Raw genomic sequence first — 42,405 nt, 5'->3', positions numbered from 1 at the left:
CGTCGCCGCCCTCGCCGCAGCCGCGGCCCTCATCGCCCTCGCCTCCGGCTGCGGCACCTCGGAGGCCGACTCGGGGAGCACGGGCGGCGAGCAGATCACCGTCCGCATCCCCGACCCCGGAAACTCCGGCGCCCTCGCCGTCGGCAAGAAGGACGGCAGCCTCGACAAGGCCCTCGCCAAGGTGCACGCGAAGGTCGCGTGGACCGGCAGCGCGGGCCCGTTCGCGCCCGCCGCGCAGGCCATGAACGCGAACCAGCTGGACATCGCCACCGGCTCCATCACCTCCGGCATCACGTCCCTGACGCAGACGCCCGGCTTCACGTTCTTCACCGCCACCGCACCCGACGGCGCCGGTGAGGGCATCCTCGCCAGGAAGGGCTCCGGCATCGACTCCGTCGAGGACCTCGTCGGCAGGAGGGTCGCCGTCAACCAGGGCGGCACCGGCGAGTACCTGCTCCTCAAGGCCCTCGCCGAGCACGACATCCCGGCCTCGAAGGTCGAGCGGGTCTATCTGCGTCCCGACCAGACCGCCGCCGTGTTCAACAGCGGCAAGGTCGACGCGTGGGCCGTCTGGGCGACGTACTCGGTCGCCGAACTCGGCACGGGCAAGGCGAAGTTCGTCACCACCGGCAAGGACATCGGCTCCGACAACTACAGCCTCACCGCCGTCCGCACCGCGTTCGCCGACCGGCACCCCGAGGTCGTCCGCGCCCTCTACGACTACCTGCACACCGCCAGCGCCGAGGAGAAGCAGGACCCTGCCGCGTATCTGAACGTGAACACCGACGCGGGCCCGCAGGCGCTCAGCGGCGCCGCCGAGCGGCGGCAGATCGAGATCACCCGGCAGGGCGGCACCGTCGACCCGATCACCCCGGCCGACACGAAGCGGTTCGAGGCGGTCGCCCGGTTCTACGCCGAGCAGCAGGTCACCCCGACGAAGGTCACCGTCGCGGACCACGTCCTGGACGTGGAGAAGCTGTCATGACGGCCCCCACGGTCCCCGCAGCCCCCACGGTCCCTGCGGCTTCTGAGGCATCCACGGCCCCGACGGCTCTGGTGCGGCCGCGTCCGCCGCGCGTCCGGCCCCGCCGCCCCGGGCACACCGCGGCCCTGCGCGCCCTCGGACCGCTCGTCCTGCTCGCCGCGTGGTGGGTGGCGTCGGCGACCGGCGTGCTCACCGCGGACGTCCTCGCGTCGCCCGCCCAAGTCATCGACGCCGTAGGGGAATTGTGGGGCAACGGTCAGCTGCCCGACGCGCTCGCCACCTCCCTCACCCGCTCAGGCGTCGGCCTGGTCATCGGGCTCACCACCGGGCTCGTCCTCGGCGTGGTCACCGGGTTCACCCGCCTCGGCGACGAACTCCTCGACTCCTCCGTCCAGACCCTGCGCACCATTCCCTTCCTCTCCCTCGTCCCGCTGTTCATGGTCTGGTTCGGCATCAACGAGACGGCGAAGATCCTGCTCATCGCGGTCGCCACCACCTTCCCCATGTACGTGTCCACGTACGGCGGCGTCCGCGGCGCCGACCGCAAGCTCGTCGAGGCCATGCGCAGCTTCGGCATGGGCCGCCTCGCGATCGTCCGCGAGGTCGTGCTGCCCGGCGCCCTGCCCTCGCTCCTCGCCGGTCTCCGCCTGTCGATGACGCTGAGCGTGATCGCCCTGATCGCCGCCGAGGAGATCAACGCCACGGCAGGCATCGGCTACTTGATGGCGCAGGCCCAGAGCTACGCCCGCACCGACGTCCTCGCGGTCTGCATCCTCGTCTACGGCCTCCTCGGGCTCACCGCGGACGCCCTCGTACGCCTCCTGGAGCGCGCCCTGATGCCGTGGCGCACCGCGGGGCAGGGCGGAGCGCCGCGATGACCACCACCAGCACCAGCAGTATCGGCGGCGCCGACGCGGAGACCGCCGTCCGCATCGCGGGACTGCGCCGCACCTTCGGCGACCGGAACGTCCTCGACGGGCTCGAACTCACCATCCGGGGTGGCGAGTTCGTCGCCCTGCTCGGCGCGAGCGGCAGCGGCAAGACGACACTGCTGCGGATCCTCGGGGCCCTCGACGGCGCGGACGAGGGCGAGGTTCTCGTGCCGCCGGCCCGCACCATCGTCTTCCAGGAACCGCGCCTCGTCCCCTCCAAGAAGGTCCTCGCGAACGTCACCGTCGCCCTGCCGCGCGGCGCCGCCACCCGCGAGCGGGCCCGTACCGCGCTCGCCGAGGTCGGCCTGGAGCGGCACGCCGACGCCTGGCCCGGCACGCTCTCCGGCGGCGAGGCCCAGCGGGTCGCGCTCGCCCGCGCTCTCGTGCGCGAGCCCGAACTCCTGCTCCTGGACGAGCCGTTCGCCGCGCTCGACGCCCTGACCCGGCTCCGCATGCAGGACCTCGTCGCCGAGCTGTGCCGCGCGCACCGCCCGGCCGTCCTCCTCGTCACGCACGACGTCGACGAGGCCGTCCGGCTCGCCGACCGGGTCTGCGTGCTGCGCGACGGCCGGCTGATCACCGACGAACCCGTCACCGTCGACCGCCCCCGCGACCCCGGCGACCCGGCCTTCGCCGAGCTGCGCCACCGCCTCCTCGCCGACCTCGGCGTGCACGCCGCCACCCGTACCCCCCTTCCTTCCGGAGTGAACTGAATGACCGTCACCATCGGTGTCCACAACAGCAATCCGACCCTCTACTACCTCTCGCGGCTCGACTTCGCGCAGCAGGAGCTGGCGGCGCTCGGCGAGACCGCGGCCTTCCACCCGTACACGAACGGTGTGCGCACCGGTGAACTCCTCACCGACGGCGTCATCGACTTCGGCGGCACCGGCTCGACCCCGCCCGTCACCGCACAGGCCGCAGGACACGACGTCGTGTACGTCGCCGTCTCCGCGCCCCGCCCCGACCACGGCGCGCTCCTGGTCGCCGAGGACAGTCACGTCCGGACCGTCGCCGACCTCAAGGGCGCCACCGTGCACCTCGCGATCGGCTCCTGGCAGACGCACCTCGTCGCCAAGTCCCTCGACGAGCAGGGGCTTTCGTACGCCACGGACATCACCGCCGTGCGCTCCGGCGAGGACAGCGAACGCCTGCTGCGCTCCCGGGACATCGGCGCGTGGGTCGCCCAGGGGCCGCAGCTCGTCGCGGCCCTGCGCACCGGCGGCGTCCGCGTCCTGGTCCGCACCGGGGACGTCATCACCGACCGGTCCGTGTTCTTCACCCGCCGCGACCTCGCCGAACAGCGCCCCGAGGTCGTCGCCGCCCTCGTCCGGGCCCTTCAGCGGGCCGACGACTGGGCGCGGGCCCATCCGCGCGAGGCCGCCGAGATCGCCGCCGGGCACCAGGGCGGCACCGCCGACGACTGGGAGACCGCGCTGCGCGCCCTGCCGTGGCGGATCGAGGACGTCACGGACGCCTTCCTCGCGGAGCAGCAGGAGGCCGCCGACGTCTTCGCGCGGGTCGGTTTCGTGGAGCGGCCGGTGCGGGTCGCCGACGCGGTGGCACGCACCGGACAGGACGCGGCATGACAACGGACACGACAGCCCCGCCCGAGGTCCTCTGGTACATCATCCCGCGCGAGGGCGCCTACCCCTGGGAACCGGAGGGCCGCCGCCAGGTCGACCTCGGCTACCTCACCCACCTCGCCGCGACGGTCGAACGCCTCGGCTACAGCGGCGCGTTGCTCGCCACGGACCTCTACGACGTGTGGCCGCTCGGCAGCGCGCTCGCGGCGTCGACGAGCCCCGCCTTCCAGCCCCTCCTCGCCGTTCACCCCGGCCTGATCTCCCCGACGCTCCTCGCGAAGACGGCGCTCAGCTTCGACCACCTCTTCGGCGGCCGGCTCCGTTTCAACGTCGTCAACGGCTCCACCAAGTCCCTTCAGGAGTACGGGCTGCACGTGGAGCACGACGAACGCTACGAGCTCAGCGCCGAGTACTGGTCGATCGTCAAGCGCCTCACCGCAGGCGAGGTCTTCGACCACAAGGGCCGCTTCTACGACCTGCGGAACGCGGGCGCCTCCTTCCGCGACCTGAAGCCCGTCCAGACGCCGCACGTCCCGCTCTGGTTCGGCGGCTCCTCGGCGCCGGGCATCGAGATGGCCGCGGAACACGTCGACGTCTACCTCACCTGGGGCGAGCCCCCGCACCTCCTCAAGGAGAAGCTCGACCACGTCCGGGCGCGCGCCGCCGCCCACGGCCGCACGCTCCGCATCGGCCTGCGCCTGCACCTCATCGTCCGCGACACGGAGGACGAGGCGTGGGCCGCCGCGGACCGGCTCCTCGACGTCACCAGCGAAGCGACGTACGCCCGTCAGCTCGGCGACCGTGCGGGCGAGGACGGCGTCGGCTGGCAGCGCCAGTTCCGCCAGCACGGCGGCCGCGTCCCCGCCCGCGCCCGCGAACTGGAGACCCACCCCAACCTCTGGCCCGGCATGAGCCTGTTCCGCCCGGGCCCCGGCACGGCGATCGTCGGCTCCACCGCCCAAGTCGTCGACCGCCTCCAGGAGTTCAGATCCCTGGGCGTCGACACCTTCATCCTCTCCGGCAACCCCCTCCTGGAGGAGGCGTACCGGGTGGCGGAGACGGTGCTGCCCGCGCTGGGGGTGGTCAGACCTCGCTGAGATCGAACACGGACCACTCCGTGAAGGGTCGCGTCCGGACGTGGATGAGGTGGCCCCGGCTGACGACCCGCCGCGAACCGATCGGCCCGCCGTCGGCGCACGTCAGAGTGCCGGTGCTCACCGGCCGTCCCTCGTCCCAGGTGAGCGTGCCGACGACGAGGCGGTCCCCGCCTGAGCCCGCACCGAGCCCAAAGCCGTCTCGTACGAGCCCCCGCCCGCCTCCACCGTGACGACCAGAGCGTCGTACGGCCCGTCCCGTATCCGGTCCCTGAGCAGCCAGTGGGCGCGCCCGAACGCGTCCACGGTCGAGGACACCACGCGGCGACCGCGATGGTGGTGAGGCACCTGCGCGTAGGGACGCAGGGCGAAGTCCGTCACGGGAAGGTCCATGCCGAGATCCTCTGGGCACCCCCGGGCCCCGCACAACCGCATATGTACGCCCACCCCCGCCCGGGTGTAGACCATCGGTAACACCTGTTCGAGCCAACCAGTCAACGAGCTGTCCAGGGAGCCGAGTTGAGCAAGGACCGTACGTACGACTACGTCATCGTGGGGGCCGGGTCCGCCGGATGTGTGCTGGCCGGGCGGCTGTCCGAGGATCCGGCCGTGCGGGTCGCCCTGGTGGAGTCGGGGCCGCGCGACCGCAAGACCGAGATCCGGATACCCGCCGCGTTCCCGAAACTGTTCAAGACGCCGTACGACTGGGACTACGCCACGGCCAAGCAGACCGGGCTCGACGACCGGGAGCTGTACTGGCCGCGCGGCCACACGCTCGGCGGATCCTCGTCCATCAACGGCATGATGTGGGTGCGCGGGCACCGCGACGACTACGACGCGTGGGGCGAGGCCGCGGGCGAGGAGTGGGCGTACGAGCAGTTCGTGCGGTACTTCCAGCGCGCCGAGCGGTGGCACGGCGAGCGCACCGAGAAGTCCGTGTACGGCACGCTCGGCCCGCTGCACATCTCCCCGCCCCGCCATCCGAACCCGACCACGTCCTCGTTCCTCGACGCGTGCCGCGCGCAGAACCTGCGCGAACTGGGCGAGTTGAACCAGCCCGACCACTCCGGCTTCGGCGTCACCCCGCTCAACCAGTACCGGGGCCGCCGCTGGAGCGCCGCCGACGGCTATCTGAAGCACGCCGCGCGCCGCCCCAACCTCGACGTCTACACCGACGCCCGCGTCACCCGCCTCGACTTCGACGGCACCCGCGCCGCGGGCGTCGTCGCCGACGGCATCGCCGCGGGCACCCTGCGCGCCACCCGCGAGGTGATCCTCGCCGCGGGCACCATCGGCTCCCCGCAACTGCTCCAGCAGGCGGGCATCGGCGACCCGGACGTCCTCGAAGCGGCCGGCATCGACACGCTCGTCGCCTCGCCCGACGTGGGCCGCCGGCTCCAGGACCACCTCGCCTACGCGGTGACCGTGCGCTGCCCGCGCCCCGTCTCGCTGGTCGGCGCGGACTCGCCCGCGAACATCGCCCGGTTCCTGCTCGGCGGCCGCGGCCCGCTCACCTCGAACGTCGGCGAGGCCATCGCCTTCGTCAAGACGCGCCCCGAACTCGCCGCCCCCGACATCGAGTTGCTCTACGCACCCGTGCCCTTCGTGAACCACGGACTGACCCCGCCGACCGAGCACGGCCTCACCATCGGCGTCATCCTGCTGCAGCCGCGCAGCGAGGGCCGCATCACCCCGACGGGTCCGGGCTCCCGCCCGCGCATCGACCCCGGCTACCTCACCGACGAGGAGGACCTGCGCACCCTCGTCGCCGGAGTCCGCCGGGCCGAGGAACTCCTCGCCGACGGGGCACTGAGTCCGCTGCACTCGGCACCGATGGGCGCCTACCCGGGCGTCGTCGACGACGACGCGCTCGCCCGGTCGGTCCGGGCCGGGGCCGAGACCCTCTACCACCCGGTCGGCACCTGCCGGATGGGCACCGACGAGGGCTCCGTGACCGACCCGCGGCTGCGCGTGCGCGGCACCGAGTCACTCCGGGTCGTCGACGCCTCCGTCATGCCGCGCATCACCCGGGGTCACACCCACGCGCCGACGGTCGCCCTCGCGGAGAAGGCGGTGGAACTCATCCGCGAGGACGCTGCCAAGTAGAGGCGGAGGGAGGCGGGTTACGAACCCACGCTCACCGTGAACCGCCGCGGGTTCCCGTCGTGCGCCGCGCCCGACACGTCCGGCTGGCCGTCGGGACGGACGTCGTCGTACGGGAAGGCGTACCCGATGGGCGAGTTGGCGTGCACGACGCGCGACCAGTGGTTCGTCGTGGCGTCCTGGTAGTAGTCGCCGGACGTCGTGCCGTTCGGCTGCTCGGGGTGCGTGAGCATGATGCTCCGGTTGAATCCGGCGGCGAGCCGGGCCAGCAGGCCCTTCTTGTCGTCGGAGTCGGCCGGGTTGTTGGTGAACGGGCCGTGGTTGCAGGTGAAGATGTCCTTCGACGTCGGCTTGGTGAAGGTGTGGCCGCCGTTGAAGGTGAGCGTGTCGCCGCTGACCCGGCCGGTGAACACGCCGCGCCCGCCCTGGAGGTCGATCTTCAGGTCGGTGCCGGCGTACTTGCTCCAGACCTGGTCGATGTACCCGTTCCAGACGTCGCGGAACGGCATCTCGTCCGGCCGGTCGAAGTACGGCGCCATCAGGTTCTGCGGCGAGATCACCCGCAGCACCTTCCCGTCGTCGCCCTTGATGACGAGCTCGTCCCAGGGCTGTCCGTCCTTGGCGGCCTGCGCCGCGAGGTCCGCCGCGATCCGGTCGACCGCGCCGTCCGGCAGCGGTGCGACCGTGTGCGTCGCGTCGCCTTCCAGGGTGAGCCCGATGGGGAGGGCCGTGACCAGGTCGACGTAGCTGATGTTGGCGTACAACTGGTCGGAGTTGAAGGTGAATTCGCAGAAGGACCAGGTCCTGCCGTAGTTCGGGTCGGCCTTCGTGGCGAAGGCGGGCTCGACCAGGGACGGGCCCGGGTTGAGGTAGAAGTCCAGGGTGTCGTCCCGGACGAAGTAGACGCGGGCGCCGTACATCTGAGGCAGCGTCACCACCTTCGGTGCCGAGCCGGCCGCGCCCAGCGGGATGGCGCAGTCGACGGGCAGCGGGGTCTGCGGGGCGCTGGGCGACTCGGGCCGGTAGACGCTGCCGTCGGACTTGAGCAGCACCCAGTTCCCGGTCGACTGCTCGTGCCCGGTGACGTACGCGCGCACGGTCCCGGTCAACGACTTGTTCTCCAGCGCCAGTTCGCACGTGGCGGGAGCGGCGCCCGCGGTCCACGACGGAACGGTCAGGGAGGCGGCGGCGGTTGCGGCGGTCGCCGAGGCGCCGGCGAGGAACATCCTGCGCGATATCACGATCGCACTCCTGAAGTGTGGGGGGTGAGTGGGGGAGCCCCACTGTGGCGAGAGTGACGAAGAGCGTCAAGACTTATGACCGGGAGCGCTCCCACGAATTGATTCCGTTCAGAAGTTGAAGGCTGCGCCTATGTGTCCGCTTGGTCTGTACCTTCCCTGGTCAGCGCGGTGCGACGGCGATTGTCAGTGGGCGGTGGAAGACTCGGCAGTCCGGGAGAAGAAACCCACGACGGACCCTCGACGAGGAGGGCAGGACCATGATCACGACGGATTTCGTGAACGGCTCGCCGAACTGGATGGACCTCGGCACCCCCGATCTGGACGGAGCGATCTCGTTCTACGGCGGACTCTTCGGCTGGCGCTTCCAGTCGGCAGGACCCGAGGCCGGCGGCTACGGGATGTTCCAGCTCGACGGGAAGACGGTCGCGGGCGCCATGACCGTCACCGCCGACCAGGGCGGGCCCGCCTGGAGCGTGTACTTCCAGAGCGGTGACGCGGACGCCACGGCGAAGGCCGTCGAGCAGGGCGGCGGCGTGGTCCTGATGCAGCCCATGGACGTCTTCGACCAGGGCCGCATGGCCATCCTGGCCGACCCGGCGGGCGCGTCCTTCGGCATCTGGCAGCCAGGGCGGAACAAGGGCCTGGAGTACGTCACGCAGGACGGCGGCCTGAACTGGGCGGAGCTGTACGTGCCCGACGTCGCCGCCGCGAAGGCGTTCTACAGCGGAGTCTTCGGCTGGGGTGCCTTCGACGTGGAGTTCCCCGGCGGTTCGTACACGACGGTCAACCCGGCGGACACGGACGAGAACGGCATGTTCGGCGGGATCGTGCCGCTCGCGATGGACCCCGCGGAGGAGCGGGAGGGCGCGCACTGGACGCCGTACATCCACGTCCCGGACGTGGACGCGACGGCCGACCGCACCCAGGAGCTGGGCGGTACGGTGCGATCGGCTCCGGTGAGCATCGCCGGGGTGGGCCGGATCGCGAAGCTGGCCGATCCGTCCGGGGCGGGCTTCGCCGTGATCAAGGGGGACCCGAACCAGACGTGACGCGCGGGTGCGTGTCGACACGCAGGGTGACGCGGAACGGTGTCGTTGATCCGACGTTGATCAAACGTTTTGCGCCACCCCGCATGCTCACCCCATGCACGCCAACACGACCTTCACACCTGCCGGCCCCACCTGGCAGGAACAGGCCCTGTGCGCCCAGACCGGCGGAGACTTCTTCTTCCCCGAGCCGGGCAGCTCGGTGCGCGAGGCCAAGATGATCTGCCGCATGTGCGAGATCCGGCCCGCCTGCCTCGACTACGCCCTCAGCCACGACGAGCGGTTCGGCGTCTGGGGCGGCCTCTCCGAGAAGGAGCGGCACCACCTCAGGCGTACCTGACCCGGAACTCGGCCGTCCCGGCGGGCACGTGGACGTCGTCGCCGAACCGCGACACGTCCAGCTCCCGCCCGTCCGCGACGGCCGACAGCACCGTCCCGAACCGGCACGGATACACGAACCGCACCCCCGTGGGCGCGGACCCGATCGACACCGTCACGGTCCGCGCGCCCGCGTCGTGCCGCAGCCCGTATCCGAAGGGCTCCCCGAACAGGGTCGGCGCGTCGGCCACGCCCACGCGCTCCCCGTCCGGCACCCAGTGCGGGCGGACCCCCGGCGCGATGTACAGATGCGGATCCCGGTCCTCGTCGGCCTCGAAGAAGAGGATGTCGCGCAGCAGCAGCAGATACTCCGCCGCCGCCCAGCCGTGCGGGATGTCGCCCATGTACCAGTGCCGGTCGGGGACCTCGTGGAAGTCCGAGGCGATCGGGAAGGCGTGCTGCTCGTTCCACGCGCCGAGCGCCGCCGCCCGGTCCTGCGTGCGCGGGAACGCGGCGCCGACCACCCAGCCGAGCAGCTCGTCCGTCCGCCGCGGATCACCCGCCAGCAGGTAGGCGTGGGCCAGCTGCATGGTCAGATAGGGCCCGTAGGCGTTCCAGGCCGCCTCGTGCCGGAACCCGCCCGTCACGAAGTGCGCGTACATCGTGTCGAGGGTGAAGCGCGCGGCCCGGTCGACGTCGTCGCCGAGCTTGCTGCCCATGTGCAGGCGCAGCGGATGGAAGTACGCGGCCGCCCCGATCATCGTCGAGTCGAGCCGCCCCACGTCCCCGGGCCCCGTCGGGATGTACGTCTCCCAGGCCCCGCGCCGCCGCTGCTCGTCGAGCACCCAGCGCACGGACGCCGCCGTCGCCGCCTTCAGATCGTCGAAGGCGCCCCAGAGTTCGGCCACCTCGGGGGTGCCGAGCCGCTCCGCGAGCCGCGCCGCCTCGTAGAGCCCCGCGAGCCCCCACAGGTCGTCCCAGTAGTGCGGCTTGTCCCGGTCGCCCAGGTGCTCGGCGCTCCACCCGCTGTGCAGCAGCCCGTACCCGTCGCGGTTGTCCCGCAGCCAGCGCGCCCCGTCCACGACGTACGGCTGGTACAGCTTCGCGCCGAACGCGGCGGCCCGGCCGCGCGTGCGGTCGAACCGGCCGATCGCCCACAGCGCCTGCCCGTTGCTGTCCCACTCCCGGTCGTCCTTCTCGTGCGGCCCGCCGTAGAACCCGTACTCCGCACACGGCCCGATCCGCCCGCCGCCCCGGTTGAACCTCAGCGGGTAGTGCGTCCCCAACTGGTGCTCCGCCAGGGCGGTGTCGCCCACCAGCGAGCACGCGGTCGCCTCCACCGACGAGTCCCTGATCCAGAACGAGTCGTACACCGTCGGCCCGGGATGGATCTCCCCGAGGTCGGACAGGATCAGCAGCTGCGAGCGGGCCTGCCGGAACAGATCCGTCAAGTGCGCCACCGGGCGCGGCAGTTGTGGCTGCATCCCGAACTGGAGCAGCTTCACCGTCCAGAAGTCCTGGTTCATCACCTCCAGCTCGACGGCGGACGTGCCCCGCAGCTCGGCCAGGTCGTCGGCGCCGCTGTACAGATCGACGGGCAGCCGCACGTCGATCTGCGCCGTCTCGTCCTCGACGACCCGGTACGGCCAGCCGAACACCGCGCTGCACAGCCCCGCCACCTGGTCCTGCGCCTCGTCCGCCGCGTTGAGCTTGCCGCCCATCACCAGGTCGTGGAACGGACTGTGCCGCAGGTACGTCTCCGGATCCTGCTCGAAGTCCGGGTTGCCGTACACCCCGAACTGCTCGGGCGCCGTGTCGAACACCGGGCCCCAGCCGCTGTTGGTCTCCACCCGCCGCTCGTCCCGCAGGTACCGCAGATAGGTCAGCCGCCGGTCGGTGATCTCCCGTCCGTTGCGGTCGTGCCGCTGGAAACCGCTCGGCCCGGCCGGCAGCACGGCGGCACACAGCAGACCCTCGCGCGCCTGCCCCGTCGGCGACCCCACGGTCACCCGGGTGATCACCGCGTCCCGCTGCCGCGCACCCACCGGCGCGGCGAACGTGCGCTGCACGAACTCGACGCCGTCCGCCGTGCGGAACGTGGTCAGCACTACCGGCAGGTGCGGTGCCTCCATCCGCTGCTCCACCGCGCCGCCCTCCGGCAGTTGCGGCAGGTGCAGCGCGCCCGTCGCCGGGTCGAACAGGAAGAACGTCAGGCAGTACTTGTCGTAGACCGGCTCGATCTCCCCGGCCTGCCCGATCAGGGACTCCTGCCGGTGGTCCTTGACCCCGACCATGCCCCAGTACCGGTACAGCGCGTTCGACGCGAACGCCGCCTCCTTCGAGTCGTACGTGCCCGCGTCGAAGTCGTCGTTCCACCGCCGGAACGCCTGCTGCGCCCACCACGGCACCGGGTAGGGAACCCGGGCCCGCGCGGCCCAGCTGCGCCACATGACCTCGTAGAACATCCACTCGTGCGTCTGCGCCATGGAGTTCACCCCCTGAGCGCACCGTTGCACCGCACGGACGGTGCGGCCAGTCCGCCGGGAGGGCGATATTCGCTCGGCCTCCCGACGACGGCCGGGCACACTCTCCCCATGTCCGTCCCGCACTCCAGCCCGGCCTCCCGGCTCCTCGCCGACCTCGAACCGCTGCCGTACCCCCGGCGCACCCGCGAGATCGCCCACCGCGCCCGCACGCTCGCCGCCACCGGCGAACTCCCCGCGGCCGTCGCCGAACTCGACCGCGGCGGCGCGTACGAGCGGAGCGTCGGCGCGCTCCTCGCCTGCGCCGGACGCGACACCGCGTGGGCGGCCGGCCACCTCGCCGACCCCGACCCGTTCGTCCGCGGCCACGCGCGGCGCGCGGCGCAGGGCCTCGGCGTCCCGGACGCCGCCTTCGAGGAAGCGCTGCGCGACGCGCCGGAGGCGGTCCGCGGCGAACTGCTGCGCGCGATCGTCGCCGAGCGGCGCACCGCCCTCGCCGACCGGCTCGTCGACGGCCTGCGCGCCGACTGGGGCGACGCCGCGGCCGGGCGGCTGCTCGCCGGCTGCTCGCCCGAGGCCGTCGCCCGCGTCCTGCCGGACGTCTTCCACGCCGTACGGGGCTGGACCGGACTCGTCCGACGCCATCCCGGCACGGTGCTCGACGTGACGGAGCGGGAACTCGCCGCGCTGCCCGAAGCCTCCCTCGACAGCTGGTGGCTCCGGTACGGGCCCGTCCTCGCGGCCCTCGCCAAGGCCGCGCCGCTGCGCGTCCTCGACCTCCTCGACACCCGGCCCCCACAGCACTTCCCGCACTCGATGGGCCACTGCCTCGGCCTGCTCGCGGCCGCCGCCCCCGGACGCGTGCTGCGGATGGCCACCGGGCCCTGGCGGCAGCGGATCGCCGCGCGTCTCACCCCGTCGGCACTGCGCACCCTGGCCCGCTCCGGCGCACCCGAACTCGCCGGGTACGCCGGCGCCGCCGCCGAGCGGCCCCAGGAACTCGCCGCGCTGCTGCGCGCCCAGGCACCCGCCGACCGCCCCGCCACCTACGAGGCCGCCGTCGCCGGGCGGGGCACCGCGCACCGGGGCGTGGACAGCGTGCTCCTCGACGCCCTGCCCCGACGGCACGCGGCCGACGTGGCGCGCGCCGAGGCGCGCGCGGCCCGGGAGCGCGGCGACACCTGGCTCACCGTGCTGCTCGCCGAGTCCTACCTGCCGCCCGCCGAGGCCCGTGAAGCCCTGGCGGCCGCGACCCGCAGGCCCGTCGCGGAACAGCGCGCCGCCGCCTGGCCGCTGTACGTCCGCAACGCGGCCCGCACCGGCGACCCCGACCGGGTCACCGAAGCCGCCGAGGAACTGGCTCGGCGGCTGCGCAACGAACAGGACCCGGTGCGCGGCGCCGCCCTGGGCGCGCTCGCCGACGACGTCCGGCCCGACCTGTGGCCCGCCGCCGCACTGCCGCACCTCGGCCGGCTCGCCGAGGACGCCCTGCAGGCCCGCGACTGCTCGTACCCGACCCGCGGCGCCCTCACCCGGCTCGCCGTCGGCGTGCTCCGGGCCCGCGCCGCCGACCCGGCGCGGGACCACACCGACTGGGCCCTCGACACCCTCGTCGCCCTCCACGGCCAGGTCGGCTCGATCCACCTCGGCCGCCTCGACCGGACGCTGCGCCGCGGCCAGGAACACCAGGTGTACGCCGCGCTGCGGCCCCGCATCGACATCGAGTGCGGCGTCAACGACCACCACTTCCTGCTCGCCCTGGCCCGCGCCGTGGGCCGGCGCGCCGCCGGCATGCCCGAGCTCCAGGACCAGCTCCGGCGCGCCGTCGAGCGCGGCGACGACTCCACCGCGTGGAGCGCGATCGAGCTCTGGCTGGAGCCGCGCGCGACCCGCGACGAGCGGGCCGCCGAGGTTCTCGCCCTGGAGCCGTCCGCCGTCGAACTCCCCTGTGTGGCCGAGGTGGTGGCGCGTCGCAGGACCGATCTGCTCGACCACTTCCTCACCGGTGACGCGCCGCGCGGGCGGTTCCTGACGGACCGCAGGGCGTGGGCGTTCCCGGCGGGCGGACGCGTGCCGAGCCGCTGGCTGCCCCGCCAACAGCGCGCGCTTCTGGAGCAGTTGAGAGGGTGCGCGGACGACACCCGGCACGATCTGTGGCGCCGCGCCGACGCGGTCCGGCGCGGCGCGCACGTGCCGGACGGCGGCCGGTCGTTCGCGCGCGGCTGGGCCGATGCGCCGGACGTCCCCCTCGCCGAGGCCGCGCTCGGCGCGCTCGGCGCCACCGGGCACGACCTGCCGCTGCTGCTGTCCCACGCGGGCGACGACCGGGCCCGGGTCGCCGTGTACGCGGCCACCCGGGCGACCCGCCACGTGCCGCCGTCCGAACTCGCCCCGCTGCTCGACGAGTTGCTCACCGGCCCCGGCAAGAAGGTCACCAGCCGCAAGGAAGCCGCACGGCTCGCCGCGACCCGGCTCCCCGCCCCGGTCGCCGCACCCCTCCTGGCCCGTGCCTTCACCGCCCCGGACGCCCACCGCGACGTACGGGCCGCGGCCGTCGCCTTCGCCGCGTACGGGCTGCTCGGCCAGGACGCGGCCTGGCGGATCCTCGCCGCGGCGGCCCACGACGGCGACGCCGTGCTGCGCCTCGCGGCCCTGCGCCTCGGCGTGTTCGACGTGGCGCCCGACCGGCGCGAGCGCTACGCGGACCTGGTCGCCACGGTCGCCGACACCGACGACGACGAACTCGCCGAGGCCGCCCTGACCGCACTGGCCTCCTGGGTGCCGTGGTCGCCGCAGGCGCCCGCCCTGCTCGCCCGGACCCTGGCCGACGTCGCCCGGCCCACGCCCTCGGTGTGGACCGCGGCGGGCCGCGCGCTGCTCACGGCGGCCGCGCAGTCCACGGCCGGCGCCGACGCGCTGACCGCCGCGATCGGCGCCCTCATGGCGCACGGGGCCGCGCCCGACGCGGGGGAGGAGCGGGACCGTCCCGCGCACCGGCGCGTCGAGCACGTCGCGGATCAGCTGGCCGACCGATTGCCGCGCACACCGGCGCTACGGCCGGTGGCCCGCACCCTGGCGGAGGCCCTCGCCGGGCGGGACCCGTTCGTGGCGACGGCCGTCCGGGTGCGGCTCGGCGCGGTGGACCTCGCCGATCCCGGGCCGGGGCTGCGGGAGTTGGCCGGGCTGCACGACGGCCGCCCGGTGCTCGCGGCGGACACGGCGGGACGTCTGCGCGACCGGCTCCGTCGGGAGTCCGTGGACGGGGCCGGGCTGCACCGGGTCGCGGCGGAGCTGGCTGCCGGCGGCACGCTCGCGGAGGGGTTGTTCGCGTGGGCCGTCACGCTGGACCGAGGCGAACGGGAGTCCTGGCCGGACCGTTGGCGCACACAGCTGCTGGCCCTGCGGTCCCACCCCGCCCCGGACGTCCGCGACGCAGCGGCGCGGGTGAGAACGGCGCCCTGAAGGGGCGCGGGGAACTGCGCGAGCAACCCACGAAAAGCCGCGGACGCGTCTGCTCATGTACCGAGCAGACGCGTCCGCGGCTTTCGTCGTGGCTGAGCGCGCAGTTCCCCGCGCCCCTGACGGGGCACGGTCACCACGTACCGGTCAGACGCCGGAGGCCCTCGCTGCCATGCGCGCCTTGCGGGCCGCCAGCTTCTCGTCGAACTTGGCGGCCTCCGAGTCGAGGCCGTTCATGAACAGGCCCAGCTCCTCCTGCGCCTTGATGCCCTCGGGGCCCAGGCCCGTGATCTCCAGGACCTTCAGGTGGCGCAGCACCGGCTGGAGCACGTCGTCGTGGTGGATGCGCATGTTGTAGACCTCGCCGATCGCCATCTGCGCGGCGGCCCGCTCGAAGCCGGGGATGCCGTGACCGGGCATCCGGAAGTTCACGACGACGTCGCGCACGGCCTGCATCGTCAGGTCGGGCGCGAGCTCGAACGCGGCCTTGAGCAGGTTGCGGTAGAAGACCATGTGCAGGTTCTCGTCCGTGGCGATGCGCGCCAGCATCCGGTCGCACACCGGGTCGCCGGACTGGTGTCCGGTGTTGCGGTGCGAGATGCGGGTCGCCAGCTCCTGGAACGCGACGTACGCGACGGAGTGCAGCATCGAGTGCCGGTTGTCCGACTCGAAGCCCTCGCTCATGTGCGACATCCGGAACGCCTCGAGCTTGTCCGGGTCCACGGCGCGCGACGCGAGGAGGTAGTCGCGCATCACGATGCCGTGCCGGCCCTCCTCCGCCGTCCAGCGGTGCACCCAGGTGCCCCACGCGCCGTCGCGGCCGAAGAGCGAGGCGATCTCGTGGTGGTAGCTGGGCAGGTTGTCCTCGGTCAGCAGGTTGACGACGAGGGCGGTCCGGCCGATCTCGGTGACCTGCGACTGCTCCTTGTCCCAGGCCTCGCCGTCCTCGAAGAAGCCGGGGAAGTTGCGGCCGGCGGACCAGGGCACGTACTCGTGCGGCATCCAGTCCTTGGCCACCTTGAGGTGCCGGTTGAGCTCCTTCTCGACCACTTCCTCCAGCGCGTAAAGGAGCCGGGCGTCGGTCCAGGTGGTCGACGAGCCGAGGCGGGGGGAGATGACGGTCACGGGGGCTCCTGGGGGACGGAGGTACAGCGAGCGGTACGAGCGGTTCTACCTACGGTGTCGTAGGTTACGTTGCCGTAGGTTAAGCGTTCCATAAAGAGTCGTGGTTACGCGTGCAGCCCCCGCAGCCGGACTGAGAGGCACGTCACACACCCTTCGAGCTTCTCGAACTCCGAGATGTCCACCAGGACGGGGTCGTAGCCGAGGCCCGCCAGCAGCTCCGCCGACTTGGGCGCGCTGGCCGCCATGAGCAGACGGTCACCGCCCAGCAGCACCACGTGTGCGCCCGACTCCTCCGGCACGGGCAGGAAGCGCGGGAAGAGCGAGACGTGGTCGACCAGGGGCTCGTGGCCGATGACCGTGCCGTCGGGCAGCGCCGTGACCGCCGACTTCAGATGCAGCACCTTGCTGACCGGAACCGCCACCACGCGCGCGCCCAGCGGTTCGAAGGCGGCCCGCAGCTGGGCCACGCCGGCGGCGTTCGTCCGGCCGCCGCGGCCCACGTAGACGGTGTCGCCCACTTTCAGTACGTCGCCCCCGTCGAGCGTGCCGGGTTCCCAGACCCAGTTGACGGAGCAGCCGAGCCGCGCCACCGCCTCCTCGACCCCGGCGGTCTCCCCGCGCCGCGACTCGGCGCCCGGCCGGGCGATCAGCGCCACGTTCCGGAAGGCGACCACCGCGTCCTCCACGAACACCGCGTCCGGGCAGTCGTCCGCCGGCTCCACCAGGAACGTCTCCCAGCCGTGCCCCTCCAGGGCGGCGACGTACTCCTGCCACTGGGCCAGCGCCCGCCCGGCGTCGACGGGCGTGCGCTCGACGTGCGTGACGAGTCCGTCCGCGATGCGCGGTCCGGGGCGGCGGATGAGGGCCTTCTTGCTGGGCACGGGGTACTCCAGGGCTGCTGCGGTGGGGTGCGACGGCGCACATCATGCACAGCCCGGCGGGCGCGGCGGAATCCCCCGTCACGCGGCTGTCACGGCCCCCTCACCGGGCCCGCCCGCGCCCTCGACGGCCCGCCGCAGGTGCTCCGCGGTGAACGAGCCGTCCGCGTCGAGGAGTTGGGCCGGAGTGCCCTCGAACAGCACCCGTCCGCCGTGCCGGCCGCCCTCCGGGCCCAGGTCGATGACCCAGTCCGCGCGCCGGATCACATCGAGGTGGTGCTCGACGACGACCACGCTGTTGCCCGCGTCGACCAGCCGGTCGAGCAGCGTCACGAGCCCGTCGACGTCCGCCAGGTGCAGCCCGGTGGTCGGCTCGTCGAGGAGGTACGTGGCCGCGGTGCGGTGCAGCTGCGTGGCCAGCTTGATCCGCTGGCGCTCGCCGCCGGACAGGGTGCTCAGCGGCCGGCCCAGCGCGAGGTAGGTGAGGCCGACGTCCCGCAGGGCGCGCAGCCGGCGGCGCACCGGCTCCTCGTCGGGGGCGGTGAAGTGGTCGAGGGCCTGCCCCGCCGTCATGTCCAGCACGTCGGCGACGCTGCGCCCGCGCACGGTCAGCGCCAGCACCTCGTCCTTGAACCGCCGCCCGTCGCACACCGGGCAGACCGTGGTCACGGGGTCCATGAACGCGAGATCGCTGAAGATCACCCCGCGTCCCTGACAGCTCCCGCAGGCCCCCGACGAGTTGAAGCTGAACAGGCCCGCGTCGGCGCCCGTCCCGCGGGCGAAGATCTTCCGTACGGTGTCCATGATCCCGAGGTACGTCGCCGGGGTGGACCGCCCCGAGATACCGATGGACGACTGGTCGACGACCACGGCGTCCGGCCGCGCCGCGCGCAGCGCGCCCGACACGAGACTGCTCTTGCCGGAGCCCGCGACGCCGGTGACCGCGGTGAGCACGCCCGTCGGCACGTCCACCGTCAGGTCCTTGAGGTTGTGCAGCGAGGCGCTCTCGATGCGCACGGCGCCGGTCGCCGTACGCGGGTTCTCCTTCACCCCGCCGGTGCGGCGCAGACAGCGGCCGGTGAGCGTGTCCGCGTGCGCCAGGCCCTGCGGCGTCCCCTCGTACACGACGTGCCCGCCGCCCGTGCCGCCCGCCGGGCCCATGTCGACGACGTGGTCGGCGACGGCGATCACGTCCGGGTCGTGCTCGACGACGAGGACCGTGTTGCCCTTGTCGCGCAGCCGCAGCAGCAGATCGTTCAGCCGTCCCACGTCGCGCGGGTGCAGGCCGACGCTGGGCTCGTCGAAGATGTACGTCATCCCGGTCAGGCTCGATCCGAGGTGCCGTACGGTCTTCAGCCGCTGGCCCTCGCCGCCGGAGAGCGTCGACGTCTGCCGGTCCAGGCTGAGGTAGCCGAGCCCGATCGCCGCCACGCGCTCCAGGGCCGTGACGGCGGCCGCCGCGATCGGCTCGCCCACCGGGCCCTCGATCCGCCGCAGGAACGGGATCAGCTCGCCGACCTCCATCGCCGCGCACTCGGCGATGTTCCGGCCGTCGATCCGGGTGGCGAGCGCGGCGGCGGCGAGCCGGGCGCCGTGGCAGTCCGGGCAGACGTCCTCGACCAGGTACTGCCGCACGGTCTCCTGGGTGCGCCGGCTGAGCGCCGACAGGTCCCGGTTCAGATAGAGGCGCTCGAACCGGTCGGCGAGGCCCTCGAAGTCGATGGCGCGGCTGCCGCCCGTGTTGTCCACGGTCACCTTGGCGTCCCGGCCGCGCAGCAGGAACTCCCTTTCGGCGTCGGTGAACGCGCCGACCGGCTTGGTCGTGTCGAGGTCGGTGGTGTGCGTGTACGTCTGGCCCTGCCAGGTGCCGGCCGCGAACGGCGGGAAGAGCACCGCCCCGTCCGCGAGGGACTTCGTGGGGTCGAGGATGCGGTCGTAGTCGGGCCGCACGGTCCGCCCGAGCCCGTCGCACGCGGGGCACATGCCGGCCGGGTCGTTGAACGAGTAGGCGTTCGCCCCGCCCGCGCTCGGCGTGCCGTGCCGCGAGAACAGCACGCGCAGCACCGCGTAGATGTCCGTCATCGTGCCGACCGTGGACCGCGAGTGCCCGCCGATCGGCCGCTGGTCGACGACGATCGCGGGGGAGAGGTCGGTGAGGGCGTCCGCGTGCGGCCGCTCGTACTTCGGCAGCCGGTTGCGGACGTACCAGGTGAACGTCTCGCCCAGCTGGCGCTGCGACTCCACCGCGATCGTGTCGAAGACGACGGACGACTTGCCGGACCCGCTCACCCCCGTGAAGACGGTGAGCCGGTCCTTCGGGATGCGGAGCGTGACGTCCTGGAGGTTGTTCTCCCGGGCGCCGACGATGTGCAGATACTTCATGCCGACGACGCTAGGACGGATACCCGACACCGAGTGTCGGGTATGTCCGCCCCCTGCTCGTCGCTTCCCGCGCCCCTACGCGGCGCCCTCCTTCAGCTCGCCGTTCAGGTGCAGCCACCGGGTGACGCCGATCGACTCCAGGAACGGCAGGTCGTGGCTGGCCACGATCAGCGCGCCCTCGTACGCCTCCAGGGCCGACGTCAGCTGGTCCACGCTCGCCATGTCCAGGTTGTTCGTCGGTTCGTCCAGCATCAGCAGCTGCGGCGCGGGCTCCGCGAGCATCAGTGCGGCCAGCGTCGCCCGGAACCGCTCGCCGCCCGACAGCGTCCCGGCCGGCTGGTCGGCCCGCGCCCCCTTGAACAGGAAGCGGGCCAGCCGCGCACGCACCCGGTTGTTCGTGGCCTGCGGCGCGAACCGGGCCACGTTCTCCGCGACGCTCAGCCGGTCGTCCAGCACGTCGAGGCGCTGCGGCAGGAAGCGCAGCGGCACGTGCGTCTCCAGCTCGCCCCCGGCCGGTGCCAGTTCGCCGGCGATGGTGCGCAGGAGCGTCGTCTTGCCCGAGCCGTTGCGGCCGAGCAGCGCGATCCGCTCGGGGCCGCGCAGCTCGAACTCGCCCGCCACCCGCGCCCCGTAGGCCGTCGTGACGTTGTGCAGCGACAGGACGGACCGGCCCGGCGGCACCGCCGTGCACGGCAGGTCGACGCGGATCTCGTCGTCGTCGCGCACCGCCTCCACGGCGACGTCCAGCCGCTCCTTCGCCTCGGCCAGCTTCTCCTCGTGCAGGATGCGGTGCTTGCCCGCGGAGACCTGCGCCGCCCGCTTGCGCGCCCCCATCACGATCTTCGGCTCGCGCTTGCTGTCCCACATCTTCTGCCCGTAGCGCCTGCGCCGCGCCAACGTGACCTGGGCCTCGGTCAGTTCGCGCTTCTGCTTCTTCACGTCGGACTCGGCGACGCGCACCATCCGCTCGGCGGCCTCCTGTTCGGCGGCGAGCGCCTTCTCGTACGCCGAGTAGGTCCCGCCGTACCAGGTGACCTCGCCGCCCCGCAGATCGGCGATCTGGTCGACGCGTTCGAGGAGTTCACGGTCGTGGCTGACCACCACCATCACGCCCGACCAGCTCTCGACGGCGGCGTACAGCCGTTGTCGCGCGTGCAGGTCGAGGTTGTTGGTGGGCTCGTCGAGCAGCAGGACGTCCGGGCGGCGCAGGAGCAGCGCCGCCAGCCGCAGCAGCACCGACTCGCCGCCCGACACCTCGCCGATCGTGCGGTCCAGGTCGACGTGGCCCAGGCCGAGTTCGCCGAGCGTGGCGATCGCGCGTTCCTCGACGTCCCAGTCGTCGCCGACCGCGGCGAAGTTCTCCTCGCCGACGTCACCCGCCTCGATGGCGTGCAGCGCGGTCCGGGTCGCGGCGATGCCGAGGACCTCGTCGACGCGCAGCGCGGTGTCGAGCGTGACGTTCTGCGGGAGGCAGCCGATCTCGCCGGACACCCGTACGGTGCCGTCGGCCGGCTTGAGTTCTCCGGCGATCAGCTTCAACAGGGTGGACTTTCCGGACCCGTTGAGCCCGATCAGGCCGGTGCGTCCGGGGCCGAAGGCGACCTGGAGTCCTTCGAAGACGGCGGTGCCGTCCGGCCAGGTGAAGTCGAGGGCGGTGACGGCGATCGAGGTCGCGGGGGAGCGGGGGAAACTCGGGGATCGTGACATGAGGGCCTCGCGGTTGCTCGGTGGATGCGGTGGGATGCAACGCGTTCGAGACACCGCGGGCCACAGGCAACGAAAAAAGGCCTGCTCCGGCGGAGAGGACGGCTCAGGAGGCCGAGGTCTCACACGGCGACATGCACGGGGCGGCGAACAGCACGGCCTGGACAGAACACAGGCGTGCGCCGCATGACATGCGCGGTGTCTCGCGACCTCAGACCTTCAACGTCCTTCTCCGTTCGACGGCAACAGAACCTTCTACACCGTAAGGCCCTGTGTCGGACGCCGTCAACGAATTATCGTGCGGTACGTGCCCCATGGCTCCCTCACCGTGCCCGCCCGCCTCCTCCTCCTGGCCTACGACACCGGCAAGGACCGGGTCGCGGGCGCCACCGACCTGCACCTCGCGGTCCGCGCGGCCGTCCTCGCGGAACTCGCCGAGCGCGAACTGGTCCACGAGGTCGACGGCATCGTGACCCCCGTGCTCGGCGCCCGCACCGGCGTCCCCGCCGCCGACGAACTGATGGAGCTCATCGAGGAGTCCAGACCCCGGAAGTGGCGCGGCTGGATCACCCACCGGGCCCGCTCCACCCACGACACGGTGCGCCGCGGACTCGCCGACGACGGGTACCTGCGGGCCGAGCGCCGCCGGGTCCTCGGCGTCTTCCCCGGCACCCGCTACACGCTGCTGCGGGCCGGATACGTGGAGGTGCTGCGCGCCGAGGCCCTCGGCGCGCTCACCGGTACGGCGCCGCCGGACGCGGTGCCGCGTGACGACGCCACCCTGGTGGTGCTGGCCGCCGCGGGCCATCTGCGCGGCCTCGTCCCCGGCCGTGACCGGCGTCGGCACGCCGCCCGCCTGGACGCCCTCGCCGTCCGGGCGGGCCCGCACCTGCCGCCGGTCCGCAAGGCCCTCGAAGCGGCCGTGCGGTCGGCGGAGGCGGCACGCTCGTCGGGCGGGGGCGGCTGACCGGAGGCAGGGCCGGGGCGGTCGCCCCGCCCCAGCCGGGCGCCGCGAGGCGTCCCCCCGGGTCCGGCCGCACCCGCCGGACAACCCCTACGGGGCGAGGCTCCGGCGTGCGGCGAGCGTCGCCCCGGTCGCCGCCGCCGCGAGAACCAGTGCCGCCAGTGGCCGCCCGAACCCCGACTCCGGTACGTCCGGCGCCGCCGCGAGCAGCACGACGCCCGCTCCCGCGCACGCCGCGAGCGCTTCGAGCCAGGTGCGGCGCCGGGAGCGGGTCGCGGTGGGGCCCAGGGACCAGGCGTCGCTCGCCGTGAGATACCCGACCAGCAGCACCGCCAGACAGCCGGCCTGCCACTGCGGCGGGTCACCGAGCGCGGCGAGCGCCACGGACCCGGCCGCCAGCACGGTCGTCCGGTGCAGGGCGAGCCGGTGCGACCAGCGGGACGAGGCCACGGCCGGCCGCCGGTCCACGCCCGGCGCCGCCCACAGCGCGAAGGCCACCACGCCGCCGAACAGCGTCACGTCGAACACCCCCCGCACGCCCTCCCACGGCCGGTACGCCAGCACCACGAGCCCGGCCCCGAGCATCCGCACGGGCACCGTCCCGGCCCAGTGGCGGATCAGTTCGCGCCAGGTCACGCCCACCGCGGCCGGCCGTCCGGTGAGGGTCATCGCGGCCGCCCCCCGACCCGCCCCGACAGCAGCGGAGCGAGCGCCAGGTCCAGCGACTCGCCCGGGGTGTGCCGCAGCACCGGCACCCCGCTGTCGCGCAGGGCGAACCGCATCGCGGCCCGGTCCGCGTGCCACAGGCGCAGCCCCAACTCGCCCGCCGCGTCGCCCGGTTCGACCTCCGGGTCGCCGCTCGGGATCTCCACGACGACCGGTCGCCTGCCCCGGCCCTGGAGATCGCGCAGCACCTTCAGGACCCGGGCGTCGCTCAGCGGGGTGAAGACGTAGACGAGCGCGCCCTCGGGCAGGGCGGGCGGCGGCACCCGCTCCAGACCCGGCGCGTCGAAACCGCGGTCCCTGCGCACGTCGAGGACGCTCTCCACGATCCGGTAGAACGCGGCGTCCCCGGTCGACGGCTGCAACCAGCGCGTCGTGCCGCCGGCCGAGACGACGCCGACCCGGTCGTGCGTGCGCAGATAGGCGCGGGCCAGACCGGCCGCCGCGCGCACCGTCTCGTCCAGTGACGACACCCCGGTCGCCGGGTCGACGACGTCACCGAACGCGTCGAGCAGCAGCACCGTGTCGACGGCCCGCTCGGCCGCGAACCGGTGCAGGTGCACGGCGCCGCGGCGCGTCGTCGACGGCCAGTGGATCCGCCGCTGCCGCTCGCCGGGCTCCCACTGCCGCACGCCGATGACCTCGACCCCTTCGCCCGCCTGCAACGCCGCGTGCTCACCGAGCCGCTGCGGCAGCCTGACCGGGATCGGGGTGAACCGGGCCTGCCCGGCGTACGGGAACACGGACACGTCCGGCACCTCGACCCGCACGCCGCGACGGACCGTGCCCCCGGCGTCGTACACGTCGAGGTCGACCGGGCCGAGCGACCACCGGCCCCAGCGCAGCGCCGTGTGGCGCAGCGTGACCGTGGAGCGGCCGACGAGGACGTCGTCGAGGCGGACGCCGGGGCCGAGCGTGACACCGGGGTCGAGCCGGACGTCGCCGCCGTCGTGGGCGACGGTGACGCGGACGGTGACGGTGTCGCCCTCGAAGCAGCGCCGCGGCTCGACGGTCACGGACGTCTCGACGCGCGTGGCGTACGTGCGCGGCAGCGCCAGAGCGAGGAGGACGAGCGGCCCCGCCGCGAGCGCGAGCAGCCACGCCTGCCCGGTGAGCAGCGCGGCCACCAGCGCGACGACCGCCACGGTCAGCAGCCGCAGCGCCCGCTCGCCCGGCCGCGGGCCCGACGGTGGCGCGGACGGCGGCTGCCCGGGACCGGTGCGGCCCTCCAGGGCGCGCCGTACGGCAGCGGTGGGCCGCCGCGGCCCGCCGGTCATGACGGCACGGCCGCGGTGCGCCGTGTCGACGGGGTGCCGACCTGACCGACGATCTCCCGCAGCACGTCGTCCGTGGACACCTCGCGCACCCACAACTCGGGCCGCAGCGACACCCGGTGGGCGAGCGCGGGCACCGCGAGGCCCTTCAGGTCCTCCGGGATCACGTAGTCGCGGCCTTCGGACACGGCGCGGGCGCGCGCCAGCTGGACCAGGGCGAGGCCGCCGCGCGGCGACGCCCCGATGCTGAGCTGCGGATGCTCACGGGTGGCGGCCACCAGCGCGACGGCGTACTCCAGCAGGTCGTCGTCGATCTCCACGCGCTCCACGACGGCCCGCCACGCCGCCACGTCCGCGGGCCCCGCCAAGGTGTCGAGCACGGCCTCGGGCGCCGCCCGGTCGACCCGGGCGCGCAGCATGGCCAGCTCCTCGCCCGACGCCAGGTAGCCCATGCGGACCCGTAGTTGGAAGCGGTCGAGCTGGGCCTCCGGCAGCGAGTACGTGCCTTCGTACTCGACCGGGTTGGCGGTCGCGATCACCATGAACGGATCCGGCAGCGGCCGTGTCGCCCCGTCGACCGTCACCTGCGACTCGGCCATCGCCTCCAGGAGGGCGGCCTGGGTCTTGGGCGGCGTCCGGTTGACCTCGTCGGCGAGCAGCAGGTGCGCGAAGACCGGGCCCGGGTGGAACACCATCTCGCCGCTGCGCCGGTCGTACAGCGAGGCCCCGGTGACGTCCGACGGCAGCAGGTCGGGCGTGAACTGGATCCGGCGGAAGTCCAGGCCCAGCGTGGTCGCGAACGAGCGGGCGAGCAGTGTCTTGCCGAGCCCCGGCAGGTCCTCGACGAGCACGTGTCCGCCGGCCAGGACGCCCAGCATCACGAGGTCGAGGGCGTCCTTCTTGCCCACGACGGCGCGGCCGATCTCGCGCAGCACGGCGGACACCTCGTCGCCGACCTGCTGCGCCGTCCGGGGCCGGGCCGTCCCGGACTGGGCTGTGGGTGCCTCGGGCTTGGTGGGGCTGGTCACGTCTGCTCTTCCTTACGGGTGCGAGGGCCAGGGGTACGGGCGCGGGGCACGCCCAGCGCCTCCAGACGGTCGACGAGGGCGCGCAGCACCGGCACCGGGACGTCGCCGTCGGGCCCCGTCCCGGGAGTGTCGTGGCCGAGCCACGGCCACAGGTCGGCCCCGATCAACTCCGCGGCGCGCTCCGGCTGGTGGTCGAGGGAGACGTGATGGTGCTCGGCGAGCGCGGCGGCGAACAGGCGGCGCAGCTCGGGGCGGAGCACGGCCCGGTAGTAGAGGGCGCCGTCGGGTCCCGCTGCCGTTCGCACATTGCGCCGCCACTCGCCCATGCCCGGCGCCCGCGTCCGCAGCAGCCGCACCTCGTCCCGGTGCCCGGAGTCCAGGGACCCGGCGCCCACGACGTACCGGACGAGCAGCAGACCGGCCGCGAAGAGCACGGCGAGGACGGCGCCCGCGGCGACGGCCCCGTCGACGAGCAGCACGAGGAGGGCGGCGGAACTGCCGACGGAGCCCAGCAGCAGCCCGATCTGACGTGACGTCAGAGGGCGGCGGCCGGTGCTGCCGCGGCGGTCGGGGAGCGGGCTCATGTGGTGGCCTCCCGCTCCTGGTGCGCCTCTGGAACGGCCCGGTGTTCCTCCAGGGCCGCCGCGATCTCCTCCAGCGCGTCGGCCGCGGCCGTGCGCTGGGTGTCGTCCATCGGGTGGGAGGAGTAGCGCGCCTCCCGGAACAGCGTGGTCAGCCGGGGCGCCGCCGGTCCTGCCGCGAGGCCCGCGCGGGTGGCGCGCGTCAGCAGGTCGGCGGGGCTGTCGGAGGCGCGCCGGTCCACGCCGGACGCGGCGAGGGCGTCCTCCATCGCGGCGTAACAGGCGATCACGGCGGCCCGCGCGTCGGCGCCGTCGTCCAGCGCGCGGCGGCCCGACCGGATCGCGGACAGCAGCAGCTCGCGGTCCTCGTCCTCGCCGGCGACGGCGGGCAGCGACGGCACGGGCAGCCCGTGCCGCCACAGCCGCCGGACCACGACCAGGACGAGCAGCACGAGCGCGGCGGCGGCCACCAGGCCGAGCAGGACGTACAGCGGAAGGCCGGAGCCGTGGCCGTCCGCACCGACGGGCGGTGTCTGCCGCTCGATGTCGGGCGGCGACGGGGCCTGGGGCGGCGGGTCGGTAGGGGACGGGGTGCTGGGCCGGTGCGTGAAGTGGTGCAGGACCAGGGCGAGTACGCCGAGCACGGCCGGGCCCGCGACCAGCGCGGGGACGGCGGCCTGCCGCAGCCGCTGCGCGCGCGGCGACGCGTCGGACGCCGCGCCGCGGATCCGCCGGCGGAGCCGCTCCGTGGCGAACATGACCCCCGCGACCCAGGCCACGGTGAGCGCGATGGCGACGATGCCCCAGCGGCCGAGCGGCCCCTTGCCGGAGTGCAGCAGGTCGTCGGCGGGCCGCAGCGCCAGGGCGGTGACGGCGAGGACCACGACGACGCCCACGGCGATCACCGGCCCCGGAACTCCCCCCGGCCCGCGTCGAACCTGCCGTCCTGCGCCCACCGTGCCTCCCCCGCACATCTGTTCCCGCAGTCAAACACGCCCTGACAGCGATGTCAGGCACCTTGCGGACAACGCAGGGCCACAGGACGGGGAACACGGACCCGGAGGGAACCGCGACCGCTCAGTACGCGTCCCGCAGCAGCTCCGCCAGATCGCCGTCCACGTCCACGTGCAGCCCCTCGTCGCCGGCCGGCACCAGCCGGGTCGTGTCGTCCAGGAACTGCCGCAGCTCGCCCGTGCGCACGTGCACGATCGCCGTGCCCTCCACGGCGTGGAACTCCAGGACCGTCCGGTCGTACCCGTACGGCCGCACGCGCACGTCACCGGAGCCGACGGACTCGGTCACCCCGCCGGCCAGCAGATCGCGGGCGAACGTCCAGCACACCTCGACGCCTTCGAGCGTGGCCGGGGCCGGGAAGGCCATGCACACGGCGAACGGGTCACGGGCGTCGTAGCGCAGGGTCGCGGGGATGCTCGCCATGCGCGGGGCGGCGGCGACGAGACGGGCCTCGACGGCTTGCTCGATGACGATGGACAACGCCTGCTCCCTTGTGACGACTGGACCGAGGACGACGGATGCTCTGACCGCCCACTTGAATAGACGACGGAACGAGGAAATCCGTGCACCTGAAGCCGGACGAAAATCGAGTGACCTCTGTCACCGGTTTCAACCATGGTGCTCTGGACGCCGCCGGGGGAGTGGGCTAGCTTCGCGCGCCATGAGGGGACTGAGGGACATGAGCAGCAAGAGGCGTGTGAGGGCCGTGCGCACGGCGGCGGCGCTGGGAGCGGCGGTGCTCGGCGCGGTCGCGCTCGGCACCGGACCCGCACCCGCCGCGGACCGCACGCCGGTGTGGGACCTGAAGGACACCGGCACGGACGTCCGGTTCCGGGGCCTGGCCGCGGTCGACCGGCACACGGCCTGGGTCGCCGGCTCGAAGGGCACCGTGCTGCGCACCACCGACGGCGGCGCGCACTGGCGGACCGTGTCACCGGCCGGCGCGGCCGAACTGGAGTTCCGCGACATCGAGGCCTTCGACGCCCGCCGCGCCGTGGCCCTCGCGATCGGCGAGGGCGACGCCTCCCGGATCTACCGCACGGACGACGGCGGGGCGACCTGGACCGAGTCGTTCCGCAACCCCGACGCGAAGGCGTTCTACGACTGCGTCACCTTCTTCGACCACCGCAACGGGCTCGCGATGAGCGACCCGGTCGACGGCAAGTACCGCATCCTGTCCACCCGGGACGGCGGCCGCTCCTGGACGGTGCTGCCCAGCGCCGGGATGCCGGCCGCACAGACCGGTGAGGCCGGCTTCGCCGCGTCCGGGCAGTGCCTGGTGGCGTCCGGCCCGAAGGACGTGTGGCTGGCCACCGGCGGGGGCGCGACCGCACGCGTGCTGCACTCCCGCGACCGTGGCCTGACCTGGACGGCCACCGACACCCCGGTCCCGGCCGGCGACCCGGCGCGCGGTGTCTTCGGCCTCGCCTTCCGGGACCGTACGCACGGGATCGCCGTCGGCGGCGACTACCGCGCCGACCAGCCGTCGCCGCGCGCCGCCGCCGTCACCGGCGACGCGGGGCGCACCTGGACCCCGTCGGCCACGGCGCCGCCCGCCTACCGCTCGGGCGTCGCCTGGCTCCCGCACTCCCGCTCGGCGGCGCTCGCCGTCGGCCCGACCGGCACCGACCTCACCGCCGACGGGGGCCGCACCTGGCGCACCGTGGACACCGGCTCGTACGACACCGTGGACTGCACGTCCGACGGGGCGTGCTGGGCCTCGGGCGAGAAGGGACGGGTGGCCCGCACGGGCCACCCGTCCTCCTAGCTAGCTCACCCGTCGTTCTCCGCCGACGGGATGAAGGCGCCCGGGACGTCCTTGGGCGCGTACAGCTTCTTCTCGCCCGGGTACGGACGCGACCAGCCGTGCGTCTCGTACCAGGTGAAGTGGTTCATCTGCGCCGGGTTGGCGAAGTCCGGCACGGCGTGCGGGCCGGTCAGCCGCTGCTTCGCCTTCCAGCCGGCCCACTGCGCGGCCAGCTCGCGCTGCGCCGCGGGGACCTTCGTCGACGGCACGGCCGCCGCGGTCGGGTCCTGGGCCGCCGGGGTGTCCACGCCACACGCCGGCGGGGTCTTCAGACCGTCGGTGAGCGGCACCCGGTTGGGCAGTGCGGTGAACGGCGTGTAGTCGGGCTTCTTGGTGAAGGCCGACGCCATCGGCGTCGCCGCGCTGTCCTTCTGGTTCATCGGGTGGACCCCGAGGATCTGCTCGATCGTGCGGATCATCGTGATCTGCGAGTAGTAGCGGCTGTCGACGGTGCCGTGCTTCGCCCAGGGGCTGATGATCTGGATCGGCGCGCGGTGGCCGTCGACGTGGTCGAGACCGGCCTGGGAGTCGTCCTCGACCACGAAGATCGCGGAGTCCTTCCAGTACTTGGAGTGCGAGATCGTGTCCACGATCCGGCCGGTCGCCAGGTCGTTGTCCGCGACCTGCGCGGGCGAGTTCGCCGGGCCGCCGGTGTGGTCGCTGGAGAGCCAGAACATGTTCAGGTTCGACGGACCGTTCTTCGCGAAGTCCTTCTTCCAGATCTCGGCCCGGTAGATGTCGGGCACGCTGGTGTCGAACTTCGCGAAGCCGGGCACCGACACCGAGTTGAGCGACGGGATCGGCGACGACGACACCAGGTCGTACGCGGTGTCCGCGCCGGTCGACCGCATGTTCTTGGCGTCGCAGTACAGGTTCTGCCAGCTCGCGTCGGCCGGCTTGGTCAGGAACTGGTGGAACTCGCCGAAGTCCCGCACGGACCGGCCCGCGTCCTGGGCGCCCGTCCACAGGAACCCGGTCCGCTGGTGGCCCAGCGCGTCGTCCTCGGTGTCGTAGCTGCGCGCGTACTCACCGGCCGACGACTCGGTGTACTCCGGGTCGTCCGCCTGCATCAGCCAGTTGTGGCCCTCGGCCGAGTTCGTGCCGATGTCGTACGTGTTGTCGTAGAGGCCGAACTGCTCGGCCATGGCGTGCTGGTTCGGCGTCACGTTCGCGCCGAACTCGGCCAGCGCCGGATCGCCGTCGCCCTTCCGGCACGTCGCCGAAGAGCTGGTCGTAGGTCCGGTTCTCCTTGACGATCAGGAACACGTGCTTGATCGTCGACGGGTCGCCGAGCCGCACCGGGACCGGCACCGGCTTCGCGTGGTGCCTGGCGTTCGCCTTCTCGACGGCGCCCCGCGTCCAGCCGTTCTGTTGGAAGACCTTGGACGTCTGGGAGCGGATGACGCGGTCGCTCGGCAGTGTGAAGTGCTGCACGCTCGCCGTCGTGTCGTGCGTGGCGTGCCCGGCCTTCGTGGTGGGCCTGCGGGCGTCGACGCCACGGGTGTTGGAGACGACGACCTGGTCGCCGACCGTGGCGATCTCCGACGGGAAGTAGTCCGTCGGCAGCAGACCGACGTAGCTCACCGGCTCCTGCGGGGTGCTGTACCGGTAGACGGCGACTGCGTTGGCGCGGCCGAGCGTCACCAGGAGGCGGCCGTCGCCGGTGAGCGTCACCGCGTCGGGCTCGTAGCCCACCGACGCCTCGGGCCACGGCTTCGTGGAGATCGTCTGGACGACCTTGTCCTTGGCGGTGTCGATGACCGACACATCGTTCGTCGCCGTGTTGGTGACGAACAGGGCGCCCTTCTTCGCGTACAGCGCCGTCGGGTGCAGACCGACGGTGATGCCCGCGGGCGCGGCGTCCGGCTTCGCCAGGTCGATGACGCTGACCGTGCCGGTGGTGGTGGCCGCGGTCTTCGGGTCGGCCGGGACCTGCGTGTTGTACGAGTTGATGGTGGTGTCGCCGGGCTTCGCCGGGCGGCCGCCCTCGTTGCTGACGTACAGCTTGTCGCCGACCAGGGCCAGGTCGCGCGGCGCGTTGCCGACGTTCCAGCTCTGCTTGATCGCACCGGTCGCCGCGTCCAGGGCGACGACCCGGTTCTGCCCGTTGACCGCGGCGTACACGGTCGAGCCGTCGGCGGCGAACACCGGCTCGCCGACCAGCGCGTGCTTGGGCCCGTCGGCCGGGATCGCGACGGTCGTCGGGGCGCTGACGCTGCCGTCGTCGTTCACCGTGAACCGGGTGTAGCCGTCGGTCTGGCCGAGCCACAGCTGCTTGCCGTCGGGCGAGTACGTCGGGCCTTCCTGGCCCACGCTGTTGCTCGCGATCTTCGGGTTCGACGTCGCGGCCGTGCCGACGAGCTGCTGCTCCTTCCACGTCTTGAGGTCCACGATGGACAGCGCGGCGCCGCCGTCGGTGACCGACGCCGCGAGGTGCGTGCCGTCGGGGCTGACCGAGGACGACATGATCTTGCCGCTGTTGAGGACGAGCCGGTCGCCGTACGGGGCTATGTACTGGTCGCTGGAGATGACCTGGCCGTCCCGGGTGACCTGGCCCACCTGGTCGTGGCCGAACTGGTCCGTCGAGGCGAACGCGGCGCCGGCGGCGGTCAGGGCGAGCGCCGTGACACCGGTGACGACCAGGGGTTTGCGGCGGCCGACGCGTCTGGCGAGGAAGCCCGTACGGGCCTCCTCGACACGCCTGCGATGGCGTGTTACCTGCATGGTGGCATCCCTTCTTCGGTGCTCCGTCACGAAGCGGTGCTCCGTCACGTGGTGGCCCTCCGTCACGAAGTGGCCTTCAGCAGCTCGACGTTGGCGTCGAACTGCCACAGCGGGTTCGGTCCGTCCCCGGTCGGGGTGCGCACCAGGAAGTAGCCGTTGACTTCCTTCGGCCCGTCGCCGTCGGCCACGAACCGCCCGTCGGCGGTGACGTCCAGCTGGTAGATCGCCTGCCCGGTGGCGGCGGTGCCGGGCAGGTGCCAGGAGACGACGCAGCGCCAGTCGTTGCCCGGGCCCTCGGCGTCGACCCGGACGCTGCCCTTGTTGCACGCCGCCGTGGCCCGCAGCCGGGCCTCGGTGACGGCGGGCCGGTGCAGTTCCTCGGTCTGGACGACGTAGAGGTGCGCGAACGCCGTGGCGACCGAGCGCTGCACCTTGTCCTGCGTGATCCCGGAACCGGTCGCCGGGGTCGCGGCGGCGACCAGCGCGACCGTCGCGACGCCCAGGCCGAGCAGCGGCAGCGCGCCCACGGTGAGCGCCCGGCGCCCCGAGGTGTCGTCGGTGAGGTTGGTGAAGTCCCGCCGTACGAACAGGACGTACGCGAGCGCCGTCGCGGCCACCGCCCACACCAGGGAGACCGCGATGCCGATCAGCAGCGGCCCGAGCTGCTGGGGCCCGGTGAAGAGGCCGTTCCAGGAGATGAAGGCGTACCCGGGCAGCGCGAGCCGTACGGCGACGGGCAGCGGCAGCATCTGCCCGAGCTGCATCGCGAGCGCCACCAGCGCGGGGAGCAGCAGCCCCATCGGCGACCGGCCGAGCGCGACGGACCCGAGCAGTCCGATCGCGGACAGGGCCAGCGTCGGGGCGAGTGCGCAGGCCCACGCGAGCAGCACCTTCCCGGCCGCGTCCGACGCCGTCAGCACGTGGCCGTCGAGGCCGACCAGCGGATGGTTCCCGACGGTCAGCAGCCCGCCGGCCGTGCTGGACACGACGAGCCCGGCCACCAGGACCAGGATCACGACGAGGCTGGCCAGCGACTTGGCCACGAAGATCCGGCCCGGCGAGCGCACGGCGACCAGCAGGTGCCGCCAGGTGCCGAGCCGGTCCTCGGCCGCGAACACGTCCCCCGCGACGACGGAGGTCACGAGCGGCAGCGCCCAGCTCCCGGCGAACCCGAGCATGACCAGCGGCCCGGCCCACCCGGTGGCGTGCATCCAGCGCCCGAAGAGGGTGTCGACGGGCAGCGAACTCTGCTGGCTCACGGCCGCGACGAACAGGGCGGGCGCCACCCAGCACACCAGCACGATCAGCCGGATCCGCCACTGCGACACCAGCTTGACGACCTCGAACCGGAAGCCGCGGGTCACCGGGACGCGGCGGGGCGCGGCAACGTTGTCGGGAGCGGCGGGGGCGTCGGGAGCGTCCGAAGGGAGGACGGCGGTCATCGGGTGGCCTCCTGCGCTGCGCCTGCCGGTGCGATGGCCGGTGCGGTGGCCGGTGCGCCCGCTGGTTCGTCGGCCGGTGCGTCGGCGGGTGGGCCGGCCGGTTCTCGTGACGCCTCGCCCGGGCCGGTCAGGGCCAGGAACGCCGCCTCCAGTGGCGAGACCACCGGCGCCAGTTCGCGCAGGGCGACGCCCGCCTTCACCAGCCGGGTCACCAGGTCGTCGAGGGCGGGCGTCAGCGCGCGGACGACGAGCGCCTGCGCCGCCTGCGCCGGTTCCGTCGACTCGGCCGGTTCCGTCGGTTCCGTCGGTTCCACGAGGTGGATGCCCGACGTGTCGGCGGCCACGCGGCGGGCGGCCGCCGGGTCGGACGTGCGCAGGCGGTAGTCGAGTTCGCGGTTGGCCGCGGCCAGTTCGGCCAGGGGGCCGGAGAAGACGACGCGGCCCGTGGCGAGGAGGGTGACCTCGGAGCAGAGGGCCTCCAGGTCGTCCATCCGGTGGCTCGACAGCACGACGGCGGTACCGGCCGCCGCGAGCCGGGTCAGGACGCGGTGGACGTGCCGTTTGCCCGCCGGGTCCAGGCCGTTGGCGGGCTCGTCGAGGATCAGCAGCCGGGGCTCGGTGAGCAGCGCCGCGGCGAGACCGAGGCGCTGGCGCATGCCGAGGGAGAAGCCCCGGGTGCGGTCGTCGGCGACATCGGTGAGGCCGACCTGGTCGAGCGCGTCGTCGATCGCGGGGGAGCGCGGATCACGGCCGTGCAGCGCGGCGAGCGAGGAGAGGTTCTGCCGTGCGGTGAGGGACGGATAGAGCCCCGGTCCGTCCACGAACCCCGCGACCCCGGCAGGAGCGGCCAGTCCCCGGCCGACCGGCGCGCCGAGGATCTCCAGGGTGCCGCCGTCCGCGGTGGCCAGCCCGAGCAGCAGCCCGAGCAACGTCGTCTTGCCGGCGCCGTTCGGCCCGACCAGGCCGTGCACGCGTCCCCGCGCCACCTCCAGATCGATGCCGTCCAGAGCGACGACGTCGCCGAAGTGCCTGGTGATGCCTCGTGCCCGTATGGCGAGCGGTCTGTCCATGAGCCACCCTTCTTGTCGCAAGCCCCAAGGACCATAGGGAGCGCATAAGTCACGCACAGCGAAGGTGAGTTGAACGGACCGGGAACGCGAGGTCATCGGAGTCTCAAGTACCGAGGGATCCGGACAGGCCGTACCGAAAAGGGCACGCGGTCTTGTGGGAGTCGTTGAACTGTGCATGATCTACGCGTATGGCTACGGGCAACGGGACCACTGCGATCACCCTGCGCGGCCTGCGCAAGTCCTTCGGGGACGTACCCGCCGTCGATGGCGTCGAACTGGATGTCGCCGAGGGCGAATTCTTCTCGCTGCTCGGCCCGTCGGGGTCCGGCAAGACGACGGTGCTGCGACTGATCGCCGGGTTCGAGACCCCGACGAGCGGCACGGTCACCCTCGCGGGCGAGGACGTGACCCGCCGCGCACCCTTCGAGCGCGACGTCACCACCGTCTTCCAGGACTACGCGCTCTTCCCGCACATGACGGTCGAGCAGAACATCGCCTACGGGCTGAAGGTCCGCGGCGCCTCCCGCAGGGAGCAGGCCGAGCGGGCCCGCGCCGCCCTCGCCTCCGTCCGCCTCGAAGGGTTCGGCGCCCGCAGGCCGAGCCGGCTCTCCGGCGGGCAGCGTCAACGCGTCGCCCTGGCCCGGGCGTTGGTCGTCCGGCCGAGGGTCCTGCTGCTCGACGAACCGCTCGGCGCCCTCGACCTGAAGCTGCGCGAACAGATGCAGACCGAACTGAAGGAACTGCAGCGCGACGCCGGCATCACCTTCGTCCTCGTCACCCATGACCAGGCGGAGGCCCTGGCGCTCAGCGACCGCGTCGCCGTCCTGAACGCCGGACGCGTCGAACAGGTCGGCACCCCGGGGGAGTTGTACGAGTCGCCCGCCTCCGCGTTCGTGGCGTCCTTCGTCGGCACCTCCAACACCCTCACCGGCCGGGCCGCCGAGCTGATCGTGGGGAAACCAGGGACGTTCGGCGTCAGACCGGAGAAGATCCGGGTCCTCGACGCCGACGGGGAGCACGATCGGGCCGACCACAGCGCGGTGCACGGCACCGTCGCCGACGCCGTGTACCTCGGGGACAGCACCCGCGTCGTCGTCGACACCGACGCGGGGGTGCGCTTCGTCGTCGTACGGCAGAACCTGGACACCACCGCCGCCGACGCCCTCGCCCTGCCCGGCAGCCGGGTCCTGCTGCACTGGCACCGACGGCACAACGTCCCACTGAGCCAAGCGACTTGAGCGCACCCACGCTCACGCGAATCGACCGACAGGGAGACCTCGTGCGCGCCAACCGAACCATCCTGACCGCCGTCGCGCTCGGCGGGCTGCTGCTCACCGGCGCCTGCGGCGGCTCGTCCGACGACACGTCCGACGGTGCGCCCGGCGGCCGGGGCTTCACACCGCCGAAGCTCTCCGCCCCGAAGTCCCTCGGCTGGACCGAGGGCGAGGTCAATCTGATCGCCTGGGCCGGCTACGCCGAGGACGGCTCGAACGACCCGAAGGTCGACTGGGTCACCCCCTTCGAGAAGCAGACGGGCTGCCAGGTGAGCACCAAGGTCGCCGGGACCTCCGACGAGATGGTCAACCTGATGAAGACCGGCCAGTACGACGCCGTCTCCGCCTCCGGCGACGCGTCCCTGCGCCTCATCGCGTCCGGTGACGCCGCCCCCGTCAACACCGGTCTCGTGCCCAACTACCGTGACGTCTTCCCCGGGTTGAAGATGCAGCCCTGGAACTCCGTCAAGAAGGTCGCGTACGGCATTCCGCACGGCCGCGGCGCCAACCTCCTCATGTACCGCACCGACAAGGTCTCGCCCGCACCCGACAGCTGGAAGGCCGTCTTCGACGACGCGAGCCGCCACAAGGGCAGGGTCACCGCCTACGACTCGCCGATCTACCTCGCCGACGCCGCCCTGTACCTGATGAAGACGCGGCCCGACCTCGGCATCAAGGACCCGTACGCCCTCGACCAGAAGCAGTTCGACGCGTCCGTCGCCCTGCTGAAGAAGCAGAACGGGAACGTCGGCGAGTACTGGAGCGACTACCTGAAGGAGATCTCCGCCTTCAAGAGCGGCGACTCCGTCATCGGCACCAGCTGGCAGGTCATCGTGAACACCGCGCAGGCCGAGAAGGCCCCCGTGAAGGCGGTGCTGCCGAAGGAGGGCGCCACCGGCTGGTCCGACACCTGGATGGTCTCCGCGAAGGCCAAGCACCCCAACTGCGCCTACAAATGGCTCGACTGGATCGTGTCGCCGAAGGTGAACGCCCAGGTCGCCGAGTACTTCGGCGAGGCCCCCGCCAACGCGAAGGCGTGTGCCGAGACCGCCGCCAAGAACCACTGCACCGTCTTCCACGCCGACGACGCCGCGTACTGGAAGCAGGTCCACTTCTGGACCACGCCCATCCCGCAGTGCCTGGACGGACGCACCGACGTGAAGTGCGTGCCGTACGCGAAGTGGGTGCAGGCGTGGACCGAGATCAAGGGCTGAGGCGCCGGTGACGAAGGCCGCCGGGATGCTGCACCGCAGCCCCCGGCTCCGGCTGGCACTGCTGCTCGCGGCGCCCCTGACCTGGCTGGTCGTCGCCTATCTGGGATCCCTCGCGGTCCTCTTCCTGTCCGGCCTGTGGACCACGGACCCGTTCACGTCGGACATCGTGCGCAGCTGGACCCTGGACAACTTCAGGGCACTGGTCACGACCGAGGTGTACCGCCGGGTGGCCCTGCGCAGCATCGGGGTCGCGCTCGCCGTGACCGCGCTGTGCGTGGTCATCGCCTTCCCCATCGCCTTCTACACGGCGCGCGTCGCCCGCCCGCGATGGCGCCCCCTGCTGGTCGTCGCCCTCCTCACCCCGCTGTGGGCGAGCTACCTGGTGAAGGCGTACGCGTGGCGCGTCATGCTCGCCCGAGGGGGCCTGCTCGACTGGCTGTTGACCCCCTTCGGCCTCGACGGGCCGGGGTACGGGCTCACGGCGACGATCCTCGTCCTGACCTACCTCTGGCTGCCGTACATGATCCTGCCGATCCACGCGGGCCTCGAACGGGTCCCCGACAGCCTCCTCGACGCCTCCGCCGATCTCGGCGCCCGCACCGCGCGCACCCTGCGCACGGTCCTGCTCCCGCTGGTCCTGCCGTCGGTCGCGGCGGGCTCGGTCTTCACGTTCTCGCTCAGCCTCGGCGACTACATCGCCGTGCAGATCGTGGGCGGCAAGACGCAGCTCATCGGCAACCTCGTCTACTCCAACATCACGCTCGACCTGCCGCTGGCGGCGGCCCTCGGCACCGTGCCGGTCGTGGTCATCGTGCTCTACCTGCTGGCGGTGCGCCGCACCGGCGCGCTCAGCAGCCTCTGAGTCTCCGAAGCCTTCCGAAGGGAGCGAGTGGTGCATCTGTCCCGCCCCGCGCGCGTCGCGCTCCGCGTCGGCGCCCTGCTCGGCTTCACCGTCCTCTACGTCCCGCTGCTTCTTGTCGTCGTCAACTCCCTCAATCCGGACCGGAGTTCGTCCTGGCCGCCGGCCGGGTTCACCGTGCGCTGGTGGCGGGACGCCTGGCACAGCGCGGGTGCCAGGGACGCGCTGTGGACCTCGGTGAAGGCGGGCCTCGGCGCCACCGCCATCGCCCTGGTCCTCGGCACCCTCATCGCCTTCGCGGTCGCCCGGTACCGGTTCTTCGGCCGCGAGGCGATCTCGTTCGCGGTGGTGCTGCCCATCGCGCTGCCCGGCATCATCACGGGCGTCGCCCTCAACACGGCGTTCCGCACGGTCCTCGAACCCCTCGGCATCGGCCTCGGACTCTTCACCGTCGTCGTCGGCCACGCCACGTTCTGCGTCGTGGTCGTCTTCAACAACGTCGCCGCCCGGCTGAACCGGCTGCCCGGCTCGTACGAGGAGGCGGCCATGGACCTGGGCGCGAGCCCGCTGCGCGCGTTCCGCGACATCACGTTCCCGCTGACCCGCTCGGCGCTCGCGGCGGGCGGCCTGCTCGCGTTCGCCCTCTCCTTCGACGAGATCGTCGTGACGACCTTCACGGCGGGCCCCGGCGTCCAGACCCTCCCCATCTGGATCTTCTCCAACATGGCCCGCCCCCAACAGGCGCCCGTCGTCAACGTGGTGGCGGTCGTCCTCGTCCTGCTTTCGGTGATCCCGGTGTACGCGGCCCAGCGCCTGTCGTCCGACACGACGGCGGGCAGCCGGGTCTAGGGCCCGTCGTGGGGCGCCACACAACCGATCCAGGGTGTTAGGTGAGGCTAACCTAAGAGCAGATAAGGTGTGCGCAGCAACCACTTCCGGCGCAGGGCCCACGCGCGTCGCCGGAAAACCCGTACGACCTCTCACGACCTCAGGAGTCGGCTTGTCGCGCGCCACGGAAACCCTCGCCACCCGCCCGTCCCCGGAGCGGGACGACGGCTACGTGGAACTGCGCTCGCCGGAGCGGTTGCGCGAGATCCTCGGCGAGCCGCACCCCATCGTGATCGACAAGGTCCACGACCGACTCGACGACGGGGACCGCGCGTTGATCGCCCGCTCGCCGTTCTGTCTGCTCGCCACCGCGGACGACCGGGGCGACTGCGACGTCTCGCCGCGCGGCGACGGCCCCGGCTTCGCGCACGTCCTCGACTCCGGCACGCTCGCCCTGCCGGACCGGCCTGGCAACCGGCGCGGCGACAGCTTCCACAACGTCCTGCGCAACCCGCGCGCGGGCCTGCTCTTCCTCATACCCGGCGCCAAGGACGTGCTGCGCGTCAACGGCCGGGCGCGGATCCTCACCGACGCCCCGTTCTTCGCCGACATGGCGGTCAAGGGCGTGCCGCCGCAGCTCGCCCTCCTCCTGGAGATCGACGAGATCTATCTGCACTGCCCGCAGTCGCTGCGCCGCTCGGGACTCTGGGACCCGACGTCGTGGGAGAACGGCTAGCCGTTCATGACCCGAGCCATGCCCACCGAGTCGTACGAGGACGTCTCGACGAAGCCGAACTTCGCGTAGAGGTGCTTCGCCGGGCCGTCCGCGATCAGCGAGACGTACGCCGTCGCCGGCGCCCGCCGCTCCAGCTCCTCCGTGAGCGCCGCCATGATCCGCCGCCCGAGGCCCCGGCCCTGGTGGCCGGGGTGCACGCAGATGTCGACGACCTGGAACGCCGTGCCGCCGTCGCCGATGATCCGGCCCATGCCGACCGGCTCCCCGCGGTGGCGGAGCAGGACGCCGTGCCAGGTGTTCGGCAGCGCGATCGCCGCCGCCTCGGGGGACTTGTCGGAGAGTCCGGCGTCCGTGCGCAGCCGCCGGTAGACGTCGACGGACGGGACGCCGACCTCGATGGCGTAAGGGTCACTGAGCTCACTCATGTCTTACATCATAGAGGAGTGCCGGTCCGCGCTGTCTAGAGTCGGAGGCATGCAGACGATCACGGGGATCCCCGAGGACTGGCCGGTGGACGAGGCGGCGGCGCGCGCCGTGCAGGACGCGCTGCGCGGGCGGGTCGTGGTGGACGAGACCGGGCCGCTGCCCGGCACGGGGACCGTCACCGGGATCGACGTCGCCTACGACGACGAGCGCGACGTCGTCGCCGCGGCCGCGGTCGTCCTGGACGCGGCCACGCTCGACGTCGTGGAGGAGGCGACGGCCGTCGGGCACGTCGCCTTCCCCTACGTCCCGGGACTGCTGGCGTTCCGGGAGGTCCCGGCGGTGCTCGGCGCCCTCGACGCGCTGCGCACCGACCCGGGCCTCGTGGTCTGCGACGGCTACGGCCTCGCCCACCCGCGCCGCTTCGGCCTCGCCAGCCATCTGGGCGTGCTCACCGGACTGCCCACGATGGGCGTCGCCAAGAACCCGTTCACCTTCGCGCACGGGGAGCTTGGGTCCGCGCGGGCGAGCGCCGCCCCGCTGCGGGACGGCGCGGAGGAGGTCGGCCGCGCCCTGCGCACCCAGGACGGCGTGAAGCCGGTGTACGTCTCCGTCGGCCACCGGGTCTCGCTGGACAACGCGTGCGCGCACACCCTCGCCCTGACCCCGCGCTACCGCGTCCCGGAGACCACCCGGCGGGCCGACCGCCTGTGCCGGGACGCGCTCGCGGCGGTCAGCGCTCGGCCGCTACCCGGAACGTGATCCCGGCGGCGCGCAGCCGCCCGGTCAGCGCGTCGCCCATCGCCACCGCGGTGGTGACCTGGCCCGACGTGGCCGGCAACGGGTCCTGGGCGAGGCACATCGCGGACTCGGCGAGAATCTTCGCGGTCTCCTCGTACCCGGGGTCGCCGCCGGACACCTCGGTGAACACCCGGCGCCCGCCGCCCTCGCCGACGAACCGCACCGAGAACCAGCTCTTCGCCCGGCGCGCCTCGTCGGGCCCGTCGCCCGGCTGCACCCGGCCGCCCAGCCAGCGCCGGGCGGGCGGCACCTGGGCGGCGGCGAACAGGGCGCCGACCGCCGCGACCCCGCCCACCGCGACCGGCAGCGACTTCACCGCCGCGTAGTGCCGGTAGCGGAAGTCGGGGCCGTACCGCTCCAGGGCCCGGGCCGAACGCTGCACCACCTGCGGGTCGATCGTCGGCAGCGGCAGCGCCCAGGCCCCGACCTCCTTCGCGAACCGCGGCGTCCCCGTCGGTGCGTACGCGGTGCGCCCCACCAGCCGCGGCTGGTGGCGCCGCCGGTCCCGCTGCGCGGCGAGCATCTGCCGGCCCCGCGCGAACTGGTTCAGGGCGGAGGCGAAGGTGCCGCCCGAGAACGTGGCGTTCGTGCGGACGTACCCGTCCACCCGCAGCGGCACGCCCTCCGGCAGCTGTTGGACCGTGAAGTACGCGCCGAGGTCGTGCGGCACCGAGTCGAAGCCGCAGGCGTGGACGATCCGGGCGCCCGTCTCGCGCGCGCGGGCGTCGTGCCGCACGTACATGAGGTCCACGAACTCCGGCTCGCCCGTGAGGTCCAGGTAGTCGGTGCCCGCGTCCGCGCACGCCGCGACCAGGCCCTCCCCGTACTCCAGGTACGGGCCCACGGTCGACGCCACCACCCGCGCGCGGGAGGCCAGTTCGCGCAGCGAGGCCCGGTCGGCGACGTCCGCGCGCTCCAGCGGGAGCACCGCGCACGCGGGGTCGATTCCGGTGAGCCGCTCGCGCAGCCGCTCCAGCTTCGCCACGTCCCGGCCCGCGACGGCCCAGCGCAGTCCTTCGGGGGCGTGCGCCGCGAGGTACTCGGCGGTGAGCACTCCCACGAAGCCCGTCGCCCCGAACAGCACCACGTCGTACGGCCTGTCCTCGGCCTTGTCCGACCCGTTCATGACACCCCTCACCCTGCTCCCGCGCCGTTGTCGGTGGCCGAGGCTAGCGTGACGAGGTGACGGGGTCGGCAGGGCCCCACGGGACGCGGGCGTCATGGCCGGTCCGGCCCGCCGGGCCCGCGCTCCGGCCACCCCCGACCGGAAAATTGGCTAAGCGCTTGCTCGTCAAGGGCTTGTGCCGACTGGAACGTGTTCTTAGCATCGCTGGTGTAACAGTGGTTGTGTCACAGACTTGGGGGCGTGGCGGGATGGCAGTTCCAGGCACGGAGGCGCAGGACGGGCTGCCCGGCGGCCCCCTCGCCGGGGTGCGCGTGGTGGAGCTGGCGGGGATCGGGCCCGGCCCGTTCGCCGCGATGCTCCTGGCCGACCTCGGCGCCGACGTCGTACGCGTCGACCGGCCCGGCGGCGCGGGCCTCGCGATCGACCCGGCGTACGACATCACCAACCGGAACAAGCGGTCGGTGATCGTCGACCTGAAGGCGGCGGACGGCGCCGAGCGCGTGCTGCGCCTCGCCGAGCGCGCCGACGTGCTGATCGAGGGCTACCGGCCGGGCGTCGCCGAGCGGCTCGGCGTCGGGCCCGAGACCTGCCACGCCCGCAACCCGAAGCTCGTCTACGGGCGGATGACCGGCTGGGGCCAGCAGGGCCCGCTCGCCCAGCGCGCCGGACACGACATCGGATACATCGCGCTCACCGGCACCCTCGGCATGATCGGCAGGCCCGACGAACCGCCGACCGTCCCGGCGAACCTCGTCGGCGACTACGCGGGCGGCTCCCTCTACCTCGTCGTCGGCATCCTCGCCGCCCTGCACCACGCCCGCGGCACCGGCGCGGGACAGGTCGTCGACGCCGCCATCGTCGACGGCGCCTCGCACCTCGCCGCGATGATCCACGGCATGCTCGCGGCCGGCGGCTGGCAGGACCGGCGCGGCGCCAACCTGCTGGACGGCGGCTGCCCGTTCTACGGCACGTACGAGACGGCCGACGGCCAGTACATGGCGGTCGGCGCCCTTGAGCAGCAGTTCTACGACGAGTTCATCGGCCTCATGGGCCTCGCGGACAGCGCACCCGCCCGCAAGGACCTGGCCCGCTGGGGCGAGCTGCGGGACGCCGTCGCCGCCCGCTTCAAGGACCGTACGCGCGACGAGTGGACGGCCGTCTTCGAGGGATCGGACGCGTGC

General features: G+C 73.1%; 35 protein-coding genes and 1 pseudogene. 18 read left to right on the top strand and 18 right to left on the bottom strand.

All coding sequences use genetic code 11. The annotated features are described in order from the left end of the window. From M4J07_RS21080 to M4J07_RS21060, 5 genes are all read left to right on the top strand, one after another. Positions 1-985: NrtA/SsuA/CpmA family ABC transporter substrate-binding protein (locus M4J07_RS21080; RefSeq protein ID WP_255974178.1), on the top strand; the 985-nt coding region annotated here is incomplete at its 5' end. Next, positions 982-1,863 carry an ABC transporter permease gene (locus M4J07_RS21075; protein ID WP_255974176.1) on the top strand — a complete coding sequence of 294 codons (882 nt, stop codon included), beginning with the start codon at positions 982-984 and terminating at the stop codon, positions 1,861-1,863. The genes M4J07_RS21080 and M4J07_RS21075, both read left to right, overlap by 4 nt. Beyond that, positions 1,860-2,630 carry an ABC transporter ATP-binding protein gene (locus M4J07_RS21070; protein ID WP_255974174.1) on the top strand — a complete coding sequence of 257 codons (771 nt, stop codon included), beginning with the start codon at positions 1,860-1,862 and terminating at the stop codon, positions 2,628-2,630. Before M4J07_RS21075 ends, M4J07_RS21070 begins: the two co-directional genes overlap by 4 nt. Continuing rightward, entirely contained in the window at positions 2,631-3,506 is an 876-nt protein-coding gene (locus M4J07_RS21065) for an ABC transporter substrate-binding protein (RefSeq protein WP_255974172.1), read from the top strand. Beyond that, positions 3,503-4,600, top strand: a complete 1,098-nt coding sequence (locus M4J07_RS21060; protein WP_255974170.1) for an LLM class flavin-dependent oxidoreductase — start codon at positions 3,503-3,505, stop codon at positions 4,598-4,600. The genes M4J07_RS21065 and M4J07_RS21060 overlap by 4 nt, the downstream gene beginning before the upstream one ends. A 117-nt stretch (positions 4,601-4,717) precedes the next feature. Here the strand turns inward: M4J07_RS21060 and M4J07_RS21055 are convergent, their stop codons facing one another. Further along, positions 4,718-4,990, bottom strand: coding sequence for a hypothetical protein (locus M4J07_RS21055; RefSeq protein WP_255974168.1), 273 nt, complete (start codon positions 4,988-4,990; stop codon positions 4,718-4,720). A gap of 126 nt (positions 4,991-5,116) precedes the next feature. Here M4J07_RS21055 and M4J07_RS21050 point away from each other — a divergent pair, with 126 nt between their 5' ends. Further along, positions 5,117-6,703, top strand: a complete 1,587-nt coding sequence (locus tag M4J07_RS21050; RefSeq protein WP_255974166.1) for a GMC family oxidoreductase — start codon at positions 5,117-5,119, stop codon at positions 6,701-6,703. A gap of 17 nt (positions 6,704-6,720) precedes the next feature. Here M4J07_RS21050 and M4J07_RS21045 read toward each other — a convergent pair whose 3' ends face one another. Then, on the bottom strand, positions 6,721-7,926 hold the full coding sequence (locus tag M4J07_RS21045; RefSeq protein WP_255974182.1) for a glycoside hydrolase family 64 protein: 1,206 nt from the start codon (positions 7,924-7,926) through the stop codon (positions 6,721-6,723). A 272-nt stretch (positions 7,927-8,198) separates the two neighbouring features. On the opposite strand from M4J07_RS21045, the gene M4J07_RS21040 reads away from it, so the two are divergent. Continuing rightward, positions 8,199-8,990 (top strand): VOC family protein, encoded by a 792-nt coding sequence (locus M4J07_RS21040; RefSeq protein WP_255974164.1) that lies wholly within the window; start codon positions 8,199-8,201, stop codon positions 8,988-8,990. Between the two features lie 94 nt (positions 8,991-9,084). After that, positions 9,085-9,327, top strand: a complete 243-nt coding sequence (locus M4J07_RS21035; protein WP_255974162.1) for a WhiB family transcriptional regulator — start codon at positions 9,085-9,087, stop codon at positions 9,325-9,327. On the opposite strand, the gene M4J07_RS21030 is transcribed toward M4J07_RS21035, so the two are convergent. After that, complete coding sequence (locus M4J07_RS21030; protein ID WP_255974160.1) at positions 9,314-11,791, bottom strand: hypothetical protein; 2,478 nt, start codon at positions 11,789-11,791, stop codon at positions 9,314-9,316. The two genes, M4J07_RS21035 and M4J07_RS21030, sit on opposite strands and share 14 nt — an antisense overlap. 108 nt (positions 11,792-11,899) lie before the next feature. Between M4J07_RS21030 and M4J07_RS21025 the strand changes: the two genes are divergently transcribed. Next, positions 11,900-15,250 (top strand): hypothetical protein, encoded by a 3,351-nt coding sequence (locus M4J07_RS21025; RefSeq protein WP_255974158.1) that lies wholly within the window; start codon positions 11,900-11,902, stop codon positions 15,248-15,250. A gap of 144 nt (positions 15,251-15,394) precedes the next feature. Here the strand turns inward: M4J07_RS21025 and M4J07_RS21020 are convergent, their stop codons facing one another. The 4 genes from M4J07_RS21020 to M4J07_RS21005 form a co-directional block, all read right to left on the bottom strand. Beyond that, complete coding sequence (locus M4J07_RS21020) at positions 15,395-16,372, bottom strand: acyl-ACP desaturase (protein ID WP_255974157.1); 978 nt, start codon at positions 16,370-16,372, stop codon at positions 15,395-15,397. Between the two features lie 104 nt (positions 16,373-16,476). Beyond that, positions 16,477-17,253: a dimethylargininase gene (gene ddaH / locus M4J07_RS21015; RefSeq protein WP_255974155.1), complete on the bottom strand. Its 777-nt coding sequence runs from the start codon at positions 17,251-17,253 to the stop codon at positions 16,477-16,479. Positions 17,254-17,331: 78 nt separating this feature from the next. Further along, positions 17,332-19,632 carry an ATP-binding cassette domain-containing protein gene (locus tag M4J07_RS21010; protein ID WP_255974153.1) on the bottom strand — a complete coding sequence of 767 codons (2,301 nt, stop codon included), beginning with the start codon at positions 19,630-19,632 and terminating at the stop codon, positions 17,332-17,334. Positions 19,633-19,707: 75 nt separating this feature from the next. Continuing rightward, complete coding sequence (locus tag M4J07_RS21005) at positions 19,708-21,339, bottom strand: ABC-F family ATP-binding cassette domain-containing protein (RefSeq protein WP_255974151.1); 1,632 nt, start codon at positions 21,337-21,339, stop codon at positions 19,708-19,710. A 304-nt stretch (positions 21,340-21,643) separates the two neighbouring features. Here M4J07_RS21005 and M4J07_RS21000 point away from each other — a divergent pair, with 304 nt between their 5' ends. Continuing rightward, on the top strand, positions 21,644-22,303 hold the full coding sequence (locus M4J07_RS21000) for a GOLPH3/VPS74 family protein (RefSeq protein ID WP_255974149.1): 660 nt from the start codon (positions 21,644-21,646) through the stop codon (positions 22,301-22,303). Between the two features lie 87 nt (positions 22,304-22,390). Here M4J07_RS21000 and M4J07_RS20995 read toward each other — a convergent pair whose 3' ends face one another. The 6 genes from M4J07_RS20995 to M4J07_RS20970 form a co-directional block, all read right to left on the bottom strand. Beyond that, the gene (locus M4J07_RS20995) at positions 22,391-22,969 is read right to left on the bottom strand and encodes a hypothetical protein (protein ID WP_255974147.1); all 579 of its coding nucleotides are present in this window, start codon (positions 22,967-22,969) and stop codon (positions 22,391-22,393) included. After that, positions 22,966-24,300, bottom strand: a complete 1,335-nt coding sequence (locus M4J07_RS20990) for a DUF58 domain-containing protein (RefSeq protein ID WP_255974145.1) — start codon at positions 24,298-24,300, stop codon at positions 22,966-22,968. The genes M4J07_RS20995 and M4J07_RS20990 overlap by 4 nt, the downstream gene beginning before the upstream one ends. Next, entirely contained in the window at positions 24,297-25,325 is a 1,029-nt protein-coding gene (locus M4J07_RS20985; protein WP_255974143.1) for an AAA family ATPase, read from the bottom strand. The genes M4J07_RS20990 and M4J07_RS20985 overlap by 4 nt, the downstream gene beginning before the upstream one ends. Next, positions 25,322-25,909, bottom strand: a complete 588-nt coding sequence (locus tag M4J07_RS20980; protein ID WP_255974141.1) for a hypothetical protein — start codon at positions 25,907-25,909, stop codon at positions 25,322-25,324. Before M4J07_RS20980 ends, M4J07_RS20985 begins: the two co-directional genes overlap by 4 nt. Continuing rightward, the gene (locus M4J07_RS20975; RefSeq protein WP_255974139.1) at positions 25,906-26,811 is read right to left on the bottom strand and encodes a DUF4129 domain-containing protein; all 906 of its coding nucleotides are present in this window, start codon (positions 26,809-26,811) and stop codon (positions 25,906-25,908) included. The genes M4J07_RS20980 and M4J07_RS20975 overlap by 4 nt, the downstream gene beginning before the upstream one ends. A 172-nt stretch (positions 26,812-26,983) precedes the next feature. Further along, the gene (locus M4J07_RS20970) at positions 26,984-27,400 is read right to left on the bottom strand and encodes an SsgA family sporulation/cell division regulator (protein WP_255974138.1); all 417 of its coding nucleotides are present in this window, start codon (positions 27,398-27,400) and stop codon (positions 26,984-26,986) included. Positions 27,401-27,599: 199 nt separating this feature from the next. Here M4J07_RS20970 and M4J07_RS20965 point away from each other — a divergent pair, with 199 nt between their 5' ends. Continuing rightward, the gene (locus tag M4J07_RS20965; RefSeq protein ID WP_255974136.1) at positions 27,600-28,688 is read left to right on the top strand and encodes a WD40/YVTN/BNR-like repeat-containing protein; all 1,089 of its coding nucleotides are present in this window, start codon (positions 27,600-27,602) and stop codon (positions 28,686-28,688) included. Between the two features lie 5 nt (positions 28,689-28,693). Here M4J07_RS20965 and M4J07_RS20960 read toward each other — a convergent pair. From M4J07_RS20960 to M4J07_RS20950, 3 genes and pseudogenes are all read right to left on the bottom strand, one after another. Then, positions 28,694-31,451: pseudogene (locus tag M4J07_RS20960) on the bottom strand (alkaline phosphatase family protein). Positions 31,452-31,513: 62 nt separating this feature from the next. After that, entirely contained in the window at positions 31,514-32,893 is a 1,380-nt protein-coding gene (locus M4J07_RS20955; RefSeq protein ID WP_255974134.1) for an ABC transporter permease, read from the bottom strand. Further along, positions 32,890-33,963 carry an ABC transporter ATP-binding protein gene (locus tag M4J07_RS20950; RefSeq protein WP_255974132.1) on the bottom strand — a complete coding sequence of 358 codons (1,074 nt, stop codon included), beginning with the start codon at positions 33,961-33,963 and terminating at the stop codon, positions 32,890-32,892. The genes M4J07_RS20955 and M4J07_RS20950 overlap by 4 nt, the downstream gene beginning before the upstream one ends. A gap of 188 nt (positions 33,964-34,151) precedes the next feature. Here M4J07_RS20950 and M4J07_RS20945 point away from each other — a divergent pair, with 188 nt between their 5' ends. The 5 genes from M4J07_RS20945 (at position 34,152) to M4J07_RS20925 (ending at position 38,874) form a co-directional block, all read left to right on the top strand. After that, positions 34,152-35,201, top strand: coding sequence for an ABC transporter ATP-binding protein (locus tag M4J07_RS20945; RefSeq protein WP_255974130.1), 1,050 nt, complete (start codon positions 34,152-34,154; stop codon positions 35,199-35,201). A 41-nt stretch (positions 35,202-35,242) separates the two neighbouring features. After that, positions 35,243-36,451: an ABC transporter substrate-binding protein gene (locus M4J07_RS20940; protein WP_255974128.1), complete on the top strand. Its 1,209-nt coding sequence runs from the start codon at positions 35,243-35,245 to the stop codon at positions 36,449-36,451. A gap of 25 nt (positions 36,452-36,476) precedes the next feature. Next, positions 36,477-37,313 carry an ABC transporter permease gene (locus M4J07_RS20935; protein ID WP_255974180.1) on the top strand — a complete coding sequence of 279 codons (837 nt, stop codon included), beginning with the start codon at positions 36,477-36,479 and terminating at the stop codon, positions 37,311-37,313. A gap of 30 nt (positions 37,314-37,343) precedes the next feature. Beyond that, positions 37,344-38,159: an ABC transporter permease gene (locus M4J07_RS20930; protein ID WP_255974126.1), complete on the top strand. Its 816-nt coding sequence runs from the start codon at positions 37,344-37,346 to the stop codon at positions 38,157-38,159. A 151-nt stretch (positions 38,160-38,310) separates the two neighbouring features. Beyond that, on the top strand, positions 38,311-38,874 hold the full coding sequence (locus M4J07_RS20925; protein ID WP_255974124.1) for an MSMEG_1061 family FMN-dependent PPOX-type flavoprotein: 564 nt from the start codon (positions 38,311-38,313) through the stop codon (positions 38,872-38,874). Here the strand turns inward: M4J07_RS20925 and M4J07_RS20920 are convergent. Continuing rightward, positions 38,871-39,299, bottom strand: coding sequence for a GNAT family N-acetyltransferase (locus M4J07_RS20920; protein WP_255974122.1), 429 nt, complete (start codon positions 39,297-39,299; stop codon positions 38,871-38,873). The two genes, M4J07_RS20925 and M4J07_RS20920, sit on opposite strands and share 4 nt — an antisense overlap. Positions 39,300-39,348: 49 nt before the next feature. Between M4J07_RS20920 and M4J07_RS20915 the strand changes: the two genes are divergently transcribed. Continuing rightward, positions 39,349-40,059: an endonuclease V gene (locus tag M4J07_RS20915; protein ID WP_255974121.1), complete on the top strand. Its 711-nt coding sequence runs from the start codon at positions 39,349-39,351 to the stop codon at positions 40,057-40,059. Here the strand turns inward: M4J07_RS20915 and M4J07_RS20910 are convergent. Next, on the bottom strand, positions 40,031-41,224 hold the full coding sequence (locus tag M4J07_RS20910) for a saccharopine dehydrogenase family protein (protein WP_255974119.1): 1,194 nt from the start codon (positions 41,222-41,224) through the stop codon (positions 40,031-40,033). The two genes, M4J07_RS20915 and M4J07_RS20910, sit on opposite strands and share 29 nt — an antisense overlap. Positions 41,225-41,472: 248 nt before the next feature. Between M4J07_RS20910 and M4J07_RS20905 the strand changes: the two genes are divergently transcribed. Continuing rightward, on the top strand, positions 41,473-42,405 hold a 933-nt coding region (locus M4J07_RS20905), incomplete at its 3' end, for a CaiB/BaiF CoA transferase family protein (protein ID WP_255974117.1).

The organism is Streptomyces longispororuber, from assembly GCF_024448165.1.
Lineage (GTDB): Bacteria > Actinomycetota > Actinomycetes > Streptomycetales > Streptomycetaceae > Streptomyces > Streptomyces longispororuber_A.
Note: the sequence above shows the minus strand (reverse complement) of the source record. Positions and strands in the feature narration are given on the sequence as shown.

Coding starts and splice junctions, on each gene's coding strand:
- M4J07_RS21040 (WP_255974164.1), top strand. CDS start 8,199: ATGATCACGACGGATTTCGTGAACGGCTCGCCGAACTGGATGGACCTC.
- M4J07_RS20955 (WP_255974134.1), bottom strand. CDS start 32,893: ATGACCGCCGTCCTCCCTTCGGACGCTCCCGACGCCCCCGCCGCTCCC.
- M4J07_RS21045 (WP_255974182.1), bottom strand. CDS start 7,926: ATGTTCCTCGCCGGCGCCTCGGCGACCGCCGCAACCGCCGCCGCCTCC.
- M4J07_RS21055 (WP_255974168.1), bottom strand. CDS start 4,990: ATGGACCTTCCCGTGACGGACTTCGCCCTGCGTCCCTACGCGCAGGTG.
- M4J07_RS20965 (WP_255974136.1), top strand. CDS start 27,600: ATGAGCAGCAAGAGGCGTGTGAGGGCCGTGCGCACGGCGGCGGCGCTG.
- M4J07_RS20920 (WP_255974122.1), bottom strand. CDS start 39,299: ATGAGTGAGCTCAGTGACCCTTACGCCATCGAGGTCGGCGTCCCGTCC.
- M4J07_RS21070 (WP_255974174.1), top strand. CDS start 1,860: ATGACCACCACCAGCACCAGCAGTATCGGCGGCGCCGACGCGGAGACC.
- M4J07_RS21075 (WP_255974176.1), top strand. CDS start 982: ATGACGGCCCCCACGGTCCCCGCAGCCCCCACGGTCCCTGCGGCTTCT.
- M4J07_RS21005 (WP_255974151.1), bottom strand. CDS start 21,339: ATGTCACGATCCCCGAGTTTCCCCCGCTCCCCCGCGACCTCGATCGCC.
- M4J07_RS21025 (WP_255974158.1), top strand. CDS start 11,900: ATGTCCGTCCCGCACTCCAGCCCGGCCTCCCGGCTCCTCGCCGACCTC.
- M4J07_RS20945 (WP_255974130.1), top strand. CDS start 34,152: ATGGCTACGGGCAACGGGACCACTGCGATCACCCTGCGCGGCCTGCGC.
- M4J07_RS21065 (WP_255974172.1), top strand. CDS start 2,631: ATGACCGTCACCATCGGTGTCCACAACAGCAATCCGACCCTCTACTAC.
- M4J07_RS20990 (WP_255974145.1), bottom strand. CDS start 24,300: ATGACCGGCGGGCCGCGGCGGCCCACCGCTGCCGTACGGCGCGCCCTG.
- M4J07_RS21010 (WP_255974153.1), bottom strand. CDS start 19,632: ATGAAGTATCTGCACATCGTCGGCGCCCGGGAGAACAACCTCCAGGAC.
- M4J07_RS20910 (WP_255974119.1), bottom strand. CDS start 41,224: ATGAACGGGTCGGACAAGGCCGAGGACAGGCCGTACGACGTGGTGCTG.
- M4J07_RS20915 (WP_255974121.1), top strand. CDS start 39,349: ATGCAGACGATCACGGGGATCCCCGAGGACTGGCCGGTGGACGAGGCG.
- M4J07_RS20995 (WP_255974147.1), bottom strand. CDS start 22,969: ATGACCCTCACCGGACGGCCGGCCGCGGTGGGCGTGACCTGGCGCGAA.
- M4J07_RS21030 (WP_255974160.1), bottom strand. CDS start 11,791: ATGGCGCAGACGCACGAGTGGATGTTCTACGAGGTCATGTGGCGCAGC.
- M4J07_RS20980 (WP_255974141.1), bottom strand. CDS start 25,909: ATGAGCCCGCTCCCCGACCGCCGCGGCAGCACCGGCCGCCGCCCTCTG.
- M4J07_RS21060 (WP_255974170.1), top strand. CDS start 3,503: ATGACAACGGACACGACAGCCCCGCCCGAGGTCCTCTGGTACATCATC.
- M4J07_RS21035 (WP_255974162.1), top strand. CDS start 9,085: ATGCACGCCAACACGACCTTCACACCTGCCGGCCCCACCTGGCAGGAA.
- M4J07_RS20935 (WP_255974180.1), top strand. CDS start 36,477: ATGCTGCACCGCAGCCCCCGGCTCCGGCTGGCACTGCTGCTCGCGGCG.
- M4J07_RS20950 (WP_255974132.1), bottom strand. CDS start 33,963: ATGGACAGACCGCTCGCCATACGGGCACGAGGCATCACCAGGCACTTC.